56 protein-coding genes and 1 pseudogene (1 of these 57 only partly in view) are annotated in these 56,266 nt (G+C 72.7%); 38 read left to right on the top strand and 19 right to left on the bottom strand.

Annotation, left to right across the window (positions count from 1 at the left end; genetic code table 11):
* Nucleotides 1-2,772: the 5' portion of a type ISP restriction/modification enzyme gene (locus AB0J40_RS02440; protein WP_364446377.1), read on the bottom strand. 525 nt of this gene lie to the left of the window's left edge; 2,772 of the gene's 3,297 nt are visible here — the first part of the coding sequence; its start codon is at nt 2,770-2,772; its stop codon lies off the left edge, out of view.
* A gap of 289 nt (nt 2,773-3,061) precedes the next feature.
* The gene (locus tag AB0J40_RS02435) at nt 3,062-3,934 is read right to left on the bottom strand and encodes an FAD-dependent oxidoreductase (RefSeq protein ID WP_364446374.1); all 873 of its coding nucleotides are present in this window, start codon (nt 3,932-3,934) and stop codon (nt 3,062-3,064) included.
* Nucleotides 3,935-3,996: 62 nt separating this feature from the next.
* Here AB0J40_RS02435 and AB0J40_RS02430 point away from each other — a divergent pair, with 62 nt between their 5' ends.
* A complete protein-coding gene (locus AB0J40_RS02430; RefSeq protein ID WP_364447282.1) occupies nt 3,997-4,554 on the top strand; it encodes a phosphatase PAP2 family protein in 558 nt (185 codons plus the stop codon).
* Here AB0J40_RS02430 and zapE read toward each other — a convergent pair.
* Nucleotides 4,508-5,527 carry a cell division protein ZapE gene (zapE, locus tag AB0J40_RS02425; RefSeq protein WP_364446371.1) on the bottom strand — a complete coding sequence of 340 codons (1,020 nt, stop codon included), beginning with the start codon at nt 5,525-5,527 and terminating at the stop codon, nt 4,508-4,510. The two genes, AB0J40_RS02430 and zapE, sit on opposite strands and share 47 nt — an antisense overlap.
* 90 nt (nt 5,528-5,617) lie before the next feature.
* On the opposite strand from zapE, the gene AB0J40_RS02420 reads away from it, so the two are divergent.
* The 11 genes from AB0J40_RS02420 to AB0J40_RS02370 all read left to right on the top strand — a co-directional run bounded on the left by AB0J40_RS02420 (nt 5,618) and on the right by AB0J40_RS02370 (nt 12,479).
* The gene (locus AB0J40_RS02420; protein ID WP_364446369.1) at nt 5,618-6,355 is read left to right on the top strand and encodes a pyrimidine reductase family protein; all 738 of its coding nucleotides are present in this window, start codon (nt 5,618-5,620) and stop codon (nt 6,353-6,355) included.
* Entirely contained in the window at nt 6,352-6,906 is a 555-nt protein-coding gene (locus AB0J40_RS02415) for a sigma-70 family RNA polymerase sigma factor (RefSeq protein WP_364446366.1), read from the top strand. The genes AB0J40_RS02420 and AB0J40_RS02415 overlap by 4 nt, the downstream gene beginning before the upstream one ends.
* Nucleotides 6,906-7,319, top strand: a complete 414-nt coding sequence (locus AB0J40_RS02410; protein WP_364446364.1) for an Asp23/Gls24 family envelope stress response protein — start codon at nt 6,906-6,908, stop codon at nt 7,317-7,319. The genes AB0J40_RS02415 and AB0J40_RS02410 overlap by 1 nt, the downstream gene beginning before the upstream one ends.
* Nucleotides 7,320-7,408: 89 nt before the next feature.
* Entirely contained in the window at nt 7,409-7,846 is a 438-nt protein-coding gene (locus AB0J40_RS02405; protein ID WP_364446361.1) for an Asp23/Gls24 family envelope stress response protein, read from the top strand.
* On the top strand, nt 7,843-8,064 hold the full coding sequence (locus tag AB0J40_RS02400) for a hypothetical protein (protein ID WP_364446359.1): 222 nt from the start codon (nt 7,843-7,845) through the stop codon (nt 8,062-8,064). Before AB0J40_RS02405 ends, AB0J40_RS02400 begins: the two co-directional genes overlap by 4 nt.
* 36 nt (nt 8,065-8,100) lie before the next feature.
* A complete protein-coding gene (locus AB0J40_RS02395; protein ID WP_086674141.1) occupies nt 8,101-8,277 on the top strand; it encodes a hypothetical protein in 177 nt (58 codons plus the stop codon).
* Nucleotides 8,274-8,621 (top strand): hypothetical protein, encoded by a 348-nt coding sequence (locus AB0J40_RS02390; RefSeq protein WP_364446356.1) that lies wholly within the window; start codon nt 8,274-8,276, stop codon nt 8,619-8,621. Before AB0J40_RS02395 ends, AB0J40_RS02390 begins: the two co-directional genes overlap by 4 nt.
* Nucleotides 8,622-8,623: 2 nt before the next feature.
* Entirely contained in the window at nt 8,624-9,160 is a 537-nt protein-coding gene (locus tag AB0J40_RS02385) for a DUF6286 domain-containing protein (RefSeq protein WP_364446354.1), read from the top strand.
* A complete protein-coding gene (locus AB0J40_RS02380) occupies nt 9,157-9,756 on the top strand; it encodes an alkaline shock response membrane anchor protein AmaP (RefSeq protein WP_364446351.1) in 600 nt (199 codons plus the stop codon). Before AB0J40_RS02385 ends, AB0J40_RS02380 begins: the two co-directional genes overlap by 4 nt.
* 26 nt (nt 9,757-9,782) lie before the next feature.
* Nucleotides 9,783-10,862, top strand: coding sequence for an ATP-dependent DNA ligase (locus AB0J40_RS02375; RefSeq protein ID WP_364446350.1), 1,080 nt, complete (start codon nt 9,783-9,785; stop codon nt 10,860-10,862).
* A 69-nt stretch (nt 10,863-10,931) separates the two neighbouring features.
* Nucleotides 10,932-12,479 carry an alpha/beta hydrolase gene (locus AB0J40_RS02370; RefSeq protein WP_364446348.1) on the top strand — a complete coding sequence of 516 codons (1,548 nt, stop codon included), beginning with the start codon at nt 10,932-10,934 and terminating at the stop codon, nt 12,477-12,479.
* 63 nt (nt 12,480-12,542) lie between these two features.
* On the opposite strand, the gene AB0J40_RS02365 is transcribed toward AB0J40_RS02370, so the two are convergent.
* Nucleotides 12,543-12,785: a DUF2630 family protein gene (locus AB0J40_RS02365; RefSeq protein ID WP_364446345.1), complete on the bottom strand. Its 243-nt coding sequence runs from the start codon at nt 12,783-12,785 to the stop codon at nt 12,543-12,545.
* A gap of 84 nt (nt 12,786-12,869) precedes the next feature.
* Here AB0J40_RS02365 and trxA point away from each other — a divergent pair, with 84 nt between their 5' ends.
* Nucleotides 12,870-13,241, top strand: a complete 372-nt coding sequence (gene trxA / locus AB0J40_RS02360; protein ID WP_364446342.1) for a thioredoxin — start codon at nt 12,870-12,872, stop codon at nt 13,239-13,241.
* A 60-nt stretch (nt 13,242-13,301) separates the two neighbouring features.
* Here trxA and AB0J40_RS02355 read toward each other — a convergent pair whose 3' ends face one another.
* The gene (locus tag AB0J40_RS02355) at nt 13,302-14,231 is read right to left on the bottom strand and encodes a proline dehydrogenase family protein (protein ID WP_364446340.1); all 930 of its coding nucleotides are present in this window, start codon (nt 14,229-14,231) and stop codon (nt 13,302-13,304) included.
* Nucleotides 14,232-14,243: 12 nt separating this feature from the next.
* On the bottom strand, nt 14,244-15,884 hold the full coding sequence (gene pruA / locus AB0J40_RS02350; protein WP_364446338.1) for an L-glutamate gamma-semialdehyde dehydrogenase: 1,641 nt from the start codon (nt 15,882-15,884) through the stop codon (nt 14,244-14,246).
* A 124-nt stretch (nt 15,885-16,008) separates the two neighbouring features.
* On the opposite strand from pruA, the gene AB0J40_RS02345 reads away from it, so the two are divergent.
* Both AB0J40_RS02345 and AB0J40_RS02340 read left to right on the top strand, forming a co-directional pair.
* Nucleotides 16,009-17,562: a helix-turn-helix domain-containing protein gene (locus AB0J40_RS02345; RefSeq protein ID WP_364446336.1), complete on the top strand. Its 1,554-nt coding sequence runs from the start codon at nt 16,009-16,011 to the stop codon at nt 17,560-17,562.
* Nucleotides 17,563-17,592: 30 nt separating this feature from the next.
* Complete coding sequence (locus tag AB0J40_RS02340) at nt 17,593-18,249, top strand: maleylpyruvate isomerase N-terminal domain-containing protein (RefSeq protein ID WP_364446334.1); 657 nt, start codon at nt 17,593-17,595, stop codon at nt 18,247-18,249.
* A 30-nt stretch (nt 18,250-18,279) separates the two neighbouring features.
* On the opposite strand, the gene AB0J40_RS02335 is transcribed toward AB0J40_RS02340, so the two are convergent.
* The 3 genes from AB0J40_RS02335 to AB0J40_RS02325 all read right to left on the bottom strand — a co-directional run bounded on the left by AB0J40_RS02335 (nt 18,280) and on the right by AB0J40_RS02325 (nt 20,121).
* Nucleotides 18,280-18,498: a S1 RNA-binding domain-containing protein gene (locus tag AB0J40_RS02335; protein ID WP_364446332.1), complete on the bottom strand. Its 219-nt coding sequence runs from the start codon at nt 18,496-18,498 to the stop codon at nt 18,280-18,282.
* Between the two features lie 216 nt (nt 18,499-18,714).
* On the bottom strand, nt 18,715-19,680 hold the full coding sequence (locus AB0J40_RS02330; protein WP_364446329.1) for an LLM class flavin-dependent oxidoreductase: 966 nt from the start codon (nt 19,678-19,680) through the stop codon (nt 18,715-18,717).
* 48 nt (nt 19,681-19,728) lie between these two features.
* Entirely contained in the window at nt 19,729-20,121 is a 393-nt protein-coding gene (locus AB0J40_RS02325) for a DUF6221 family protein (RefSeq protein ID WP_003068867.1), read from the bottom strand.
* Nucleotides 20,122-20,449: 328 nt separating this feature from the next.
* On the opposite strand from AB0J40_RS02325, the gene AB0J40_RS02320 reads away from it, so the two are divergent.
* A complete protein-coding gene (locus AB0J40_RS02320) occupies nt 20,450-21,073 on the top strand; it encodes a hypothetical protein (protein ID WP_364446326.1) in 624 nt (207 codons plus the stop codon).
* Between the two features lie 4 nt (nt 21,074-21,077).
* Here AB0J40_RS02320 and AB0J40_RS02315 read toward each other — a convergent pair whose 3' ends face one another.
* Entirely contained in the window at nt 21,078-22,097 is a 1,020-nt protein-coding gene (locus AB0J40_RS02315) for a DNA polymerase domain-containing protein (protein WP_364446323.1), read from the bottom strand.
* A gap of 68 nt (nt 22,098-22,165) precedes the next feature.
* On the opposite strand from AB0J40_RS02315, the gene AB0J40_RS02310 reads away from it, so the two are divergent.
* From AB0J40_RS02310 to AB0J40_RS02275, 8 genes are all read left to right on the top strand, one after another.
* Nucleotides 22,166-22,879: a TVP38/TMEM64 family protein gene (locus tag AB0J40_RS02310; RefSeq protein WP_364446321.1), complete on the top strand. Its 714-nt coding sequence runs from the start codon at nt 22,166-22,168 to the stop codon at nt 22,877-22,879.
* Nucleotides 22,880-22,945: 66 nt separating this feature from the next.
* The gene (locus AB0J40_RS02305; protein ID WP_364447280.1) at nt 22,946-24,604 is read left to right on the top strand and encodes a protein kinase; all 1,659 of its coding nucleotides are present in this window, start codon (nt 22,946-22,948) and stop codon (nt 24,602-24,604) included.
* A gap of 53 nt (nt 24,605-24,657) precedes the next feature.
* On the top strand, nt 24,658-24,963 hold the full coding sequence (locus AB0J40_RS02300) for a hypothetical protein (protein WP_364446319.1): 306 nt from the start codon (nt 24,658-24,660) through the stop codon (nt 24,961-24,963).
* Nucleotides 24,964-24,982: 19 nt separating this feature from the next.
* Nucleotides 24,983-25,405 (top strand): peptide-methionine (R)-S-oxide reductase MsrB, encoded by a 423-nt coding sequence (gene msrB, locus AB0J40_RS02295; RefSeq protein WP_364446316.1) that lies wholly within the window; start codon nt 24,983-24,985, stop codon nt 25,403-25,405.
* A gap of 87 nt (nt 25,406-25,492) precedes the next feature.
* A complete protein-coding gene (locus tag AB0J40_RS02290) occupies nt 25,493-26,398 on the top strand; it encodes a TIGR04222 domain-containing membrane protein (protein WP_364446314.1) in 906 nt (301 codons plus the stop codon).
* A 66-nt stretch (nt 26,399-26,464) separates the two neighbouring features.
* Nucleotides 26,465-27,379 (top strand): TIGR04222 domain-containing membrane protein, encoded by a 915-nt coding sequence (locus AB0J40_RS02285; protein WP_364446312.1) that lies wholly within the window; start codon nt 26,465-26,467, stop codon nt 27,377-27,379.
* Nucleotides 27,372-28,172, top strand: a complete 801-nt coding sequence (locus AB0J40_RS02280) for a DUF692 domain-containing protein (protein ID WP_364446311.1) — start codon at nt 27,372-27,374, stop codon at nt 28,170-28,172. The genes AB0J40_RS02285 and AB0J40_RS02280 overlap by 8 nt, the downstream gene beginning before the upstream one ends.
* Nucleotides 28,169-28,507 (top strand): hypothetical protein, encoded by a 339-nt coding sequence (locus tag AB0J40_RS02275; protein ID WP_364446309.1) that lies wholly within the window; start codon nt 28,169-28,171, stop codon nt 28,505-28,507. The genes AB0J40_RS02280 and AB0J40_RS02275 overlap by 4 nt, the downstream gene beginning before the upstream one ends.
* A 121-nt stretch (nt 28,508-28,628) precedes the next feature.
* Here the strand turns inward: AB0J40_RS02275 and AB0J40_RS02270 are convergent, their stop codons facing one another.
* Genes AB0J40_RS02270 through hemE form a run of 4 tightly spaced genes read right to left on the bottom strand, consistent with a single transcriptional unit; the run spans nt 28,629 to nt 33,186 of the window.
* Nucleotides 28,629-29,969 (bottom strand): CoA transferase, encoded by a 1,341-nt coding sequence (locus AB0J40_RS02270; protein WP_364446308.1) that lies wholly within the window; start codon nt 29,967-29,969, stop codon nt 28,629-28,631.
* On the bottom strand, nt 29,969-30,661 hold the full coding sequence (gene hemQ, locus AB0J40_RS02265; protein ID WP_364446307.1) for a hydrogen peroxide-dependent heme synthase: 693 nt from the start codon (nt 30,659-30,661) through the stop codon (nt 29,969-29,971). The genes AB0J40_RS02270 and hemQ overlap by 1 nt, the downstream gene beginning before the upstream one ends.
* A gap of 57 nt (nt 30,662-30,718) precedes the next feature.
* Entirely contained in the window at nt 30,719-32,119 is a 1,401-nt protein-coding gene (hemG, locus tag AB0J40_RS02260; RefSeq protein WP_364446306.1) for a protoporphyrinogen oxidase, read from the bottom strand.
* On the bottom strand, nt 32,116-33,186 hold the full coding sequence (gene hemE, locus AB0J40_RS02255) for a uroporphyrinogen decarboxylase (protein ID WP_364446304.1): 1,071 nt from the start codon (nt 33,184-33,186) through the stop codon (nt 32,116-32,118). Before hemE ends, hemG begins: the two co-directional genes overlap by 4 nt.
* 88 nt (nt 33,187-33,274) lie before the next feature.
* Between hemE and AB0J40_RS02250 the strand changes: the two genes are divergently transcribed.
* The 3 genes from AB0J40_RS02250 to AB0J40_RS02240 all read left to right on the top strand — a co-directional run bounded on the left by AB0J40_RS02250 (nt 33,275) and on the right by AB0J40_RS02240 (nt 36,600).
* Entirely contained in the window at nt 33,275-33,838 is a 564-nt protein-coding gene (locus tag AB0J40_RS02250; RefSeq protein ID WP_364446303.1) for a DUF3000 domain-containing protein, read from the top strand.
* 723 nt (nt 33,839-34,561) lie between these two features.
* The gene (locus AB0J40_RS02245) at nt 34,562-35,278 is read left to right on the top strand and encodes a response regulator transcription factor (RefSeq protein ID WP_033291604.1); all 717 of its coding nucleotides are present in this window, start codon (nt 34,562-34,564) and stop codon (nt 35,276-35,278) included.
* Between the two features lie 98 nt (nt 35,279-35,376).
* A complete protein-coding gene (locus tag AB0J40_RS02240) occupies nt 35,377-36,600 on the top strand; it encodes a ribonuclease D (RefSeq protein WP_364447278.1) in 1,224 nt (407 codons plus the stop codon).
* 4 nt (nt 36,601-36,604) lie between these two features.
* On the opposite strand, the gene AB0J40_RS02235 is transcribed toward AB0J40_RS02240, so the two are convergent.
* Nucleotides 36,605-37,270, bottom strand: a complete 666-nt coding sequence (locus tag AB0J40_RS02235; protein ID WP_364446301.1) for a helix-turn-helix domain-containing protein — start codon at nt 37,268-37,270, stop codon at nt 36,605-36,607.
* 175 nt (nt 37,271-37,445) lie between these two features.
* Between AB0J40_RS02235 and AB0J40_RS02230 the strand changes: the two genes are divergently transcribed.
* From AB0J40_RS02230 to AB0J40_RS02190, 9 genes are all read left to right on the top strand, one after another.
* Nucleotides 37,446-38,909, top strand: coding sequence for an amino acid permease (locus AB0J40_RS02230; RefSeq protein WP_364446299.1), 1,464 nt, complete (start codon nt 37,446-37,448; stop codon nt 38,907-38,909).
* A gap of 10 nt (nt 38,910-38,919) precedes the next feature.
* Entirely contained in the window at nt 38,920-39,753 is an 834-nt protein-coding gene (locus tag AB0J40_RS02225; RefSeq protein WP_364446298.1) for an urea amidolyase associated protein UAAP1, read from the top strand.
* Nucleotides 39,750-40,385 (top strand): urea amidolyase associated protein UAAP2, encoded by a 636-nt coding sequence (locus tag AB0J40_RS02220; protein ID WP_364446296.1) that lies wholly within the window; start codon nt 39,750-39,752, stop codon nt 40,383-40,385. The genes AB0J40_RS02225 and AB0J40_RS02220 overlap by 4 nt, the downstream gene beginning before the upstream one ends.
* Entirely contained in the window at nt 40,382-43,909 is a 3,528-nt protein-coding gene (uca, locus tag AB0J40_RS02215) for an urea carboxylase (protein ID WP_364446292.1), read from the top strand. Before AB0J40_RS02220 ends, uca begins: the two co-directional genes overlap by 4 nt.
* Nucleotides 43,906-45,540, top strand: coding sequence for an allophanate hydrolase (locus AB0J40_RS02210; protein WP_364446291.1), 1,635 nt, complete (start codon nt 43,906-43,908; stop codon nt 45,538-45,540). The genes uca and AB0J40_RS02210 overlap by 4 nt, the downstream gene beginning before the upstream one ends.
* A gap of 33 nt (nt 45,541-45,573) precedes the next feature.
* Nucleotides 45,574-46,638 carry a hypothetical protein gene (locus AB0J40_RS02205; RefSeq protein ID WP_364446289.1) on the top strand — a complete coding sequence of 355 codons (1,065 nt, stop codon included), beginning with the start codon at nt 45,574-45,576 and terminating at the stop codon, nt 46,636-46,638.
* Nucleotides 46,639-46,734: 96 nt separating this feature from the next.
* Nucleotides 46,735-47,358, top strand: a complete 624-nt coding sequence (locus tag AB0J40_RS02200) for a DUF998 domain-containing protein (RefSeq protein ID WP_364446288.1) — start codon at nt 46,735-46,737, stop codon at nt 47,356-47,358.
* Nucleotides 47,359-47,485: 127 nt separating this feature from the next.
* Nucleotides 47,486-48,730: a thiolase family protein gene (locus AB0J40_RS02195; RefSeq protein ID WP_364447275.1), complete on the top strand. Its 1,245-nt coding sequence runs from the start codon at nt 47,486-47,488 to the stop codon at nt 48,728-48,730.
* Nucleotides 48,731-50,842 (top strand): 3-hydroxyacyl-CoA dehydrogenase NAD-binding domain-containing protein, encoded by a 2,112-nt coding sequence (locus AB0J40_RS02190; RefSeq protein WP_364446286.1) that lies wholly within the window; start codon nt 48,731-48,733, stop codon nt 50,840-50,842.
* Here AB0J40_RS02190 and AB0J40_RS02185 read toward each other — a convergent pair.
* Entirely contained in the window at nt 50,839-51,267 is a 429-nt protein-coding gene (locus tag AB0J40_RS02185) for a hypothetical protein (protein WP_364446285.1), read from the bottom strand. The two genes, AB0J40_RS02190 and AB0J40_RS02185, sit on opposite strands and share 4 nt — an antisense overlap.
* A gap of 71 nt (nt 51,268-51,338) precedes the next feature.
* Between AB0J40_RS02185 and AB0J40_RS02180 the strand changes: the two are divergent.
* Nucleotides 51,339-51,493, top strand: a pseudogene (locus AB0J40_RS02180) (twin-arginine translocation signal domain-containing protein); the annotation flags it as partial.
* Nucleotides 51,494-51,738: 245 nt separating this feature from the next.
* Complete coding sequence (locus tag AB0J40_RS02175; protein WP_364446283.1) at nt 51,739-52,815, top strand: alpha/beta hydrolase; 1,077 nt, start codon at nt 51,739-51,741, stop codon at nt 52,813-52,815.
* Nucleotides 52,816-52,833: 18 nt separating this feature from the next.
* On the opposite strand, the gene AB0J40_RS02170 is transcribed toward AB0J40_RS02175, so the two are convergent.
* Genes AB0J40_RS02170 through AB0J40_RS02160 form a run of 3 tightly spaced genes read right to left on the bottom strand, consistent with a single transcriptional unit; the run spans nt 52,834 to nt 56,128 of the window.
* Nucleotides 52,834-53,958 carry a HAMP domain-containing sensor histidine kinase gene (locus AB0J40_RS02170; protein ID WP_364446282.1) on the bottom strand — a complete coding sequence of 375 codons (1,125 nt, stop codon included), beginning with the start codon at nt 53,956-53,958 and terminating at the stop codon, nt 52,834-52,836.
* The gene (locus AB0J40_RS02165) at nt 53,955-54,632 is read right to left on the bottom strand and encodes a response regulator transcription factor (protein WP_364446280.1); all 678 of its coding nucleotides are present in this window, start codon (nt 54,630-54,632) and stop codon (nt 53,955-53,957) included. The genes AB0J40_RS02170 and AB0J40_RS02165 overlap by 4 nt, the downstream gene beginning before the upstream one ends.
* Nucleotides 54,633-54,667: 35 nt before the next feature.
* Nucleotides 54,668-56,128 carry a PucR family transcriptional regulator gene (locus AB0J40_RS02160; protein ID WP_364446278.1) on the bottom strand — a complete coding sequence of 487 codons (1,461 nt, stop codon included), beginning with the start codon at nt 56,126-56,128 and terminating at the stop codon, nt 54,668-54,670.
* Nucleotides 56,129-56,266 lie beyond the last annotated feature (138 nt).

Here is a 56,266-nt window from a genome sequence, read left to right as displayed (position 1 = left end):
CCGCTGCCCGTACGTATGCAGCCACACTATCTCGCGGCCGATCCGAACCGCTTCCATCCACAACTCCGGGCGGCGAGTGAGCGGCACTCTGATGCCGGGTGTCTTGAGATCCGCTGCGAACCGGGTGGTGAACGCTGGGTGGGCGACAACAGCAGCCAAATACGCGACTAGATCGTCCGGTGTCACGTCGACGTCGAGCCGACTGGATAGGAACTGCAGAAGGCTGGGCGCGAGGTTGGGGTCATGCCCCGCCGAATCGCGGTAGAGCGGCAATACCCGACCACCGTGATGTCCCATAAAATAGTCCATATCGGGAATCAAACCACTGAACACCAACCCCGGACCTGACCCGATATCGTGCGAGTGCTGCTCGACCACAAAGATCTGCCGATCGGACACAACTCCCCACAGCGCTGGTCGTGGCCGCGCCAGCAGACGAGAATCCGGAATCAGCCACTGCCGGTCAAAAGAGCGGAATCCGACACGAGTCGGCGCCGGCGGCACACCGCGCTCGTCCGCAAACGGTCGACGCGAGTTTTCGTAACCCGGAATACGTGGTCCAACTCGCCGAAGATTGCAATCTGGACTTTCCTTAAAAAGGAGGGACTTTTGATCCGCATCGGCCCCCACGAGTGCACGCCACCGTTCGCTGAGCGATTCTCGATCCGGTGCGTACACCCAGGTACGATTGGGTTTTACCCCCGGTGACTGCCACGGCATGAGTTCGGAGAGCGCAGGCATCGAGCCCCAGCGCTCGTCACCAAGGCTCCTAAAGGGCGCAGACCAGTCGTCAGCACAAGTGTCCCACTCGCTGTCTACTTGCAGCCGTTCCAGCACACCTTCCTTGTCCGGAACGTTCCCAGAGACACTCACTCGGTGAATCAGAGCCGGAACAGTCGGGTTGGGCGTTCCTCGGCGAATGAAGACAGCCACACATATCGGCTGCTGGTTTTCCCTGAAGAAGCGCGTCGATATCGGCGGCTGATGCCCTTCCGGGGAAAGATCGATGAACCAGCCTTCATCCGCCGTCCGGCGAAGGTACTCGCGCATACCCGCGAACCCCTGGCCAGTCGCGAATCCCGCAGGGCATACCAGCGCGACGACGCCGGCAGGTTCGTCCGGGTGCGCATCGAACGCTTTCCAGGTTGCCCACCGCCAGAAGTAGATGTACTTGTTCCAAAGCACATACTCCAGGCGGCCGTTACCAGGCTTCTTGAACGCGTGAATACTTGGTGCCGCAACCGTCGAACTCTGGTCCTCAATCCACGACGAGCTTCCTTTTACCTTGTCAACGAAGGGCGGATTACCGATCACCACCATGACTGGTTCTTCACGCTTGACCATGTTCGCACCCTTGCGGGACCGCTCGATGGCCTCATACATCCGTCCCATCGGAAGATGTTGCACATCGGGGTCGTCGAGAGTGTCCGCGAGAAATCGCCGTTCCGAAGCGGGGACCTCCGCGCGGTGGCGCTTCTTCAGCAAACTGTGGATACGAAGTTCAGCCACCGCGTAAGGGGCCGCTTGGTTCTCGAAGCCGATCAGTCTCTTCGACAACTCACGCAGGCTGGCGGGAACAGCACCTACCCCCTCCTCGCTCGCAACGGTGGCCGCGACCTTGTCGACGACCTCCGCCAAGAAGCTTCCCGTGCCCATCGCCGGGTCGACGACGATCACGTCCGGATTCGCGAACCCCAGATTTCGCCCCAACCGCGCCCGTAGGATGTCGTCCACGAACCTGGTCATGAAGGATACCAGCGACGCCGGCGTGTAATAGATGCCGCTCTTGCGACGCAAGGCCGGATCGTAGACGGTCAGAAAGCGCTCATATAGCATGGCATAGGTATCGTCAGGGAACTCTGCCCAATCGACCACGCTCAGTACTCTTACCATGGTCGTTAAAGCGACACTCTGTTCCTCTTCCGGCTGATCGGTGAGAACCGTCAGCGCACGCCCCATCAATGAGTGCTTCTTGCCCAGCAGACGCGCGATCTCTCCGATGGAACGCCCAGGAAAGCTGACGCCTTCCACCCGCGCCAACAGGAGCGCGAAGGTGATCGTCTGCGCGTACTGGTCCGCGAACTCGACATCGGTCAGATTGGGAAATAGAACTCTCCGCCAGTCCTCGGCGAGACTGCGGAAGGTTTGCGCTTTCGACTTGCCGGTCTCCTCTCGCGCGATCTCTGCCACGACATCATCTCGCAGCAAGCCACAGAGATTGGCGATCAGGCGGACGAGTTCGTCCAACGTGCGCGGACGTTCAGGCTCCCACAACAGGAAGTCGGTGAGGACACGAGCGAAGTCCGTACCGACCGCGCGCAGCTTGCTCCCGGCACGATCGAGACCCGGCTCAAGCTTGGCCACCACTCCCTGCAGCTTGCCGAAGTTGAATCGCGCGAACTGTTCCCCGTCGGAGTAGAGGACGTTCGGCAATCGCTTGAACTTCTCCCACTGCTCCAGATCGTGCTTACTCGGCCTCGTCCAGGTGTCCGGAACACCGTGACCGGGCTTCTTCAACTCCACATATCCCGCGCGTGCACCGGCGACATCTATCGCATAATCAGGTCGGATCGACAGATCAGGCAGGCGGGTCTCGCCGATCGTCGTGATCTTGAGACCCAAGCTGCCGGCGACCGCCGCGAGCATGCGCTCGAAGGGGCCTCGCAAGTGATCTTCCTTCGAACCGTGCCCGGTCCGCAGCTTGCCGGTGACCTCGCGACCGAACTCAGCGATGACCATGTCGACCGTGGTCGATCCGATCGTCAGACCCACCGTGCGATTTCGAGGCATCCACCCTCCTGCCAAGAAGGCAACCCGACAGATCAAATTCACCCTTTGTCGATCGGATTGTCTTCGGCCTAAAGGGTACGATCAGCAGCGGCGGCGATCACGAAGAGTTCGAGAAGATCGCGGCCGAGTCTTCGGCAGGATACGAACACATGACGGAACCGCCAATCAGGCGGTTCTCGCGGAATTACATTGCTGTGCTTTGGCCAATTTTCGTCCAGTTTACCGCTTGGCGCCCGCTGGAGCGAGACCGCAATTCGCCAACCGGATCACGCTAACCAACGAGTTCCACGACGTCGGCCGCGCACCCCCAAGCCAGCGTGATCCCCGCACCGCCGTGTCCGTAGCAGTGCACGACGTCGCCGGTTCGCTCCAGCCGGACCACCGGCCGGAACGGGCGCAGTCCCACCGCGGACCGCAGCACCTCCGCCCCCGCCAGCGCGGGCACCAGCTCGCGGCACCGCCGGACGATGTCCGCCGTCACGCCCGGGTTCGGGACCGTGTCGCCGCGGCCCGGCTCCTCCGTTCCGCCGCACACCACGTGCGTGCCGTGCGGGATGGCGTACGTCACGCCCGGGCCCGTCTCGTCCACCACGAACTCCCGCAGGCCCGGGTCGGCCAGGTGCACGACCTGCCCGCCGATCGGGACCATCGAGCCGTCGCCCGCCAGCGGGCCCGCGCCCAGGCCCGCCGCGTTCACCACCAGGCCCAGCCCGGAAAGCGACGTCAACGACCGGTACTCGACGCGCACGCCCAGCGAAACCACCTGTGCCAGCAGCCAGTCCAGGTACACCGGCGTGTCGACCAGCGCCGTCGTGAACACCAGCCGGTCGCCGTCGCGGACCGGGTCCACCATCGACCGCAGCCACTGCGGCTCCGGCTCCCCCGACGCCAGCAGGACGCGGCCGCGGCGGAACCGGACCCCGGGCGCCTCCTGCGAGCGCAGCACGGCCAGGGTCTCCGCCGTCCACCGCGCGATCCGCTTGTCCGGGCGGCGCACCGGCGGGTACAGCACCCCGCCCGCCACCGCCGACGTCGACTCCCCCGGGCCGGCCGCCGCGACGACCGTCACGTCGTGGCCCGCACCGGCCAGCCGGTACGCGCAGCTCAGGCCGACGATCCCGGCCCCCGCCACCGTGATGTGCATGCCCGCATGGTGGCAGACGGCCCTCCCACGCCGCCGCGGCTACCCTCGCGCGGGTGAAGACGATGTGGGTGCCGGCCGCGGTCTGCGGGCCGCTCGCGCTGCTGCTCGGACTGCCGTTCGCGGGCGGGACCACCCCGGGCGCGGTCGACGCCTTGGCCGCCGGGTGGACGGCGCACCTGAGCCCCGGCGTGCTGCGCGCGCTGGTCTTCCCGACCGAGCCGTACGTCGTGTTCGCGCTCGGTGTGCTCGCGGTCGTCCTGTGCCTGCGCGCGGGCCGGAAACTGGAGGCCGGGCTCGCGCTCGCGGCGCCGCTGCTGGCGATCCTGCTGACCGCCGTCCTGCTCAAGCCGTTGTACGACCGGTGGAAGAACGACACGCTCGTCTACCCGAGCGGCCACACCGTGAGCCTGGTCGCGGTGCTGACCGTGCTCGTGCTCGTCACGCGCAAGGTGGTCGTGGTCGTGCTGAGCGCGCTCGCGCTGCTCGCCGCCGCGGCCGGGCTGGTCGGCCTCGGCTACCACTACCTCACCGACGTCGCCGGCGGGACGCTGTTCGCCGTCGCCGTCGTGCTGCTCACGTGGCCGGTGCCGCGTCCCGCGCCAGCGCCGTCAGCCGGCTGACCGCGCGCAGGTACTTCTTGCGGTAGCCGCCGTTCACCATCTCCTCGGTGAACAGCGACGGCAGCGGCTCGCCGGAGACGACCACCGGGATCGCGCGGTCGTAGAGCCGGTCGGCGAACGCGACCAGCCGCAGCGCGACGTTCTGGTCCGGCGCCGGGTGGATGTCCCGCAGGTGCACCCGCGTGACGCCGTCGAGCAGCCGCCCGTAACGGGAGGGGTGCAGTGAGGCCAGGTGTTCGACCAACGCGTCGAAGTCGTCCACAGTGGACCCTTCGTGCGCCGCGACGGATTCTTCGAGGACGTCCGGCGCGACCGGCGGCGGGGCGTCCGGCAGGCCGCGGTGGCGGTAGTCGGGGCCGTCGACGCGCACGACGCCGAACCGGGCCGACAGCGTCTGGATCTCGCGCAGGAAGTCCTCGGCGGCGAACCGGCCTTCGCCGAGCTTTTCGGGGAGCGTGTTCGACGTCGCCGCGACGTACACGCCCGCGTCCATCAGCTCCTGCAGCAGCCGCGTGACCAGCGTGGTGTCGCCCGGGTCGTCCAGCTCGAACTCGTCGATGGCCAGGATCCGGTGCTCCGACAGCCGCCGCACGGCCTCGGCGAAGCCCAGCGCGCCGACCAGGTGGGTCAGCTCGACGAACGTGCCGTACGCCTTGGGCGAGGGAGCCGCGTGCCAGGTCGAGGCGAGCAGGTGGGTCTTGCCGACGCCGAAGCCGCCGTCGAGGTAGAGGCCCATCGGGCCGGCCGGCTCGGCGGACCCGCCGAAGAGCTTGAAGCGCTTCTTCTCCTTGCGCGCGCCCACCTTGGCGGCGAACGCCGAGCACGCCTCCACCGCGGCGGCCTGGCTGGGCTCGTCCGGGTTGGGGATGTACGTCTCGAACCGGACGGCGTCGAAGCGCGGCGGCGGCACCAGCGCGCCGATCAGCTCGTCGGAGGACAGCTCGGGACGGCGATCGGTGAGGTGCGCGGGCATGGTCGCAGAGCCTAACGGCGGGGCGAACCCGGCCGGGTGGCGATGTCCCCCGGTCGAGACGCACTTCACGCCCGTGTTGGGATTGTCGGCGTGCGGAGTGTGTGGCCCTCTTCGACGGGCGAGCTGACCGGGATCGACCTCGAAGCGATCTACGCCTACCCGGCGGACCTCGACCGCCCGTGGGTGCAGGTGAACTTCGTCGCCTCCGCGGACGGCGCCGTCGAGGTCGACACGACCTCGGCCGGCCTGTCGCACGCCGCCGACCGCAAGGTCTTCCTGCTCGGGCGCGACCTCGCCGACGTGATCCTGGTCGGCGCCGGCACCGCCCGCGCCGAGGACTACCGCGGGGTCGTCGCGGGCCCGAAGCGCCTCGAACGCCGTCGCCGGCTCGGCTTCGATACGGTCCCGCCGATCGCCGTCGTGACGCGCACCGCGGACCTCGACCCCGCGTCCCGGCTGTTCACCGAGACCGTCGTACCCCCGATCGTGGTGACCACGGAGACCGCGGAAACCGCGCCGCTGGAAGCGGCCGGCGCCGAGATCCTGCGCGCCGGGGACACCGAGGTCGACGTCCGGCGCGCCCTGGACCTGCTCGCCGCGCGGGGCCTGCGCCGTGTCGCGTGCGAGGGCGGGCCGCGGCTGTTCGGGCAGCTGGTCGAAGCCGACCTCGTCGACCAGCTGTGCCTCACGGTGGCGCCGCTGCTCGTCGCCGGGCCGGCGGCGCGGATCGCCGCGGGACCGGTCGCCGTGCCGCGCCGGCTCGCGCTGGCGTCGATCCTGGTCGAGGACGGCTTCACGCTCCTGCGCTACCGCCGGGACGCCGGGTGAGCGACGACGCCGACCTGGTCGCCAAGGCCGCGGCCGGTGACGACGCCGCGTTCGGCGTGCTCGTGCGGCGCCACACGCCCCGGATGTACCGCGTCGCATTGCGGATCACCGGCAGCGCTGGCGAAGCCGAGGACGTCGTGCAGGACTCGTGGCTCGCCGCGTGGCGCGCCCTGCCCGGCTTCCGGCGGGAATCCGCGGTCTCGACGTGGCTCTACCGCGTGGTCACCAACAGCGCGCTCGCGCTGCTGCGCCGCCGCCGTCCCACGGTGTCCCTCGACGAGCCCACCGACCGGTCCACTGTGGACACGGCGCTGCTCGCGGCCGCGGTCCCCGGCCCCGAAGGCCGGGTCGTGCGCGCCGAGGAGGTCGACGCCGTGCTGCGCGCGATCGGCAGGCTGGAGGTCTCCCAGCGGGTGCCGCTGGTGCTGCGCGAGCTGGAGGGGCTGAGCTACGAAGAGGTCGCCGAAGTGCTCGACGTGAGCGTCGGCGCCTTGCGTTCCCGGCTGCACCGGGCCAGGGTGGCGCTGCTCGCCGAGTTGAGGGAGCGGTGATGGCCGAGCAGTCCGACCCCGAGCGGGACCCCCGCTGGGACGCCGTGCGCCGGGCGGCCGCACGCCGGGTGCCAACCCCGCCGGGCCTGGTCGAACGGGTGCTGCGGGCCGTCGCGCGCGGCCGCCGGACCGCCGTCGAGGTGCCCGGCGACGACGGCGGCCTCCGCGTCACGGAGACCGTGGTCACCCGGCTGGCCACGGCGATCGCCGCCGAGCGGGCGCCGGCCGGGGTGCGGGTTTCGGCCGTCGCGGTCGAGGACGACGCCGTGCAGGTGCTCGTGTCGGTCCGGTTCGGCGTCGCCGCCGACGAGGCCGCCGAGGCGCTGCGGCGAGAGATCACAACGGAGCTGGCGCGCCAGCTCGGGACCGAGGCCACGGTGAACGTGCACGTCGTGGACGTCGACCGGGACTGACGTTCCCCCGATCGGGTGAGCCTGCGTGAGGTTTGCGCCTCCGCGGGCATCGTACGGGCGAGAGACCGCCGCGAGAGGAGCCCGCACGCATGCACCCGGAACGGACCGAAAGCCCCGGCACGGTGACCCCGCTCAACGAGGAGGGCACCGCCGGCCGCACCACGATCTCCTCGCTGGTCGTGCAGAAGATCGCCGGCCTGGCCACCCGGGAGGTCGCCGGGGTGCACGCCCTGGGCGGCGGCGGGGTGTCGCGCGCGATCGGCGCGCTGCGCGAACGCATCCCCGGCTCCGGCACGGTCAGCACCACCGGCGTGGCGGTGGAGGTCGGCGAGAAGCAGACGGCCATCGACCTCGACGTGATCGTCGAGTACGGCGCGCGCATCGTCGACGTCGCCCGCGCGGTGCGGCGCAACGTGATCACGGCGGTCGAGCAGATCACCGGCCTCGAGGTGATCGAGGTGAACATCGCGGTCAACGACATCCACCTGCCCGGCGAGGAAGAAGCCGAATCGACGCGGGTGGAATGAGCGGCGAAGACCGCGCGGCCTTCCGGCAGTTCGTGCGCACCCACCACCCCGACGTGGGCGGCGATCCGGCGGTGTTCGCCGAAGGACTGGCGCGGTTCCGCGCCGGGAAGTCCGAAGTGGACTCCCGCTACGACGCACCGGTGCGCTTCACCGCCCGCCGGCGCGGGATCGCCGCGCTGCTCGCCCGCTTCCGCCGCCGGCCACCCCGGGTGCGCTGACCCGCACCGCCACGCAGGACCGTCCAAGGAGGACATGTGAACGCAACGCAGACCGGGCTACTGGCCGGGTTGATCCTCGGCCTCGCCGCGTCCCAGGGGTTCACCGCGTTCCTGGTGACCCTGGCCGTCGGGATCATCGGCCTGGTCGCCGGCCGGGTCCTCGACGGCGAGCTCGACCTCGGCGAGCTCTTCGGCAAGGGCCGCGACAAGTGAGCCGCGTCCTGGACGTCCCGCGTGAGCTCGCCGAACCGGCCGAGCGCGGCACGCTCACCGTCGGCCACGCCGTGGTGCGCAAGGTCGCCCAGCACGCGGCCGGCCAGGTCCCCGGCACGTCGCACGAGGGCAAGGGCGCCAAGGCGAAGGTCGGCGGCCTCGACAACGACGTCGACCTCGCGCTGGACCTCGCCCTGCAGTACCCGGCACCGGTGCGGACCGTCGTCGGCGTCGTCCGCGAGAAGGTCACCGAAGAGGTCGAGCTGCTCACCGGCTACCACGTGCGGACCCTCGCCGTGACGGTGTCCGCGCTGCGGCCCGCGGTGGCGCCGAGGGTGCGGTAGCCGTGCGCGTGGTCGTCCGGCTCCTCTCGACGCTGCTCGGGCTGGCCGTCGTCGCCGCCGGGGCGCTGCTAGCCCTGGAAGTCGGCTGGCACTGGTGGCGCCCGGCCGCCGATCCGTTGCTGGTGCCGTGGCCGCGTTGGCAGGCGCAACTGGCTTCGCTGGGCTGGGACGCCTACGCGGTGCGCGTCGGCGCCGGCGTGCTCGCCGCCGCGGGCCTGGTCCTGCTGCTGTGCGCGCTCGCCGCCGGCGACCGCGCGGTCCGGCTCACCGACCCGGCCGACGAGGTGAGCGTCTCGACGTCGCCGCGGTCGCTGGCCCGGCTGGTCGGGCTCACCGTGCGCGCGCAGGACAACGTCGCCGGCGCGACGGTCACCGCGAGCGCCCGCCGGATCCGCGTCCGCGCGAAGAGCACCCTCGAAAGCGAGGGCGAGCTGCGGCCGCGGCTGCTGGAAACCGTGGCCGCGCTGCTCGACGACGTCCCCCTCGCGCGGCGGCCGAAGGTGTCGGTCGTCGTCGACTCCCCGAAGGACCGCCGATGAGCAAGTCGGTCGCCGCGAAGGCGCTTTCCCGGTCGTACGCGGGCGAACGCGCGTGGGTGTTCCTCGTCGGGCTGCTGGCCCTGCTCGGCGGGGCGCTGGCCCTGGTGGTCGGGTTCGGCGTGCTCGGCGAGTTCCGCGGGCGCCGTCCGCTGCTCGACCCGATGGCGCTCGGCTGGCTCGGCGGCCACGCCACACTCGCCCGGATCGCCGCGATCGTGCTCGGGGTCCTGCTGGTGGTGTTCGGCCTGCGCGGCACGCTGCGGTCGCTGCGGCCCGAACCGCGACCGGACCTGGACCTCGACCGCACCGAAGGCGCCGAACTGGTCGTCACCGCCGGTGCGATCTCCGGCGCGGTCCAGGCCGACGCCGAACAGCTCGACGGTGTGAGCCGCGCCCGGGTCCGCGCCGTCGGCTCCCGGACCTTCCCCGCGTTGCGCATCACGCTGTGGCTGCACGAGGGCACCGACCTCAAGGGCGTCTGGGCGGAACTGGACGCCCGCGTGCTGACCAGGGCCCGGGAGTCGCTCGGCCTCGACGTCCTGCCCACGGCCGTCCGCCTGGAACTCGACACGAGCGCGCCGAAACGCGTGCGCTGAACGGCGTCTTTCCGCAGAATGCCCGCATGCCCCTACCGCTGCAGCCGCCGCTGAAGCCGATGCTCGCCAAGCCCGCGAAGGCCATCCCGGACTCCGGAGGCCTGCTGTTCGAGCCGAAGTGGGACGGCTTCCGCTGCATCGTCTTCAAGGACGGCGACGAGCTGTACCTGCAGTCCCGCGCGGAAAAGCCGCTGAACCGGTACTTCCCGGAAGCCGTCGCGCGGCTGCTGGAGACGCTGCCGCCGCGGGTCGTGCTGGACGGCGAGCTGGTCGTCGCGCGCGGCGGGCGGCTGGACTTCGACGCCCTCACCGAGCGCATCCACCCCGCCGAAAGCCGGATCACGCTGCTGGCGGCCGAGCAGCCCGCCGAGTTCGTCGCCTTCGACGTGCTCGCGCTCGACGACGAGTCCCTGCTCGACGAGCCGACGTCGACGCGCCGCGAACGGCTCGTCGAGCTGGCCGGCGACCGGTTCCCGCTGACGCCGGCGACCACCGACCCGGACACCGCCCGGCACTGGTTCGAGCTGTTCGAGGGCGCGGGTCTCGACGGCGTCATCGGCAAGCCCCTGGACGAGCCGTACACACCCGGCAAGCGGGTGATGGTCAAGTACAAGCACCTGCGCACCGCCGACTGCGTCCTCGCCGGCCTGCGTTGGCACGTCGACGGCGGTCCCGGCGAACTCGTCGGGTCGTTCCTGCTGGGCCTGCACGACGACCAGGGCGTGCTGCACCACGTCGGCACGGTCGGGTCGTTCCCGAAGGACCGCCGCCGCGAGCTCGCCGAGGAGCTGGCGCCGCTCGTCACCGACGGCGAGGACCACCCGTGGGGCGGCCGCGCGACCGGCGAGGCCCAGCGGATCCCGGGCGGGATCACGCGCTGGCGCGCCACCGAGCACGAATGGGTGCCGCTGCGGCCCGAGCGCGTCGTCGAGGTCGCCTACGAGAACACCGAAGGCGGGATGCCGTCGCGCTTCCGGCACAACGCGCGGTTCGTGCGGTGGCGCCCCGACCGCGAACCCGCGTCGTGCGACTACGGCCAGCTGGACGAGCCCGCCCGCTACGACCTCGACGCCGTCTTCCGCGGCCAGGTCGTCCGGACCCGCTAACCCGCGTCCCACACCCGGCGTGCGAAGCTCGGCACCACCGTGCCCTTGATCGACGTGAGGACCCCGCCCGTGCGCCGCCGCCGTACCCGTCTCCTGGTCGCGCTGCTCGCCCTGGCCTCCGCCGCGGGCTGCGCCGCGGGGCCGTCGGTCCGCCCGGCGCTGGTCGAAAACGACGGGAAGACGACGGCCGCGTCGCCCACCCGCACCCCGCCGGTGCCGCTGCCGCCGCTGACCGAGCCGCAGTCGCCGTCGCTGCGGTGGGCCGACTGCGACGACGACACCCGGCAGCGGATCGGCACCCCGCCCGTGCCGGACAGCCTGCACTTCACCTGCGCCCGGGTCACGACGGCGCTCGACGCGCCCGGCGAGGCCCGGCGGTCGGTGGTGCGGCTGCTGGCGCTGAAGGTCGGCACCGGGCCGATCCCGCTGGTCGTGGTCAACGACGTCGACGGCGACCCGGGCACGGTGTACGCCGCGCGGCTGGCCGCGACGCTGCCGCCGGCGTTCCTGGCGAAGTTCTCGCTGATCGGCCTGGACCGGCGCGGCACCGGGCTCTCGGCGCCCGTCCAGTGCGTGCCGCCGGACATCCGGCACGACCTGGTCGACGCCGACCCGGGGCAGGGCGACCTGCAGGACGTCCTGGACGCGGCGCGCAAGGCGGGTCAGCAGTGCGCGATCGAGCTGGACGACTCCCAGACCGCGCTGGACAGCTGGCGCGGCGCCGGCGACCTGGAGGAGCTGCGGAAGGCGCTGGGCTCCGACCGGCTCAACGCGCTCGGCCGCGGCGACGGCTCGAAGCTGCTTTCCGAGTACGCGGTGCGCTTCCCCGGCCAGGTCGGCCGGATGGTGCTCGACGGCGTCCCCGACCCGGGCCCGGACACCGCGGCGGTGCTCGACGCCGTCGCCGCCGGCGCCCAGACGACGCTGGACGCGTTCGCCGCGGACTGCGCGGCGCGCAAGTGCGCCCTCGGCGACCCGAAGGCGGCTCTGGCGGCGCTCACCGGCCGGCTGCGGGCCGCGCCTCCGATGACCGACGACGCCGTCGCGTTCGGGCCGGGCGTGGCGATGTACGCGGTCTACTCGGGCCTTTCGCAGCGTTCGCGCTGGCCGGAGCTGGCCGACGCGATCGCGGCCGCGCGGGGCGGGAACATCGCGCCGCTGGCGGCCTTCGCGTCGCCGGTGCTGCGCGACACGCGCGCGCAGCCGTCCCGCCTCGACGCGACCATCGCGACCCGCTGCAACGACAGCCAGACGCGGCTCTCGGCCGACCAGCTCGACCAGGTCGTGGCCGGGATGCGGGCGAAGTACCCGCAGTTCGGCACGGTCGTCGCGCAGCAGCTGGCGTGGTGTGGGCCGTGGCCGGTCCGCACGGAGCCGCTGCCCCCGGCGGGCGCGACGGGCGCACCGCCGATCCTGGTGGCGGCCACGGCGGCCGACCCGGTGACGCCGCAGGTGGGCAGCACCCGGGCGGCGGACCAGATGCCGACGGCGGTGACGATCACGTGGCAGGGCGCGGGCCACGGCGCGGTGGGCACGTCGCCGTGCGTCACCGAGGCGGCGCGCGCGTTCCTGGTGGACGGCAAGGTGCCGGCGGACGGCACCCTCTGCCCCGCCTGACCCCCGGCGCAGGTTCTCGTGAGTGTTCAGGGCGGTTCCAACCGCCCTGAACACCCACGAGCGTCACTGGCGGTAGGACTCCACCTCGGAGACCGGGCGCGCCTGCGCGTCGTCCGGGTTCTCGTGGAACTCCGTCTTCGCGCGGCGCTGGCGGAGCAGGTCCCAGCACTGGTCGAGCTGCTGCTCGACCGCGGTGAGGCGGTCCTTGTCGCCGCCGCTCAGCCCCACGCCGACCGAGCGCGACCGCAGTTCGTGCTCCTCCGCGATCAGCTCGTCGATCCGGCCCAGGATTTCGCCGTCGGCCATGTGTCCTCCTCTTCACGGGTGCTCGGGTGCAGACGCTACCCCGGCTCCGGGAATTCCCGCCGCGCCCACGTCGTTGACCAGGGCATGAGCACCGTTGAGCTGACCGCCGAGAACTTCGACCAGACGGTTAACGACCACGAGTTCGTCCTGATCGACTTCTGGGCGAGCTGGTGCGGACCGTGCCGCCAGTTCGCGCCGGTCTACGAGAAGGCGTCCGAAAAGCACGACGACATCGTGTTCGCGAGCGTCGACACCGAAGCGCAGCAGCAGCTCGCCGCCGCCTTCGACGTCCGCTCCATCCCGACGCTGGCCATCATCCGCGACAAGACGCTGATCTACGCCCAGCCCGGCGCGCTGCCCGAGCCCGCCCTCGAAGAGCTGATCAAGCAGGCTCGCGAGGTCGACATGGCCGAGGTCAAGCGCAAGGCCGCCGAAGCCGAGGCCGAGCAGGCCTGACCACCACCACACGACGAAGGCCGCCCCGCGGGGCGGCCTTCGTCGTGTTCTCGGAATTGTTCAGGAGCGGGTCGCGAGCCCGCGCAGGAAGAACGCCAGGTTCGCCGGCCGCTCGGCCAGCCGCCGCATGAAGTAGCCGTACCACTCGTCGCCGTAGGGCACGTAGACGCGCATGCGCGCGCCCGACGCCGCGATCCGCGCCTGCTCCTCCGGCCGGATGCCGTAGAGCATCTGGAACTCGTGGTCGTCGTCCTTGCGGCCGTTCTCCTCGGCCAGCGCGGCGGCGATCTCGATCATCCGCGGGTCGTGCGACGCCACCATCGGGTAGCCCTGCCCCGCCATCAGGACGCGCAGGCAGCGGACATAGGACTTGTCCACTTCGGACTTCTCCTGGAACGCCACGGACTCCGGCTCGGCGTAGGCGCCCTTGCACAGCCGCACGCGCGACCCCGGCCCGGACAGCTCCCGGCAGTCCTGCTCGGTGCGCCGCAGGTAGGCCTGCAGCACCGCGCCCACCCACGGGTACTCGCCGCGCAGCTCGCGCAGGATGCCGAGCGTCGAGTCCGTGGTGGTGTGGTCCTCCATGTCGAGCGTCACCGTGGCGCCGACCGCCTCGGCCGCCGCGCAGATCTTCCGCGCGTTCTCCAAGGCGACGTCCTCGCCGTTCGCCGGCAGGAACTGGCCCACCGCCGACAGCTTCACCGACACGTCCGCACCCTCGGCCAAGCCCTCCGCGGCGAGCGCGGTGAGCACGGCCTCGTAGGCCCGGACGGTCGCCGCCGCCTGCGTGGCGTCGGTGGTGTCCTCGCCCAGGTGGTCGAGGGTGATCCGGCGGCCGTCCGCGGCCAGTTCCCTGGCGCAGCGGACGGCGTCGGCGGTCTCGGACCCGGCGACGAACCGGCGCACCACGGACCGCGTGGCGGGCACGGCCTCGACGAGCCGCCGGATGCCCTTCGACCGGGCGGCGGCGAGCAACGGGGCACGCAGCATGACGGTCTCCCCTCAGCCCTGGTGCGGGTAGCGGACGGTGGTCGGCGGGACGAACGTCTCCTTGATCGAGCGCGGGCTCGTCCAGCGCTGCAGGTTGAAGATCGACCCGGCCTTGTCGTTGGTGCCCGAGGCCCGCGCACCACCGAAGGGCTGCTGGCCGACGACGGCACCGGTCGGCTTGTCGTTGACGTAGAAGTTGCCCGCGGTGAACTTCAGCGCCTCGGCCGCCTTCGCGACGGCGGCGCGGTCGTTCGCGATCACCGCGCCGGTCAGCGCGTAGGCGGCGGTCTCGTCGACCAGCCGCAAAACGGAGTCGAAGGCGGTGTCACTACTGCTGTCCTCGTAGACGTGCACCGACAGGATCGGGCCGAAGTACTCGGTCGAGAAGATCTCGTGCTTCGGGTTGTCCGAGACGAGGATCGTCGGCTGGACGAAGTACCCGACGCTGTCGTCGGCGGTGCCACCGGTGAGGACCTCGACCGACGGGTCGTTCTTGACGCTGTCGAACAGCGCGGTGTGCTTGGCGAACGCGCGGGCGTCGATCACCGCGCCGCCGAAGTGCGACAGGTCGGTGACGTCGCCGTAGGACAGCGCCTCGGTCTCGGCGACCAGGCCGTCCTTCAGCTTCGTCCAGACGCTGCGCGGGATGTACGCGCGCGAAGCGGCGGAGCACTTCTGGCCCTGGTACTCGAAGGCGCCGCGGACCAGCGCGGTGCGCAGGACGTCGATGTCGGCGGACGGGTGCGCGAGCACGAAGTCCTTGCCGCCGGTCTCGCCGACCAGCCGCGGGTAGCCGCGGTAGCCCGCGATGTTCGCGCCGACGGTGGCCCACAGGTGCTGGAACGTCGCGGTCGAGCCGGTGAAGTGGATGCCGGCCAGGTCGCGGTGGGTCAGGGCGACCTCGGAGACGGCCTTGCCGTCGCCCGGCAGCAGGTTGATGACGCCCGGCGGCATGCCCGCCTCTTCGAGCAGGCGCATGGTCAGGTGCGCGGCGAACGACTGCGTCGGCGACGGCTTCCACAGGACCGTGTTGCCCATCAGCGCGGGCGCGGTCGGCAGGTTGCCGGCGATCGCGGTGAAGTTGAACGGCGTGATCGCGTAGACGAAGCCTTCCAGCGGGCGGTGCTCCATCCGGTTCCACACGCCCGGCGAGCTGACCGGCTGCTCGGTGAGCACGCGACGGCCGAATTCGACGTTGAAGCGCCAGAAGTCGGCGAGCTCGCAGGCGGAGTCGATCTCGGCCTGGGTCGCGGTCTTGGACTGGCCGAGCATGGTGGCGGCGTTCAGGGTGGCGCGCCACTTGCCGGTGAGCAGGTCGGCGGCGCGCAGCAGGATGGCGGCGCGGTCGTCGTAGGACAGCGCGCGCCACTCCGGCGCGGCCTTCGCGGCGGCCGCGATGGCGTCGGTGGCGTCCTGCTGGGTGGCGCTGTGGATGGTGCCGAGGACGTGGCGGTGGTTGTGCGGCTGGACGACGTCGATCTTCTCGCCGCCGCCGGGGCGCTGCTCACCCCCGACGGTGACCGTCAGGTCGATCGGTTCCGCCTGGCCCAGCCGCTTGAGCGCACCCTCGAGTTCGGCGCGCTCAGCGCTGCCCGGCGCGTACGTGAGCACCGGCTCGTTCTTCGGGGCGGGGGTCTGGGTCACGGCGTCCACGGCGGCTCCTCTGCCTTTCCTCTACGTCCTTGATGCCCCGAACGGTAACTCCGGACACGTCGTGGCGGCTTGTCCGACCGGCTAAAATCGCCCGTATGATCTTGGCCGATCGGATAACTCCGCCGTGACCTCACTGCGCCACGTCCTGGCGACGCTCGGCGAGCCGCTCGTCGAGGTCGTCGTGGCCCCGCACGGGCTCGGCGTGCCGGTCTCCGACGTCGTGATCCTCGACCCCGAAGACCCCTTGGAGGCCTCCCCCGGCGACCTGGTGCTGGTGATCGGCGCGCGCGGCCGGGCGGCGGCCCCGGCGATCCGCGCGGCGGGGCGCGGCGGCGCGGCCGCGGTCGCGGTCAAGGGCGCGACCGGCGCCGACATCGCCGCCGACGCCGGCGTCGCACTGCTGACGGTCGGCGCGGAGGCGCGCTGGGAGCAGGTCGAGTCGCTGGCCCGCGGCGTCGTCGAGGCGGCCCGCGCGGGCGGCGAAGCGGCCAGCGGCGAGGTCCTCGGCGACCTGTTCGCCCTGGCCCAGACCATCGCGACGCTGACCGGCGGCCTGGTCAGCATCGAGGACACCGCCAACCGCGTCCTCGCGTATTCGCGGGCGGGCGACGAGGTCGACGAGCTGCGGCGGCTGTCGATCCTCGGCCGCGAAGGCCCGGAACGCTACCTCGCGATGCTGCGCGAATGGGGCGTCTACCAGCGGCTGCGCGCCGGCGAGGGGATCGTCCGGATCGACGAGCGCCCCGAGCTGGGCATCCGCCGCCGGATCGCGGCCGGCATCCACGCGGGCAAGCAGCCGCTCGGCACGATCTGGGTCCAGGAGGGCGCGCAGCCGCTCACCGAACGCGCGGAGACGGCGTTGCTCGGCGCCAGCCGCGCCCTGGCGCCGCAGCTGATCCGCGCCCGGACATTGCCGAGCCCGGAGCTGCGGCTGCGGGAGGACCTCCTCGCGAGCCTGCTGGAAGGGCGGCTGGACGCGGAGTCCGTCGCGGACGACATCGGCGCGGACCCCGCGCGCCCGGCGCAGGTGCTGGCGTTCTCGCTGGAGCGGTCGGACAACCGGCAGCTCCGGCGCGCCGAGCTGGTGCACCTGATCGCCGTGCACACGGCGGCCTACCGGCGCAGCGCGCTGGTGAGCGTGATCGGCGGCCGCGTCTACGCGCTGCTGCCGGACCTGCCCGAGCACTCCGACGCGGCGGTGCTGGCGCTGGCGCGGGAAATCACCGGCACCGCGCGCCGCCACCTGGACGTCCCGGTGCGGGCGGCGCTCGGCGGCGTCGTGCCGCGGCTGTCCGACGCGGCGGCGTCCCGGGGCGACGCCGACCGCGTGCTGGCGGCGATGGCCCGCGGGCACTGGGCCGCCGACGTCGCTTCGCTGGCCGACGTCCGCGCGGAGGTCCTGCTGTCGGAGGTGCTGGCGTTCCTGGGCGGGCAGCCGCGCATCCGCGACCCGCGGCTGGTTTCGCTCGTGGCGCACGACACCGAGCACGGCGGGATCCTGGTGCCGGCGGTCCTGGCCTGGCTGGACGCGTTCGGCGACGTCCGCGCGGCCGCCCGCGTCCTCAACATCCACCCGAACACCGTCCGCTACCGCGTCCGGCGGGCGGCCGAAGTGTCCGGTGTGGACTTCGACGACCCCGCCCAGCGGATCCTCACCCAGCTGCAGCTGCGGCTCTAAATCGCTGGCGCACGCTGTTAGCTTGGCGTCGTGCACCTCTTCACACGTACGTGGGCGGCGCTGCACGCCGCGGTCGCCGACCTGTCCGACGACGATTTCGCGAAGCCCTCGGGCTGCCAGGGGTGGCTCGTCCGGGACCTGCTGTGCCACCTGATCGTCAACGCCCAGGACGTGCTGATCACCCTGGTCACCCCGGCGGACACCGAGCCGACCCGCGACGCGATCACGTACTGGACGGTGACCGGCGAGCTGCCGACCGGCGAAGCGCCGGAGGACGCGGTGACCGTCCGCCTGGCGGCGGCGTACCAGGACCCGGCGCTGCTGCGCGGCCACCTGGACGACGTCGGCTCGGCCGCCGGCCGCGCGGCGGAGCTGGCGGACCCGCACCTGCGGGTGAGCACGCAGGACATGGTCCTCACGGTGGACGACTTCCTCATGGTCTACGTACTGGAGTGGACGTTGCACCACCTGGACCTGATCGCCCACCTCCCGGGTGCGCAGCCCCCGCCCGCCGAGGGCCTCGCGCGGACGCGGGAGATGCTGGAGAAGATCACCGGAGCGACGTTCCCGGCGTCGTTCTCGGACACGGACGCGCTGCTGGTGGCGACGGGCCGCCGCGCGCCGACGGAAGCCGAGACGGCCGAGCTGGGCGACTTGGCGGCCCGGCTGCCGTTCGTGCTCGGGTGAGGCAGGGCGCCCTGCCTCACCCGGCTCAGATCAGGCCTGCACCAGGCTGAACCGGCGCCGTTCCACGTCGATGGCTTCGATGCGGACCGTCACCCGCCTGCCCGTCTCGGGGACCCGGTCGGTCACGAGCAGGCCGTGCACGCCCGGCGCCACTTCGACGAACGCGCCGAACGGCAGCGTCCGCGCCACGACGCCGTCGAGCACCCCGCCCTCGCTGTGGGCGGCGACGAACTCCTGCCAGGGGGACATGCGATTTCACCTCCTTCCCGCGCACGTTCCGGACAGCACGAACGTGCGGGAGGCGGCGGGCCACGGGCCCGCCCGGAGGTCACGGCGCAGCCGGGTACCCCGTCTGCTCACGGCTCGAGGCCGACCCGGCAGTCACACCGGAAACCGTATCGCCGGGGCGGGGAATTGCGCCAGCGGTAATTCTCCGACACGCTTTCCGGCTATCGGGAAATCAGTTCACACAAGGACCGCGAGATCGGCGAGCCGGGCGAGGGAATCGAGCCGCGCGGATTGGTCGTACGCGGCCGTGGTCACCAAAACCTCGTCGGCGCCGGCGGTGTCGACCACTGCGCCGAGCCGGTCCCCGACTTCGGCCGGGGTACCGGAGATCTGGCCGTCCAGGGTCTCGTCGAGCCGCCTGCGCTCGCGGTCGGTCATCGGCAGCGCCAGGACCTCCGACGGCGGCGACAGCGGCGGGAAGACGCCGTGGGAACGCGAATACACCGTCGCCCAGGCCTCCGACACGAGCAGGCGCCGCGCGGCGGCCGCCGAGTCCGCCACGGCGATCGCCGACGACACCACGACGTACGGCTCGCTCGCCCACGCGGACGGCCGGAAGCCGTCCCGGTAGCGCGTCACGGCTTCGGCGAGCGCGCGGTCACCGCGGACGGGCGCGATCACCAGCGGCAGGCCCAGTTCGGCCGCGAGATCGGCGCCGGACCCGGTGGCCAGCAGGAACGGCGGCACGCGCAGCCCCTCGGCCGGGTAGGCGTGCACGCCGGGGTGCTCGCCCGCGAAGAACCCGAGCAGTTCCCGCACCTGCGCCCCGAAGTGGTCCGCCGCTTCCTTGCCGTGGCCCAGCGCCTCGCGGACGCCGGCGGTGAAGCCGACCGACCGGCCCAGCCCCATGTCGATCCGCCCGGGGTACAGCGCTTCCAGCACCCCGAACTGCTCGGCGACGACCAGCGGCCGGTGGTTCGGCAGCATGACACCGCCGGTGCCGACGCGGATCCTGCTGGTGGCGCTCGCGACGGCGGCGGCGAGGACGGTCGGCGCGGACCCGGCGACGCCGGGCACGCCGTGGTGCTCGGAAACCCAGAACCGGTGGTAGCCCAGCCGTTCGACGTCGACGGCGAAGGCGACGGTGTCCCGCAGCGCCCGCGCGGTCCCGCCGTCGCGGCGCACGGGTGAGCGATCGAGCACGGAGAACCTCACGCCGGGTGCAACGCCCGGCGGTTCGCGGGATTCCCGTCAGGGCCGCCAGCGTTCGCTGTACTCCGGGTGGTCGGCGTAGGGCAGGGCCAGCAGGCGCAGCGTGAGGCACCAGTTGGAGCCGGCCTCGTCGGCGGGCACGTGGCAGGTCTCACACCAGTATTCGCTGCCGTAGAGCGGAAACCCGGGCACCTTCTCCGACACGGTGGTGCGGTGGGCGAGCAGGATCCGCCGCGTGGCCTCGATCTCGTTGATCATCTGGTTGACGACGTCGAGCTCGAGATCGGTCAGCCCGCGGATCTTCTGCTCCACGGCGACCTTGGTCTCCCCGCGGTTCATCGCCTCGCCGGCCTTCGCCTTGTTGACGGCCTGCATGATCAACGCCTGCCGCGCGCCGACGCGCGCGGCGAGGAATGCGATCAGGTCGTCCACGAAGGGCCTCCCTCGAACTCGCCCCAGGACATGTCGTCGAGGAGTCGTCGATCCGGGACCGCACGTTACGCCGATCGTGGCGGTGGTCGAGACCACGCGGACGGCCGTGCGAGATTTGTGACCCGAAAGGCGACAGCGGGCAGCGGCGTGATCACTCCGCGTTTTCCGCGGTGACTTTCCGATTGGTTTCCGGGCCCCCGGAAGTGGCGCGCGGCACGGTTGTGGTGCTGATTACAGGCGGTCCCGATCGAGCGAATCCTGATGCCGCTGAGTAACACCGAGCCCGGCCGCGGCGTCTGTCCCGGGCACCAGAGCAACGGAGGCAGCCATGTCCGTTCCCATCCCGCACGGCCCGCCGACGCCCTACGCCCCGCCGCCCGCTCCCGCGCCGCCGCGCCGGAAGTGGCCTTGGGTGCTCGGCACGGCGCTCGTCGTCGCCGCGGTCGCGGCGGGAGTCGTGCTGGCGGTCGCCATGGGCAAGGCGACCTCGAGCCCGTGCCTGGACAAGTCGCAGACCGCCCCGTGCGTCGGCCCCGCCGGCACCTGGGTCTCCGCCGACGGCGGCGTCCGGCCGCGTGACGCCGCCGCGCCCGCGACCACCAGCCCGTCGATCCCGGCCCTCGTCGCACCGACCACGACCGAGCCCGCCCTCCCCGAACCCACGGCGAAGGACTACTCCGTCGACCTCGCGGTCGTCTCCAAGCAGTGCTTCGGCTCGGCCGGGTGCAACGTCGTCGTCGAGCCGAAGCTGAACGCCCTAGGCGCGAGCACCCTGCTCTGGGAGTGCGACATCACCTACAGCATCTCGGGCGACAGCTCCGGGGAGCTCATCGAGACCGCCTACGCGCAAGGCGGCACGTCGTACCGCGTCGACCGCACGGCGATGAGCACCAAGAACACCAAGGTCACGCCGAAGGCGACCGTGACCTCCGTGAGCTGCCGCAAGCCGTGACGCCTCAGGCCTCCGGCCGCGCCTTGCTGGGCTGGACCCGCTTGGGCTCCCCCGGCATCTTCGGGTAGTCCGGCGGGTACGGCATGTCACCCAGCCCGTGGTCCCGCAGATCCCGCTCGTACCACTCCAGCGCCGTCTCCAGGCCGAACGCCTCGGCGTCCATCCCCGCGTGCAGGTCGCCGTGGGACTCCAGGAACGCCGGGATCGTCAGCACGTCGAAGTCGTCCGCGTCGACCTCCGGCAGCAGGTCCCACGTCAGCGGCGTCGACACCGTGGCCCGCGGGGTGCCGCGGACCGACCAGCTCGACGCCACCGTGCGGTCGCGCGCCGCCTGGTTGTAGTCGAGGAACACGCGGCCTCCGCGCTCCTCCTTCCACCACGCGATCGTCGCCTTCTCCGGGATCCGCCGGGCCACCTCGCGGCCCAGCGCGATCACCGCGTGGCGGACCGCCACGAAGTCCCACTCCGGCCGGATGCGGACCAGCACGTGGACCCCGCGCCCGCCGGACGTCTTCGGGTAGCCCGTCAGCCCCGCGTCCGCCAGCACCTCGCGGACCACCAGCGCCACCTCGACCGCGTCCGCGAAACCGGCCCGGTCCGGCGGGTCGACGTCGATGCGCAGCTCGTCCGGGTGGTCGACGTCGGGACGGCGGACCGGCCACGGGTGGAAGTCGAACGTCCCCAGGTTCGCCGCCCACGCGAACACCGCGGGCTCGGTCGGGCACACCTCGGCGGCCTTGCGGCCCGACGGGAACGTGATCTCCGCCGTCTCCAGCCACGACGGCGCGCCCTTGGGCACGCGCTTGGCGTAGAACCACTCGCCCTCGACGCCGTCGACGTACCGCTTGAGCGTCGTCGGCCGCTCGCCGATCGCGCGCAGCAGCGGCGCGCCGACGGTGATGTAGTGCTCGACGACCTGCCGCTTGGTGATGCCCTGCTGGGGGAAGTACACCTTGTCCGGGCTCGAGACGCGGACGGTGCGCCCGCCCACCTCGTACTCGACCGGGTCACCGTGCTTGGGCATGCGGCCACGCTAGCGGTGATCGCGCACCGGAGCGCCCGCGAACACGCCGCGTCTGTAGGCTGGAGCGGGTGTCCGGCCGCACCAAGCTGATCGTCGCGCTCGCCGTCGTCGCGCTCTTCGCGGCCGCCGCGGTGCTGCTGCCGATCCCCGGTCCGGCGCAGCTGCGCGCCTGGGCCGCCGCCACCGGGCCCGCCACCCCGCTCGTGCTGTTCGCCGCGTACTCGCTGCTCACGGTCGCGCCGATCCCGCGCACGGTCTTCAACCTGGCCGCCGGCCTGCTGGTCGGCACCGCGGCCGGGATCGCCATCGGCCTGGTCGCCACGACCGTCGCGGCCGGCCTCTCCTTCGGGCTGGCCCGGCTGCTCGGCCGGGACCTGGTCACCCGCCACCTGCACCGGTCGGCCGTGCGGACCGTCAACGACCGGCTCTCCGGCGGCGGCGTCCTCGCGATCACGTCGCTGCGGCTGATCCCGGTGGTGCCGTTCGCGCCCTTCAGCTACCTCTGCGGCGTGTCCTCGGTGCGGCTCGCCCCGTACCTGGCCGGTACGCTGCTCGGGAGCGTGCCCGGCACCGTCGCCGTGGTCGTCCTCGGCGACGCCCTGACCGGCGACACGCCGCCCGCGCTGCTCGCCTGCTACGGCGTGTTCGCGCTGGCCGGGGCGATCGGGCTGGTCAAGGTGTTCAAGAAGCGGGCACCGGCCGAACCGGGCCCGCCGGACCTGCTGGCTGACGCGAACAGCACAGGGCCGACCGCTACACTCGATCGGGTGCGCGAAGCGTAAACGCGCTGAGCAGGGCCACCATCACCGGGAATTTCGTCAGGAGCAGCCGCCATCGACACCGGTCAGCTGATCGCGGGGCACTACCGCCTCGTCGAGCACATTGGTAGCGGTGCCATGGGAGTCGTGTGGCGCGCGACGGACGTGCGCCTCGAGCGCACCGTCGCGATCAAGCAGATCCTCCCGCAGCCGGGCGTCTCCGAGACCGAGCGCGACAACATGCGCCAGCGCGCCATGCGCGAGGCGAAGAACGCGGCCCGGTTCCAGCACCCGAACGCGATCGTCGTGTTCGACATCGCCGAGCACAACGGCGACCCGTGCCTGGTGATGGAGTACCTCGACGGGCCCAGCCTCTCCACGATCCTCGCCGAGGAGGGCACCCTCCCGCTCGGCCGGGTCGCCCGGATCGGCGAGCAGGTCGCGTCCGCGCTGGTCGCCGCGCACCGCGCCGGGATCGTGCACCGCGACGTCAAGCCGGGCAACATCCTGATCGACGAGACCGGCACCGCGAAGATCACCGACTTCGGCATCTCGCGCGCGGCGGGCGACATGACGCTCACCGCCACCGGCCTGATCGGCGGCACCCCCGCCTACCTGGCGCCCGAGCTGGCCCGCGGCGCCGACCCGGTGCCCAGCTCCGACGTCTTCGCCCTCGGCGCGACGCTCTACCAGGCGATCGAGGGCACCACGCCGTACGGCAACACGACCAACCAGCTCGCGCTGCTCTACGCGGCCGCGAACGGCCAGATCAACCCGCCGGTGCAGGCGGGCGCGGCCACCGCGCTGCTGATGAGCCTGCTGCGCAGCGAGCCGGGCGAGCGGCCCAGCATGGCCGAGGCGCGCGAGCGGCTGGCCGCGCTGGCCCGCACCGAGCCGGGCGGCATGTCGGCGTCGCCGCCGCTGCTGTCGGGGGGCGGGGGCCGCAAGCCCGCCGCGTCCGCCGACGGCGGCGAGCGCCCGCCGTGGCAGCGCACCGACCAGAAGGCGCCCTCGTCGCCGCCGGTCGGCACGCCGGTGCCCGCGAACAAGGCGGCGTCGAACCCGCCGCGCCCGACCGCGGCGTTCATGCCGATGCGCTCGCCGGCCGCGCCCCCGAACACCCCGCCCAGACCGATGCCCGCGGCCGCGCCGACGGCCAGGGCGCCCCAGTACTCGTCGAACCCGTCGAAGCCGGACAACAAGCGCAAGTACGCGCTGCTCGCCGGCGGCGGCGCCGCGGTCGTCGTGGTCGCGGTCATCGTCTTCCTGGTGCTGAACTCCGGCAGCGGCGGCACGGGAGGCACCTCGAACGCCCAGTCGCCGGGCAACCAGCCCACGGCGGGCCAGACACCGCCCAGCACTGGCGGCAAGAGCAGCGCGACGAACGCGCCCGCGGGCCTCGGCAAGACCGCCCCGGAAGGCAAGATCACCGACTTCGGTGCCGCCGGCCGGGCGCTCACGGCCTTCTACGACAACCCCGCCGGCGGCTGGTCGAAGCTGACCCCGGCGGCGCAGCAGGTGTACGGCAGTGAGCAGCAGTTCGCCGACTACTGGGCGAACAACAAGGTCTCCAGCTACCAGAGCGCCCGTGCCGACAGCGGCGGTTCGAACGCCGATGGTTCGATCACCATGAACCTAACGGTCAACGGCACACGTAATGGCTACCGGATCGTGATGGTCGGCGGCCAGATGCTCATCGACGCCGACACCCGCCTGGGCGCGCAGGGTTCTCCCGGCTCCGGCTACTGAGACTTAACGCGCCGCTGGTGGGTTCGCGGGCGCGGATGGCCTACCGTGGAGGCATGGCCGACGACGGAGCTGCGCTGCCGGGCCAGAATCCTCGCTTCCACGAGGACCTGGTCGGCCTGGACCCGTACGACCCCGAGGCGCGCGCGTTCGCCGAGCACCTCGACCGGATCGAGCGCTGCGGACCCAACTACACCATCGAAGCCGCCCTCGACGGCGTGGCCGACTTCGCCGACTCCAGCAACCGCCTCGGCGGCCTGCGCTACTGGGTGTCGGCCCTCATCGTCGTGCTCATCGTGCTCGGCGTGATCGTGGCCGCATGGGACATCGTCGTGCACGCCCTCGCGTGGCTCGCGGCGTAACGTGGACCGGGTGAAAGGTATGAAACCCGTTGTCGGCGCGACCCCGCGCGTCGTGAAGTCCGAGCAGGAGTGGCGGGCGCAGCTCAGCCCCGACGAATACGCCGTGCTCCGCCAGGCGGGGACCGAACGGCCCTTCACCGGCGAGTACACCGACACGAAGACCACCGGCGTCTACGAGTGCCGCGCGTGCGGTGCCGAGCTGTTCCGCAGCGACACGAAGTTCGAAAGCCACTGCGGCTGGCCGTCGTTCTACGACCCGGCCGACTCCGACGCCGTGCTGCTGCGCGAAGACCGCACCATGGGGATGAAGCGGATCGAGGTGCTCTGCGGCTCCTGCCACAGCCACCTCGGGCACGTCTTCGAGGGCGAGGGCTACCCGACCCCGACCGACCAGCGGTACTGCATCAACTCGATTTCGCTGAAGCTGGTGCCCCAGTCGTAACGTCGGCAGCCTAAATCCTCCTTAAGCGAGCAACCGCCGCCCTCCCTCGAACGTAGTCTCCGCACACGGACGAGGGAGGGCGGACTCATGACCGACACCTGGGGCATTCCCGGACCGGCGTTCGCGGGCCTCTACCTGGGGTTGCTGCTCCTGCCCGCGCTGGCGGCCGCGATCCGGCTCGGCGCCCTGCGGCACGGCCGCGACGGCGGCGCGCCGGAGCGGGCCGAAGAGCTGGCGGTCCTGACCGGCGGACGGCGGCGCTTCGGGGAGTACGTCGTCGCGAGCCTGCTGGACCAGCAGATCGTCCGGCTGTCGGGCAACGGCCGGCTGAGCCGCGTCAAGGGCACCGCGGCCGATCCCGTGGGCCGCGAAGCCCTGAGCAGGATCGGCAAGCACGGCTCGTCGGTCGAGCGGGTGTGCGACGCCGCCGCCGAGCACCGGACCGCGCTCGAGCTCGAGACCGGGCTGGTCGGCCGCGGGCTGCTCGCCGACCCGCGGAAAGTGCGCGCGACCTGGGTCGGCACGGCCGTGGCGTACTGGCTCGTCCTCGTCCTCGGTGTGGTCCGGCTGATCGCCGGGGCGAGCACCGGGCACCCGGTGGGGATCCTGCTGGGCCTGCTCGCGGTGGGCACCGCCGTCGCGATCGCCGTCACCGTCAAGGCGCGCAACCGGCCCCAGGTCAAGGCCACCTCCGCCGGCAAGGCGGCCGCCGAAGCGGCCCGCGCAGCCGGGACGCTCACGAGCGGCGCGGCCGGGGCGGTCGCCGCCTACGGGCTGAGCGGCCACCCCGACAAGGACATCCGGCAGGCCGCCACCCAGGCCGCGCGGCACGCGGTCGCGCGGGTGTCCAGCCGTCGCACCCGCCTCGCCGGTGCGGGCGGCGGCGTCGCCGTCGGCTACTACGGCGGCAGCTCGTGCGGTGGTGGCGGCAGCTCCTGCGGCGGCGGGGGCGGCGGCTGCGGAGGGGGTGGCGGCGGAGGCTGCGGCGGTTGAAACGCCGACGCGAGCAGCCGCGTCTCACAGCTACGGTAACCGCAACTCACTGAGGGGAGACGGGCGATGGACGACCCGTGGGGCATCTCCGGACCGGATTTCGTGGTCCTCTACATCGCACTGCTCGTCGCGGCGCTGGTCGTCCGGGTCGTCGTGTCCGGAGTGGCCGCGAGCCGCGCGCTGCGGGCGAACACCGAGCAGCCCGGCCCGCCGCCGACCGTCTACCAGCTCGCGTTCCTCGCGGGCGGCCCCGACCGGGCCGCCGACGCGGCGATCGCGGCGCTGGTGGAGCGCGGCCAGCTGCGCGTCAACAGCTACAAGCAGATCAGCCAGGCCGGCGCGCGCCCGGCCGAGCCGCTGGAGCAGGCGGTCTTCGACGCGGCGCAGCTGAAGACGACGTCGACGATCCGGGCGTACGTCCGCGGCTCGGCGGCGATGCGGGCCCTGGAGGACGGCCTCGACCAGCGGGGGCTGCTGGCGTCGGCGGCCGCGAAGCGCCGGTCCCGGACGTTCGGGCTGGTGCTGCAGCTGGCCGTGCTGGCGCTCGGCGTGGCGCGGCTCGTCAACGGCATCTCGCTGGGCCGCCCGGTCGGCATCCTGGTGTTCCTGGTGCTGGTCGCGGCGGTGCTGGCGATCGTGGCGGCGGTCCGGCGGTCCAAGACCGGGGCGCGGCAGCCCTCGGCCGCGGGGCACCGGGTGCTCGGCCAGGCCCGGGCCGCGTCGAGCGGCCCGCTGCCGGCGGGGATGCTGGCGGGCGGCGTGCTGCTCGGCGGCGCCGCGGCGGCGGTCGCCCTCGGCGGCTGGGCGATGTACCCGGACGAGGAGCTGAGCGCGGCGCTGACCCCGCCGGTGACGTCCTTCGGCGGCGGCGGTTCGTCCGGCGGGTCTTCGTGCAGCAGCGGGTCGTCGTGCTCGAGCTCGTCGTGCAGCAGCGGCTCGTCGTGCGGTTCGTCGTGCGGCGGGGGTGGCTGCGGTGGGTGAGCTCGGGATCGGGATCGGCTGGCGGCACGAGCTGGACCTGTCGATCGCGCGGCTGCCCGGCGTCGACTGGGTGGAGGTGGTCGCGGAGAACCTGCACGCCGACCACCTCCCGGAAACCCTGCTCGCGCTGCGCGAGCGGGGCCTGCCGGTGCTGCCGCACGCGGTGTCCCTGTCGCTGGGTGGCGCCGAACCGCTCGACACCGGGCGCGTCCAGCACCTCGCGGAGATCGCGCGGGCCCTCGACGCGCCGCTGGTCAGCGACCACGTGTGCTTCGTCCGCGCGGGCGGGCTCGACTCGGGCCACCTGATGCCGCTCCCCCGCACGCGCGAGGCGCTGGACGTGCTGGTGGCGAACGTCCGGCTGGCGCAGTCCATTGTGGACGTCCCGCTCGCGCTCGAGAACATCGCGGCGGTGCTGGACTGGCCGGACCACGAGCTGACCGAGGAGCAGTTCCTCACCGAGCTGACCGAGCGGACGGACTGCCGGCTGATCATCGACGTCGCGAACCTGTACGCGAACGCGCGCAACGTCGGCACGGACCCGGTGAAGTTCCTGGACGGGATCCCGTGGGAACGCCTGGCGTACGTGCACATGGCGGGCGGCATCGAGCGCGACGGCGTCTACCACGACACGCACGCGCACCCGGTGCTGCCGGAGGTCCTGGCGCTGCTGGCGGAACTGCGGCGCCGCACGGACCCCCCGGGAGTGCTCCTGGAGCGCGACGACGACTACCCGACGGACGACGAGCTGGCCGCGGAGCTGGCGGCGTTGCGCGCGGCGGTGACGGCGTGAGCCGATCGGAGCTGGCGGCCCGGCAGGCGGAGCTGCTGCAGGCGTTGCTGGCGGGCGGGCCGCCACCGGCGGGCTTCGACGCTTCGCGGTTGAAGGTGGAGGCGTCCGTGCTGCGACGCAAGCACGGGCGGGTGCTGGCGTACCAGCGGCCTGAGCTGGCGGAGGCACTGGGAGAGCGGTTCGGGCCGTTGTTCGCGGAGTTCAACGCTGCCCGGCCGAAGAAGGACACGGAAAGGTCGGGGGCGTACGCGGACGAGTTCGTGACGTGGCTGATCGCGGGTGGCCACTTGCCGAAACCGCGGTGGGGCCTGGTGTCCCGACTCCGGCGGCGGTAGTCCACAGGTCGGCCGCCTTGTGGACAACCGTGCTCGGCGCGGCGATTCCGTCGGGCACCACCGGTAAAATGGTTGCGGGGGCACCCCCCGGGAAGGGCGGGCCCCGCGCTGCCGCCGTCGGCTAAGGGGTCCAGGTCGGTTTGTCGACTCCCGGCAGCCGCGTCCCGAAGTCCCAGTGCGGTTGCGCCCCCGGCAGCCCGCCCGCCATCCGGACGCGCGTCAACCGGCCGTACCCGCTGTCGGCCTCCTCCAGCAAGTCGCCGAAATCGACCGACGCCCCCGCAGGATCCTTGCGGCCCAACGAATCCAGCCACCGCGCCGTCCCGGCCAACGACAGCCGGACCCGCCAAGTGCCGCCGTCGGTGACCTGGCGGCGCAGCGCCGTCATGATCGCCGCCGCCGCGAGCCAGCCCGTCGCGTGGTCCAGCGCCTGGACCGGCAACGGCGAAGGCCCGTCCGCAGAGAACGCCATCCCGTTCGACATCTGGACCAGGCTGTCGAACCCGCGCCGGCGCGCCCAGGGCCCTTCCCAGCCGTACGCGCTCAGGTCCGCGATCACCAGACCCGGCCGCAACGCGGCCAGCTCCGACGCACCGAAGCCGATCCGCTCCAGCGCGCCCGGGCGGAACGACTGGAGCAGCACGTCCGCCCGGCTGATCAGCTTCTTCAGCCGCGCACGCCCGCCCTCGGTGTCGAGCGCGACGAACGTCGAACGCTTGCCCTGGCCCGTGTCGCGCACCAGCGCCTCGACCCGCGGGAGGTGCGCCGCGCCGACGTGCAGCACGTCGGCGCCGTGGGCCGCCAGCACCCGGCCGGCCACCGGGCCCGCGAGCACGTGCGTCAGCTCCAGCACCCGGACGCCGCCCAACGGCCGGTCCGAATAGAACAACGTCCGCTTGGGCGCCTCCCCCACCGGCGAAGCCGATACCAGCGGCAGCGAAGCCACGGCCTCACCCTGCGGGTGGGCCGCCCAGTCTTCCGGCGACCGCAGCTCGGCGGCCGCTCCCCCGGCGGAGACGACCGCGTGCTCGACCTCGCGCGCGCTCCGCCCGGCGACCGCCTTCGCGACCGCGTCGCGGCTGCCCGGCACGCCGAGGCCCCAGCACACCGCCGCTTCGTGGCGCGGGTAGTTGCAGTGCAGGCGGACCCACCCGTCGGCCGCGCGGTAGTTGCCCGACAGCGGCGCCCACATCGACTCCGCGCCGACGCCGTCCACCCGCAGCAGCTGCTCGCTGTGGAACGCCGCCGCCGCGTGGCGCGTGTCCGCCGTGACGACGCCGGGGTCGATCTCGCGCGTGCGAAGCAGTTCGCCGGCGGCCAGCGTCGCGGCGGCGATCGAAGCCGTCGCGGCCGCCGCGACCCGGTACGGACCGGGCAGGACGTCCTCGGTGCCGGTCAGCTCGAACGGCCCCGGCTTCGACTCGGTGAGGGCGCTCCAGACGCCCTCGACTGCCTCGCGCACTACGGCAGGGCCGCGACGAGCTCGGCGGGCGGCACGCGCGTGCCCGTGTAGAACGGGACCTCTTCGCGGACGTGCAGCCGCGCCTCGGTGCCGCGCAGGTGGCGCATCAGGTCGACGATCCGGTGCAGCTCGTCGGCCTCGAAGGCGAGGATCCACTCGTAGTCGCCCAGCGCGAACGACGCGACGGTGTTGGCGCGCACGTCCGGGTAGTCGCGGGCTTCCTTGCCGTGGTCGGCCAGCATCTTGCGGCGGTCGGCGTCCGGCAGCAGGTACCACTCGTAGGACCGCACGAACGGGTACACGCAGATGTACTTGCGCGCCTCTTCGCCCGCGAGGAACGCGGGGATGTGGCTCTTGTTGAACTCGGCGGGCCGGTGCAGCGCGGTCTGGCTCCAGACCGGCGTCGACGCGCGCCCGAGCGGGGTCCGCCGGAAGCCGGAGTAGGCGGCCTGCACCTGCTCGATCTCCTCGGCGTGCCACCAGATCATGTAGTCGGCGTCGGCGCGCAGCGCGGAGACGTCGTAGACACCCCGGACGACGACGCCCTTGGCCTCGAGACCGTCGAGGTATTCGGTCGTCTCGCGGCCGGCGGCCCCGCGGTCCTCACCCAGCCTGCCGGGCTCGATCCGGAAGACCGACCAGGTGGTGTAGCGGATGGTGTCGTTGAGCTCGTTGTAGTTGACCCGCGCCATGCTTCCATCCTGTCACCGCGGCCCGCCGGACGCTGCCACGGGGCCGGGTGAGCGCACTCACGCGGAAAGGTGCGCGGCGATCCGGTGGGCCGCCGCCTCGGCCGTCGCCACGCACGCCGGCAGGCCCACGCCGTGCAGGGTCGCCCCCGCCACCGCCAGCCCCGGGACCCCGGCGACCGCCTTCTCGATCCGCTCGACGCGCTCGAGGTGGCCCGTGCCGTACTGCGGCAGCCCACCGCCCCAGCGCGTCACCAGGGTCTCGATCGGCGCCGCCGTGACGCCGGTCAGCCGCGCGAGGTCGTCGCGGACCACGCGGACCAGCTCGACGTCGTCGGCCTGCAACGCGCCCAGCTCGCCGAACCGGCCCACCGAACCGCGGACCAGCACCGGCCCCGAGCCGAAGTGCGTCCACTTGCGCGAAGAGAACGTGAACGCCTTCGCCGCGTACGGCCTGCCCGAAGCGTCCCGTTCGCCCTGGCCGATCAGGATCCCCGACGCGTCGGGCAGCGGCGTTCCCGGCGGCAGCGCCAGCGCCACCACCGCCATCGACGCCAGCTCGACCTCGCCGAACGCCGCCGAAGCCGCCGGTACCAGGTCGGCCAGCAGCCGCCGGGCCGAGGGCGCCGGCACCGCGAGCAGCACCGCGTCGGCCTCGACCGTGTTGTCCGCGGGCGCGTGCGCGGTCGGGTTCGCGCCGATCCGCAGCCGCCAGCCCGGGCCGTGCCGGGCGATCTCGCACACCGGAAGCCCGGTCCTCAGCTCGGCGCCGGACAGCTCGGTCAGCCGGTCGATCACCGTGCCCAGGCCGCCCCGGACCGTGCCGAACACCGGCGCCGTGGACGGGTTCGCGGGCAGCTGGGCCTTCGCGGCCGCCGTCAGCGAGCCGGCGCCCGCGGCCACCGCCGCGGCCAGGCCCGGCATGGTCGCGCGCAGGCCGAGGCCGTCCGCGCCACCGGCGTAGACGCCACCGAGCAGCGGGTCGACGAGCCGGTCGACCAGCTCGTCGCCGAAGCGTTCGCGCAGCAGCGGCCCGAGCGGCAGGTCGCCGCTCGGCAACCGCAGCTCGGGCAGCGACGGCTCGGCCTCGACGGCCCGCCGCCCCGCCTCCGACAGCACCCCCGCCACCGATTCGGCCGAGGCCGGGACGCCCATGACGGTGCCCGGCGGCAGGCCGGTGACGCTGCCGCCGGCGTGGATCTTCGCGCGCGCCTTCGTCGGGTTCACGACGTCGAGCCCGAGTTCGCGGACCAGCGCGAGCATCTCGGGACGGCGGACGAGGAACGCCTCCGCGCCGACGTCGTAGGGCACGCCGGCCAGCTCGGCCGTGCGCAGCTTGCCGCCCGGGGTCTTCGTCTTCTCGAACACGACGATCTCGGCGCTCTCGCCGAGCAGGCGCCGCAGGCGGTACGCCGCGGCCAGCCCGGAGACGCCGCCGCCGACGACCGCGACGCGCTTCACAGCTCGTGCACCAGCCCGACCACGCGGGTCAGCACGTCCGGGTCGACGCCCGGCAGCACGCCGTGGCCCAGGTTGAAGATGTGGCCGTCGGCCGCCTTGCCCTCTTCGACGATCCGGCGGACCTCGGCTTCGAGCACCGGCCAGGACGCGTGCAGCAGCGCCGGGTCGAGGTTGCCCTGCACGACCGCGTGGCCACCGAGGCGCCGCACCGCATCGTCGAGGGGGATGCGCCAGTCGACGCCGACGACGTCCGCCCCGGCGTCGCGCATCGCGGGCAGCAGCTCGCCGGTGCCGACGCCGAAGTGGATGCGCGGCACGCCGTACGCGGCGACGCCCTCGAGGACCCGCGCCGAGTGCGGCAGGACGAACCGGCGGTAGTCCCGCTCGGAGAGCGCGCCGGCCCAGGAGTCGAACAGCTGGACCGCGTCGACGCCGGCGTCGAGCTGCGCGCGCAGGAAAGTCAGCGCGATGTCGGCCAGGCGCCCGGCCAGCTCGTGCCAGACCTCCGGCGCCGAGTGCATCAGCGCCTTCGTGTGCTCGTGGTTGCGGCTCGGGCCGCCCTCGATGAGGTAGCTGGCCAGCGTGAACGGCGCGCCGGCGAAGCCGATCAGCGGCGTCTCGCCCAGCCGCTCGACCAGCAGCTGCACGCCCTCGGCGACCGGCGAGACCTGGTCGGTGCCCAGCTCGGGCAGCGCCTTGACGGCGGCGAGGTCGCGCACCGGCGTGGCGACCACCGGGCCGGTGCCGGGAACGATGTCGATGTCGACGCCCGCGGCCTTGAGCGGGACGACGATGTCGCTGAAGAGGATGGCCGCGTCGACGCCGTGCCGTCGCACCGGCTGCAGCGTGATTTCGGCGAGCATCTCGGGGTCGAAACAGGCGTCCAGCATCGGCACGCCCTCGCGCAGCGCGCGGTACTCGGGCAGCGAGCGGCCCGCCTGGCGCATGAACCAGACGGGCGTGCGGGCCGGGCGTTCGCCGCGCGCGGCGGCCAGGAACGGGGCTTCGGGCAGCTCGCGGCGGCCGGACGGGGCGGCCTGCTGCGGCAGGGGCGTGGTCGGAGACATCGCCGTCAATCGTGCCACGGGCCGGCGGCGGCGCTTCCATCGGCGCGCCTGCGCCCGCAACGGGCCGTGCCCGCCCTAAAGTCGAAGCGTGACCGCGATGACGCCAGTGCCCGAACTCTTCCGCGAAGCAGTTTCGGCGCTGCAGTCCGTCCGGCCCCGCCGGGAGGTGCTGCTGGAGCCGATGCGCCCGCCGCAGCGGCTCGCGCCGTGGTCGTACGCGGTCAGCTGCGAGGTCTCCGGCCCCGCGGACGTGCTGGCCTCGGGCCGGCTGGTCCTGCTGCACGACCCGGACGGCCAGGACGGCTGGGACGGCGTCCTGAGGCTCGTCATGTACGTGCGCGCGGAGCTGGACCGCGAGCTGGCGACCGATCCCTTCCTGCCCGCGGTGGGCTGGTCGTGGCTGACCGACGCGCTGGAGGTGTCGGGCGCGAGCTGGAAGGCGCTGGGCGGCACGGTGACGGAGACGTCCTCGGCCCGCTTCGGCGACATCTCCGGCCCCGCGCGGACCGACGACCTGGAGCTGCGGGCGTCGTGGACGCCGATGGACGCCGGGCTGCTGCCGCACGGGCAGGCCTTCTGCCAGGTGATGGCCAGCGTCGTGGGCCTGCCGCCGGTCGGCGTGACGCTCTTCGGGCAGCGCCAGAGCTCCTGATCCCCGGCGTCCGGGCGATCGTCGGCAACGAATCGGCAACGGCGGAGCGCCGCCGTCCCGTCCGTCAGGGACCGCTTGTACGGATGTGAGCAAATCTCACGTCCGTAGAACGCCGTTCACCCCCGAACGGCCGTCCACGGCACCCCCGGACGTACGAAACCACCCGGACCGACCCTTGAGCCCCGGCGCTCGCCCGAACGCCTCTGAGGCCGTTTCACGTCTCCCCGTTCGTGACTCCGCGCGGTCACGCACCGCAACAAGATCAACTTGGGGTTCCGGCGCCGCGGGACGCCCGGGAGCGCCACGGACAGTCACCGGAACCTCGTCCCCGAAGGGCCGCGGGAGCGGGGCCACGGAGTTGATCATGCCCCGGCCGGAGCCACATTCCGACCCGCCGAGACCGCCATCCGGCCCCTGGTCACTAGGCGCACCGGCAGCTGCACACCTCATCTGCACGGCCATTTGGACGCCGGTAACTTCTTTGCATCGTGTTCGCTGGGCTATCCGTTAACAACCGGCCGTGTACTAGCCCGATCGTGTTACTACGAACCCACTGAGTGACTGTTCGTTTGAGATAGATACCCATTCGATCCCCCCGCAACGGCCTCCGGGCGGCTACAGTGCCTTCGACGACACCACTTTCGGTCTAAAGCTGGCGCGGCTGAACGGCCGAAGGTCCCGGTGCCGGTCGGGGGGCACGACCGACTCCAGGGAGGTAGTGACGTGGCTACCGTCGGCTTATCTCAGGCCGTCCGATCCACGCCAGCCGGCGCGTTGCCGGCGAGCATGGTTCCGCACCCGCGGGAAGAGCTCTTTTCCGTGTTGGTGGTCGATGACCACCCGCTGTTGAGGGAGGCAATCGCAGCAAGACTCGCACAGATGGGTGCGGGGACCGTCCACGAGGCCGCCACGGTGGCCGAGGCGAGGGCGCGAGCACAGGCCACCGGGCCTTGTGACCTGGCGATCCTCGATCTCGGACTGCCGGACGGCAGCGGCATCGAGCTGGTTACGGAACTTCGTAGCCACGGCTGGCCGCGCGTGGTCGTACTCGCATCCTCGGACGACCCGTACGCGGTCCGCTCGGCCTTCCAGGCCGGGGCCCAGGCGTACCTGCTGAAGTCCGCGTCGCCGGTCGTCGTGACCGACGGCGTGCGGCGCGTGCTCGAAGGCGGCGTCTACGCCGACCCGAGCGTGGCTCCGGTGCTGGCCACCGGGACCCGCGTCGCGGGCACCGACAACACCCCGCGCGAGCTGTCCGCTCGTGAGGTGGAGGTGCTCCAGCTGGTCGCCGACGGGCAGTCCAACAAGGAGATCGGCGAGGAGCTTTCGCTCTCCGCTCTCACCGTCAAGTCCCACCTGTCCCGGATCGGGCGCAAGCTCGGCACGGGCGACCGGGCCCAGATGGTGGCGCTGGCCATGCGGGCCGGCGTGATCCGCTGACGCAAGCGAACAGCCCTGCGGGGCGGGCAGACCAGGCGCGGTATGCCCGTCCCGTAGGGTCGTCATCCATGGGAAGTGCAGAGGCCGAGGACACCGGGATGGAGATCGAGTCCACGGGCGGCCCTGTGCTGCTACGCGAACCCGCCGAGGGCACGCCCCCGGTGGTCGCCGATCCGATCGCGCTGGCCGAGGCCTGCGCGAAGCTCGCCGCGGGCACCGGCGCGGTCGCCGTCGACACCGAACGTGCGTCCGGCTACCGGTACTGGCCCAAGGCCTACCTCGTGCAGCTGCGCCGCGAGGGTTCCGGCACGGTGCTGATCGACCCGATCGCACTGGCCGACGACCTCCAGCCGCTGCGCGACGTCCTCAACGACCTGGAGTGGGTGCTGCACGCCGCCTCCCAGGACCTCCCCTGCCTCGCCGAGCTGGACCTGCGCCCGGCGGCGCTGTTCGACACCGAGCTGGCCGGCCGGCTGGCGGGCTACGAACGCGTGGCGCTCGGGACGCTCGTCGAGCTGCTGCTCGGCTACACCCTCGAGAAGGGGCACAGCGCGGCGGACTGGTCGAAGCGGCCGCTGCCGGTCGACTGGCTCAACTACGCGGCCCTCGACGTCGAGCTGCTCGTCCAGCTGCGCGAAAAGCTGGAGGCGGAGCTGGGCGCCCAGGGCAAGCTGGAGTGGGCGCAGCAGGAGTTCGAGTTCGTCCGCACCGCCCCGCCGCCCGCGCCGCGGGCCGAGCCGTGGCGCCGGACGTCGGGCGTGCACAAGATCCGCAACCCGCGCGGGCTGGCGGCGGTCCGCGAGCTGTGGCAGGCCCGCGACGAGCTGGCCCGCAAGCGCGACCGCGCTCCGAGCCGCATCCTCCCCGACAGCGCGATCATCAACGCGGTGACGGCGGACCCGAAGACGGTCGAGGAGCTCCAGGCGCTCCCGGTGTTCAGCGGCCGGGTCCAGCGCAAGTACACGGCGAGCTGGCTGCGGCACCTGCAGGCGGCCCGGGCGCTGCCGGCGTCGGAGCTGCCGTCGCCGTCGCAGCCGACGGACGGCCCGCCCCCGGTGAACCGCTGGGCGGACAAGGACCCGGACGCGGCGGCCCGGCTGTCGGCGGCCCGGGCCGGGCTGGCGGCGATCGCGGAGGACCGCAGGCTGCCGGTGGAGAACCTGCTGCTGCCCGACCTGGTGCGGCGCACGTGCTGGCGCCCGCCGGCGGAAACCGATGAGGAGTCGGTGGCGGCGGTGCTGCGCGCGGGCGGGGCCCGGCCGTGGCAGGTGGAGCTGACGGTGACGGCGCTGAGCAAGGCCCTCCAGACGACGGCGTCCTGACGCACTAGCCCGCGAGCGTCGCCAGCAGGGCGTGGGCCTCGGCGCGCAGCTCCTCCGTCGGCTCCGGCAGCCCTACCAGCCTGACCACCCCGTCGGCCCCTTCTCGCACATGGGCCTCGACGTCCAGCGCGGGGTCGTCGCGGCGGATCACCGCGATGCTCTCCACCAGGCCGAACACCAGGTCCGTGCGGATCGCCACCGAAGAAGGTGCCACGCCGGCCGCCGCCACCAGGCTTCCGTACGCCGACTTCAGCTCCGCCCGCTCCGCGCGGAAGCGGGCCAGGTTGGGCGACGACACCTCCGGCAGCAGGTACAGCGCCCCCAGGTTGTGGCGGGCTCCGCCGAGCAGGCCGATGTCGGCGTACGCCAGCGCCCACAACCGGACCGCCGCCGGGGCCGGGCCCGCGACCAGGCGGGCGGCCACGTCCAGCGACGGCCGGACCGTCTCGGCCAGCAGCGCCGCGAGGATGTCCTCCTTCGCCGGGAAGTGGTAGTAGAGCGACGCCTGGCGCAGGCCCGCGCGTTCGGCGATCGCGCGCGTCGTCGTCGCCGCGTAGCCGGCGTCCGTGAACAGCTCGCCCGCCGCGTCGAGCACCGCCTGCCGCGCGTCCGGCCGGTTCGCCGCCGCGCCGCTCGCCCTGGGCCTGCCGACCCCCGCCCCTTTGACCACGGCGGTGATCTTGCCAGGTCGGGCGCCCGGACACCCGCACCGAGGTGCGGTTACACCCGCATGTCGCCGTTGACGTCCCGTCGAGCGGGGCGTTAACGAGCCGCTAACGCGCCGGAGATCGAAAAGTCCTGACCCGGCCCTAATTTCTGTCGTGCGATCGAAAAAAGGAGCGCACATGCCCGACGAACTCGCCGCCTTCGGTTACCGCCAGGAGCTCCGCCGGTCACTGGGCGGGTTTTCCGCCTTCGCCGCCGGCTTCTCCTTCGTCTCGATCCTCACGACCGTCTTCCAGCTCTTCGGCTTCGGGTACTCCTTCGGCGGCCCGCTCTTCTTCTGGACGTGGCCGGTCGTCCTCGCCGGCCAGCTGCTCGTGGCCCTGAACTTCGCCGAGCTCGCCGCGCGCTACCCGCTGGCCGGATCCGTGTACCAGTGGGCGAAACAGCTCACCCGCGGCTTCCTCGGCTGGCTCGCCGGCTGGATGATGCTGCTCGGCTGCGTCGTCGCCCTCGCGGCCGCCGCGATCGCGCTGCAGGTCGTGCTGCCGTCGGTGTGGGACGGCTTCCAGCTCGTCGGCGGCGACCCGTCGGTGACGTCGCCGTCCGGCGCGGCCAACGCCGTGCTGCTCGGCACGCTCCTGCTCGTCTTCACCACCGCGGTCAACGCCGGCGGCGTCTGGCTGATGGCCCGGATCAACGACGTCGGCGTCGCGGCCGAACTGCTCGGCGTGGTCGTGCTCGTCACCGGGCTCGGGCTGTTCGCCGTCCGCGGCCCGCAGGTCGTGCTGCACGACGCCCCGGGCACGAGCGCCGGGCTCGGCGGCGTACTCGCTTCGGCGCTCATGGCGGCGTACGTGCTCTACGGCTTCGACACCGCCGCGTCGGTCGCGGAGGAGACGAAGAACGCGCGCAGGACGGCGCCGCGCGCGGTGCTGCGGGCCGTGCTCGTGTCCGGGATCGGCGGGCTGGCCGTGGTGGTCACCGCGCTGATGGCCGCGCCGAGCCTGACCGACGGGCAGCTCGCCGGCCACGGCCTGCCGTACGTGATCACCGCCGTCTTCGGCGACACCCTCGGCCGCGTCTTCCTCGCCGACGTCGCGATCGCCGTCGTCGTCTGCACCCTCACGATCCAAACGGGCACCGTCCGGCTGATCTACGCGATGGCCCGCGACGGCGCGCTCCCCGCGTCCGCCCGGCTTTCGTCGGTCAATCCGCGCACCGGGACGCCGGTCGCGCCGGCCCTGCTCTCCGGCGGGCTCGCGATCGGGCTGCTGCTGCTCAACTTCGGCAACCCCACGCTGTTCAGCACGATCACCGGGACGTCCGTGGTGGTCGTCTACCTGGCGTACCTGCTGGTCACCGGCCCCTTGCTGGTCAAGCGGCTGCGCGGGAGGTTCCCCGCGGAACCCGGCCGGTTCTCCCTCGGACGGTGGGGTGTTCCGCTGAACGGCGCAGCCGTCCTCTACGGGATCGCCATGATCGTCGACATCGCGTGGCCGCGCGCGGAGATCTACGACGTGACCGGTTCGGGCGCCCCCTGGATGCTGCTGTTCCCGATAGAGTTCGTCGGCGGCGCACTGGTGATCGGCTGGCTCTGCTGGCTGCGGCTGCGCCCCGCTCCCGCCCTCGAACCCGCGATCTGAGAGGACGTCCATGAGCACCACCGCCACCACCTACGGCGCCCGCGACCACGCCAGGGCCCAGGCAGGCACCGTGGTCGAAACCATGCCGTCGATCCCGGCGAGCACCTTCCCGGCGCCCCCTCCCGGGGTGGCGCCCGAGGCGCTGACCTGGGCGGAGACCGTGGCCGGGGGCGGCTACACGCACAAGGTGCTGGCCCGGGGCACGCGGCTGCGGCTCACCGACGTCGAGGGCGACGCCTGCGCGCACCTGCTGCTGTTCAACGCCGACCAGCCGTGGGAGCGGCTGAACGTCGCGGACACGGTGAAGGTGCAGTGGAACGCCTACCTCGGCGAGAAGGTGGCGCTGCTGTCGGACCAGGGGCGGGTGCTCGCCACGATCGTCGCGGACTCGAGCGGGCACCACGACGCCCTGTGCGGGACGTCCACTGTGGACGGCAACACCGAGCGCTACGGCGACGGCGCCCCGCAGGGCTCCTCCCCCGCCGGCCTGCCGCTGTTCACCTTGGCGGCGGCCAAGAACGGTCTCGGGCCGCGGGACCTGCCGCCGAGCCTGTCGTTCTTCCAGGGCGTGCGGGTGCAGCCGGAGGGCGCCCTGGAGTTCACCGGCTCCGCGGGCGCCGGGAAGTCCGTCGAACTGCGGATCGAAATCCCGGCGATCGTGCTCGTCGCCAACGTGGCGCACCCGGTCGACCCGCGGCCCGACTACACCGTGACGAACCTCGAAGTCCTCGCCTGGCGCGACCGGCCGGCCACCCCGGACAGTCCGGAGTGGACGCACTCGCCCGAGGCGCGGCGCGCGTTCGAGAACACCGCCGACTACCTGACCGCACGGGGGATCGCATGAGCACGGCGTACCAGTCCCAGCTGGAGCTGACCTTCGACGTCCCGGCGCGAGCCCCGTTCTCGACCGTGCTGAAGCGCGGCAGCGAGCTGGCGATCATCGACCTGGGCGGCAACCAGGCCGTCGACTTCCTCTGCTACGACGCGAACGACACGGCCAAGCGCTACAGCGCGGCGGCGACGATCGCCGCACAGCGCAGCATCTTCCTGACCACCGGCAGCGTCCTGCGCACCCAGGAGGGCGCGCCGCTGCTCACCGTGGTCGCCGACACGTGCGGCCGCCACGACACGCTCGGGGGCGCGTGCAGCAAGGAGTCCAACAGCCTCCGCTACGGCCAGCACACCCGGTTCCAGCACGCCTGCGTCGAGAACTTCCTCATCGAGGGCGCGAAGTGGGGGCTGGGCAAGCGCGACCTGGTCAGCAACGTCAACTGGTACATGAACGTGCCGGTCGAAGCGGACGGCACGCTCGGCATCGTCGACGGGATCTCCGCGCCGGGACTGGAAGTCCGGCTGCGCGCGGAAACCGACGTCCTCGTGCTCGTGTCGAACTGCCCGCAGATCAACAACCCCTGCAACGGGTTCGACCCGACGCCGGTCCGCATGGTCGTGACGGCTCCCGGGGGCAGCGAGTGAGGCTGCTCGTCGCCAACCGCGGCGAGATCGCGGTCCGGATCCTGCGCACCGCCCGGGAACTGGGTCTGGAGACCGTCGCGGTGTACTCCGACGCCGACCGCCTCGCCCCGCACGTGCGGCTCGCCGACCGGGCCGTACGGCTCGGCCCGGCGCCGGCCGCCGAGAGCTACCTGCGGGCCGGCGCGATCGTCCAGGCCGCCCTCGACACCGGCTGCGACGCCGTCCACCCCGGTTATGGCTTCCTGTCCGAGGACGCGGCGTTCGCCCGGGCCTGCGAGGCCGCCGGGCTCGCGTTCGCCGGCCCGGCACCGGAGCACCTGGAGGTGTTCGGCAGCAAGCACACCGCGCGCGAGGCGGCGATCGCGGCCGGTGTCCCGCTGCTGGCCGGGACCGGCCTGCTGTCCGATGTGGACGAAGCGCTGACGCGCGCGGAGACCGTCGGCTACCCGGTGATGCTCAAAGCGACCGGGGGCGGCGGCGGGATCGGCATGCGCGCCTGCGCGACCCCCGGCGAGCTGCGCGAGGCGTGGGACAGCGTCCGCAGCGTCGCGGCCAAGAGCTTCGCGAACGCCGGGGTGTTCCTCGAACGGCTGGTGCGCCGCGCCCGGCACGTCGAGGTCCAGGTGTTCGGCGACGGCTTCGGCGACGTGCTGGCCCTCGGCACGCGAGACTGCTCGCTGCAGCGGCGCAACCAGAAGGTCGTCGAGGAGTGCCCGGCGCCGGACCTGCCCGCCGCGGTCGGCAAGCAGCTCGTGGACTCCGCCGTCGCGCTGTGCTCGTCGGTGCGGTACCGCTCGGCGGGCACGGTCGAGTACGTGTACGACCCCGAACGCGAAGAGGCGGCCTTCCTGGAGGTCAACACCCGGCTGCAGGTCGAGCACCCGGTCACCGAGGCGGTGTACGGGGTCGACCTCGTGGCCTGGATGCTGCGCCTCGCCCAAGGCGATCGCGCGATGTTCCGCGCGGTGCCGGTCGCGCGCGGGCACGCCGTCGAGGCCCGGGTGTACGCCGAGGACCCGAGTGCGGGGCACCGGCCGAGCGCGGGCCTCGTCACGCGGGTCGCGCTGCCCGCGGACGCCCGCGTCGACACCTGGGTCGAACCGGGCACGACCGTCACCACGCACTACGACCCGTTGCTGGCCAAGGTGATCTGCACCGGCACCGACCGCGACGACGCCCTCGCACGCCTGCGGGAAGCGCTCGCGACGACCCGCGTCGACGGCGTCCGCACCAACCTCGGGCAGCTGCGGGCGGCGGCCGCCGACCCGGCGTTCGGCGCGGCGCGGCACGACACGTCCACTTTGGACGGGGTCGAGGACGCGGAACCGCGGATCGACGTCGTGCGCGGCGGGACGATGACCACCGTGCAGGACTGGCCGGGCCGCACCGGGTTCTGGCACGTCGGGGTGCCGCCGAGCGGCCCGATGGACGACCGCTCGCTACGGCTGGGCAACCTCGCGCTGGGCAACCCCGAAGGCGCGCCCGGCCTGGAGTGCACTGTGGACGGCGTGACGCTGCGGTTCTCCCACGCCACCCAGGTGTGCGTCACCGGCGCGCCCACCACCGTGCTGGTCGACGGCGCGGAAGTTCCGTTGTGGACACCGGTCGAAGTGCCCGCCGGGGGCACGCTCGACGTCCGGGCGTGCACGGCCGGGTTGCGCAGTTACGTGCTCGTCCGCGGCGGCGTCGACGTTCCCGGGTTCCTCGGCAGCGCGGCGACGTTCACCCTGGGCAAGTTCGGCGGGCACGGCGGCCGCGCGCTGGCCGTGGGCGACGTCCTGCGGCCCGGGCCCGAGCCCGCGGACCCGGTCGTCGGGCCGGTGGCGGACCGCCCGGACTTCGCGACGCACTGGACGATCGGCGCGCTCGAAGGACCCCACGCGGCACCGGAGTTCTTCACGCCCGAAGACGTCGACACGTTCTACGCCACCGACTGGCAGGTGCACTTCAACTCCGCCCGCACCGGTGTCCGGCTCGTCGGGCCGCGGCCCAAGTGGTCCCGCGCGGACGGCGGCGAGGCGGGCCTGCACCCGTCGAACATCCACGACACGCCGTACGCGATCGGCGCCGTCGACTACACCGGCGACCTGCCGATCCTGCTCGGCCCGGACGGGCCCAGCCTGGGCGGGTTCGTCTGCCCGGCGACGGTCGCCACCGGCGAGCGGTGGAAGCTCGGGCAGCTGCGCCCGGGCGACACCGTGCGGTTCGTGCCGATCGACACCGACCACGCGGCGGCGCTGCGGCGACGGCCGGCAACGGCGGTGACGTCCACTAGGGACACCCGTCACGACGGCGGCGTCATGGGCCGGCAGACCTCCGAAGGCGACGAGCCGTCGGTCACCTACCGCCGCAGCGGGGACGACAACCTGCTCGTCGAGTACGGCGAGATGAAGCTCGACCTGGCGCTGCGGATGCGGGTGCACGCGCTCGGCGAGCGACTGGCGGCCGAAGGCGTGCCGGGGATCGTCGACCTGACCCCCGGCATCCGGTCGCTGCAGGTGCACGTCGACCCGGACGCGCTGCCGGTCGGCAAGGCGCTGGGACTGGTGCGGGAGCTGGAGCGGGACCTGCCGCCGACGCACGCTCTCGAGGTGCCGAGCCGCAGTGTCCGGCTGCCGCTGTCGTGGGACGACCCGGCGACGCGCGAAGCGATCGAGCGGTACATGACCGGCGTCCGCGACGACGCGCCGTGGTGCCCGTGGAACATCGAGTTCATCCGGCGCGTCAACGGCCTGTCCACTGTGGACGACGTGTACCGCACGGTGTTCGACGCGGAGTACCTGGTGCTCGGCCTCGGCGACGTCTACCTCGGCGCGCCGGTCGCGACACCGCTGGACCCGCGGCACCGGCTCGTCACGACGAAGTACAACCCCGCCCGGACGTGGACGGCGGAGAACTCCGTCGGCATCGGCGGCGCGTACCTCTGCATCTACGGCATGGAAGGCCCGGGCGGCTACCAGTTCGTCGGCCGGACCGTGCAGGTGTGGAACAGCTGGCACGGCGGCGACCGGCCGTGGAACCTGCGGTTCTTCGACCGGATCTCCTGGTACCCCGTGTCGGCGGCGGAACTGCTCGACCTGCGCGCGAAGAGTTCGGCCGGGCAGCTGCCGCTGGACACCACCGACGGCACGTTCAAGCTGGCCGAGTACCAGAAGTTCCTGGCCGACAACGCTTCGAGCATCGCGGAGTTCCGGGCGACGCAGTCGGCGGCGTTCGAGGCGGAGCGGCGGGCCTGGGCCGCGGCGGGCGAGTTCGACCCGAAGCCGGAACCGGTGACGCGGCCGCCTCAGCGCGTCGAGGCGCCGCCGGGCGGCCACGTCGTCGAGGCGCCGTTCGCGGCGACGGTGTGGCGGGTGGACGTCACGGCGGGCGAGCGCGTCGACGACGCGCAGTCGCTGGTGACGCTGGAAGCGATGAAGACGGAGGCGCGGATCCCCGCGCCGGCCGGCGGTGAGGTGGTCGAAGTGCTCGTGTCCCCCGGCGACCAGGTCGCGCCCGGCACGCCGTTGGTGGTGCTGGGATGACCGCCGACGCACGCTTCCCCGCGGAGGCGGCGTCGAACACCGCGGTGGAGCGGGTGCGGGCCGCGTACCGGCGGATCGAGCAGGTGGACCGGCCGGAGATCTGGATCGACCTCCGGCCCGAAGCCGAAGTGGTGGCGGAAGCCGCCTCGCTGGCAGAGCGGGGGCTGCCGCTGTACGGCAAGCTCGTCGCGGTCAAGGGCAACATCGACGTCGCCGGGCTGCCGACGACCGCGGGCTGCCCGGCGTACGCGTACAAACCGGAAGCCGACGCGCCGGTCGTCGCGCGGCTGCGGGCGGCCGGGGCGCTGGTGCTCGGCACGACCAACCTCGACCAGTTCGCGACCGGCCTGGTCGGGACGCGCAGCCCGTACGGCGCGGTCCGGAACGCCGTCGACCCGGCGTACGTGTCGGGCGGGTCCAGCTCGGGGTCCGCGGTGGCGGTCGCCCTCGGCATCGTGGATCTCGCGCTGGGCACGGACACCGCGGGTTCCGGCCGGGTGCCGGCGGCGTTCAACGGGATCGTCGGGCTCAAGCCGACGCCCGGGCTGCTGCCGACGGAAGGGGTCGTCCCGGCGTGCGCGAGCATCGACTGCGTGTCGCTGTTCGCGCGGACGGTCGAGGAGGCGTCGTTCGCGCTGACCTGCCTGGCCGAACCGGCGCAGGTCCACACGGGACGGTTCCGCCTCGGCGTGCCGGCCGAGCCGGGGCCGTTGGCGGCGGGGTGGGCGGAGGCGTTCGACGCCACCGTCGCGGACTACGCCGCCGCCGGTGTCGAAGTGACCACTGTGGACGTATCGGCTTTCCTGGAGGCGGCGCAGCTGCTGTACGGCGGCGCGTTCGTCGCCGAGCGGTACACCGCGGTCGGCGAGTTCGTCGACGCCCACCCGGAGGACGTCGACCCGGTAGTGCGGTCGATCATCGGGCCGGCCCGCGACATCCGCGCGCACCGGCTGTTCGCGGACCAGCGCAGGCTGGCCGGGCTGCGGACCGAAGCGCTGGCGACACTGGCGGGCGTCGACGCACTGCTGTTGCCGACGACGACCGAGCACCCGACGATCGCGGAGGTCGCCGCGGACCCGGTCGCGGTCAACGCGCGGCTGGGCCGGTTCACCAACTCGACCAACCTGTTCGGGCTGTCGGCACTGTCGGTCCCGGCGGGCACGGTGGCCGGTCGCCCGTTCGGCGTGATGCTGGTCGGCGCCCCGCACGACGACCTGAAACTGGCGGCGCTGGCGGGGCTGCGGACTTCCCGCATCCCGATCGTGGTGGTCGGCGCGCACCTGCGTGGCCAGCCGCTGAACCACGAGCTGACCTCGCGCGGCGGCCGGTTCGTGTCGTCGGTCTCCACGGCCGAGTCGTACCGGCTGTACGCGCTGGACACGGTGCCGCCGAAGCCGGGGCTGGTCCGGGTCGCCTCCGGGGGCGTTTCGGTGGCGGCCGAGGTCTGGGAGCTGTCGGCCCGGGGGTTCGGCGAGTTCGTGGCCGGGATCCCGGCTCCGCTGGCGATCGGCAAGCTGGAACTGGCGGACGGCAGGTGGGTGTCCGGCTTCCTGTGCGAGCCGGCGGCAACGGAGGGCGCGGAGGACATTTCGGCGAAGGGCGGCTGGCTGGCCCACCTCGGCTCCCGATGACACCACCCTGCCCACCGTGCTGAACTGAAGCGGATGAGCTATATCGAGGGCGATCTCTACACCCCGGTCGAAGCCGACGAGCGGCACCTGCTCCGCGTCATCTTCGAACCGCTGCGCGAGCACGGGAAGTGGCCGACGTGGCGGTACGTCGACCGGACGTTCCGGGCGACCGGCAGGACCACCGAGGCCCACCTGAGCCTGTTGCCGGTCATCCGGCTCGGCGGCCCTTCACTCCGGGAGTACGGCCTCGTCCGCTTCAGCGAACCGCAGCGGACCGACCGGACCACGGTGAGCCTGACCGTGGCGGCCGGACTGCACCTGCCCGAGTTCCGCCCCTACAGCGAGTTCTTCCTCCGCATCCTCCGCCTCGTGATCGCCCGGCTGCCGGAGGCACCCTTCGAGGTGCCCCCGGTCACCCTCAGCGCCGCCGAGCTGAAGAAGCTGGACGGATCCCTGGACGACGCGATCCTGCGGCTCGTCCCCGAACTGTTCCACGCCGAACTCGCCCCGCTCCTGAACGACCCGGCCGGACCCCGCGACGGCGACGAGTGGTCCATGACCCTGAATCCCGCGCACCTGGACGAATTCACCGGCGTCACCACCATCGAGGACTACCTCGTCCGCTTGGTGAACTGGCTGGACGAGGCGGTGCCCGAGCTTCCCGAAGAAGCCGTGGCACCCCGCGCTCATTCGCCCGGCTACGCCGACGACGGCATCATCGCCCGCCTCGACGCGGCACAGACCGGCACCCGGTGGGATCTCACCAAGCTGCTCACGCTCCTGCGCGAGCTGAACGCGAACCACCGCATGGAGAACACCTACGCCACGCACACCTTGCTGCGGGCCATCCTCGACCACGTGCCGCCGATCTTCGGCAAAGGCAGTTTCAAGTCGGTCGCCGAGCAGTACGCCTGGGGCGTGACGGACAAGAAGTACATCAAGCGGCTGGAAGAGTTCCGCGCCCAAGGGGATGACGCTCTGCACCGGATGATCCGCGAACGGCAGGACATCCTCGCGTTCGACGATCTTCCGCCTCGCATGCTGCTCAACCGGCTGCTCGACGAGGTCGTGGCCATTCTGACCGCGGGACGGCCGTGACCCGGCGGTAACGATCGGCTGCCCGGCGCGGTAACGAGCCTTCAGCGACCGCACCGGGGCTGCCGATGAACCCGGTAGCGACCCCTGGAGGCGGCCATGACCACGGCGACCCGATCCCCGCAGACCACGCTCGTCCACTCCTACCTGTTCCTGCGCCGGGCCATCGGCCTGATCGGCCTGGCCCTGCCGTTCGTCCTCGTCTTCGGCAAGCAGATCTTCGACGGCGGCGAGCTCGAGGGCTCGCTCAGCGCCTACTACTACACCGACCTGCGCAACGTCTTCGTCGGCGCGATGTGCGCCGCCGGGGTGTTCCTGCTCGCCTACTACGGCCACGACTTCGTCGACAACGTCGCCAGCAGCGTCGCCGGGCTCGGGGCGATCGGGCTCGCGCTGTTCCCCGCGACGCCGGACCACGACGTGACGGCGTGGGACCGCACCTCCGGCGTGCTGCACCTGACCTTCGCGGCCGTGTTCTTCCTCGCCCTCGCCTACTTCTGCCTGCGCCTGTTCCCCCACGACGGCGAGCAGCCGCCCGGTGTCGGCGTCGTCTACCGCGTCTGCGGCGTGGTGATCCTGGCCGCACTGGTGCTGATCGCGGTGACGAGCCGGCTGCGGCTGGTGCCGGAGCTGCACCCGGCGCTGTGGCTGGAGAGCGCGGCGGTGTGGGCGTTCGGGGTGGCCTGGCTCGTGAAGGGCCAGACGCTCAACAGTGTGCCGTAGCCCACTCGACCGGGCCACAGCACTGGTTACCGACGGGTAACAAGGGCTATCGTGCGGGCAAAGACCTCTACTTCATGGAGCTTCAGTGGCCGCACCAGCAACGCCGCTCGCGCCGAACGCGCGGGGCGTGCGAAACGTCGCCTTCGTCGAGGGGGTACGGACCCCCTTCGGCAAGGCCGGCGACAAGGGCATCTACGCCGGGACCCGGGCCGACGACCTCGTCGTCAACACCATCCGCGAGCTGCTGCGGCGGCACCCCGAGCTGCCGCCCGAGCGGGTCGACGAGGTGGCCATCGCCGCCACCACCCAGATCGGCGACCAGGGCCTGACCATCGGCCGCACCGCCGCGCTGCTGGCCGGCCTGCCGAAGTCCGTCCCGGGCTTCGCGATCGACCGCATGTGCGCCGGCGCGATGACAGCCGTCACGACCACCGCGTCCGGCATCGGCTTCGGCGCCTACGACATCGCCATCGCCGGCGGCGTCGAGCACATGGGCCGCCACCCGATGGGCGAAGGCGTCGACCCGAACCCGCGGATCATCGCCGACAAGCTCGTCGACCCGACCGCGCTCGTCATGGGCCAGACCGCCGAGAACCTGCACGACCGCTTCCCCGCGATCACCAAGCAGCGCACCGACGCCTACGCCGCGCGCAGCCAGGAGAAGTACGCCGAGGCCGTCAAGACCGGCAAGATCGGCCCCGAGCTGGTTCCGGTCGCCACCCGCTCCAAAATTCAATCAGCGGAGCGAAGCTCCTCCGTTGAGGGTGGCGGCGGGGGCATGGATGGACTGGGCTGGGGGCTGGCCACCGAGGACGAGCCGCCCCGCCCGGGCACCACGCTGGAAACCCTCGCGAACCTCAAGACGCCGTTCCGCCCGCACGGCCGGATCACCGCCGGCAACGCCGCGGGCCTCAACGACGGCGCCACCGCGTCGCTCCTCGCCGACGAGGACACCGCCCGCGAGCTGGGCCTGCCGGTCGCCATGCGGCTGGTCGGCTACTCCTTCGCCGGCGTCGAGCCGGAGGTCATGGGCATCGGCCCGGTGCCGGCCACCGAGAAGCTGTTCAAGCGCACCGGCCTGTCCATCGACGACATCGGCCTGTTCGAGATCAACGAGGCCTTCGCCGTGCAGGTGCTGGCCTTCCTCGACCACTTCGGCATCGACGACGAAGACCCGCGCGTCAACCAGTGGGGCGGCGCGATCGCGTGCGGCCACCCGCTGGCCTCGTCCGGCGTCCGGCTCATGACGCAGCTGGCCCGCCAGTTCGCCGAGCGGCCCGACGTCCGGTACGGCATGACGACGATGTGCATCGGCATCGGCATGGGCGGCACCGTGATCTGGGAAAACCCGGCCTTCGAGGGGGCGAAGTAAATGACTTTCACCGCTGAAGAAGCGAAGGCGGCCTTCCCGGACGAGGTCGTCACGCACGCCGTGACGCGCCTGGTGAAGGTGCCCGGGCTCACCAAGCCCGTCGCGCTCATCACGCTCGACAACGGCCACGACCACACGCGGCCGAACACCTTCGGCCCGCAGGGGCTCGTCTCGCTGAACACCGCGCTGGACAAGGCGTTCGAGGCCGAGCCGGCTGCGATCGCCGTCACCGGCAAGCCGTTCATCTTCGCCGTCGGCGCGGATCTGTCCGGTGTGGAATCGGTGAGCGACCCGAAGCTGGCGCGCGAGATCGCCCAGACCGGGCACGACGTGTTCCGCCGTCTCACCGAGTCGAAGATCCCGACGTTCGGGTTCGTCAACGGCGCGGTCATGGGCGGCGGCCTGGAGCTGGCGCTGTCCTGCCACTACCGGACGCTGTCGGAGAACACCGCCGCCATCGCGTTCCCCGAGGTCTTCCTCGGCCTGTTCCCGGGCTGGGGCGGCACGCAGCTGCTGCCGAACCTCATCGGCGCGGACGCCGCCGTGACGGTGATCATCGAGAACGCCCTGGCGCAGAACAAGATGCTCAACGTCAAGCAGGCGGCCGAGCTCGGCATCGTCGACGAGGTCTTCGGCTCGGCCGACTACCTCGAGCAGTCGCTGCTGTGGCTGGCTCGCGTCGTCAACGGCGAGCTCACCCCGGCCCGCCGCGAGATCGACCGCGGCTCCGGCTGGGACGCCGCCATCGCCCGCGCGAAGTCCCTTGTGGACGGTCGCACGCACGGCGCGTCGCCGGGCGCGACCAAGGCCGTCGAGCTGCTGGAGCTGGCCCGCGAGAACGACCTCGACCGCGGCTACGCGGCCGAGACCGACGCCCTCGCCGAGCTGCTCATGTCCGACGTCCTGCGGGCCGGGCTGTACTCGTTCAACCTGGTCAACAAGCGCGCCAAGCGCCCGGCGGGCGCGCCGGACAAGTCCCTGGCCCGCAAGGTGAACAAGGTCGGCATCGTCGGCGCCGGCCTGATGGCCAGCCAGCTCGCGCTGCTGTTCGTGCGCCGCCTGAAGGTGCCGGTCGTGCTGACCGACGTCGACCAGGAGCGCGTCGACAAGGGCGTCGGCTACGTCCACGCGGAGATCGACAAGCTGCTGGGCAAGAAGCGCCTCTCGCCGGACGGCGCGAACCGGCTCAAGGCGCTCGTCACCGGCTCGCTCGACAAGGCCGCCTTCGCCGACGCCGACTTCGTCATCGAAGCCGTCTTCGAGGAGCTGGGCGTCAAGCAGCAGGTGTTCGCCGAGCTGGAGCAGCACGTCTCCCCCGAGGCGATCCTCGCGACGAACACCTCGTCGCTGTCGATCACCGCGATGGCGTCGAAGCTGCGGCACCCCGAGCGGGTCGTCGGCTTCCACTTCTTCAACCCGGTCGCCGTGCTGCCGCTGCTGGAGATCGTCCGCGGCGAGCGGACCGACGACGCGTCCCTGGCGACGGCGTTCTCGGTCGGCAAGCAGCTGAAGAAGTCCAGTGTGCTGGTGAAGGACGCGTCGGCGTTCGTCGTCAACCGGCTCCTGCTGCGCTTCCTCGGCGAGGTGCTGGTCACCGTCGACGAGGGCACGCCGTTCGACGTCGCCGACCGGGCGCTGGAGCCGCTGGGCCTGCCGATGACGCCGCTGACGCTGATGCAGCTCGTCGGCCCGGCCATCGCGCTGCACGTCGGCGAGACGCTGCACGAGGCGTTCCCGGACCGGTTCACCGTGTCCGAGAACCTCGCCAAGTTCGTCAAGGCGGGCAAGAAGGGCGTCTGGGTCTGGGACGACCAGGGCAACGCGTCGGTGGACCCGGAGGTCGCTTCGCTCTGGACTCAGGGTGACAAGCCGTCCACTTCGGAGCAGGTGCGCGAGCGGGCGCTGTCGGCCATCGCCGAGGAGATCCGGATCATGCTCGACGAGGGCGTGGTCGCCGAGGCCCAGGACATCGACCTGTGCCTGATCCTCGGCGCGGGCTGGCCGTTCTGGAACGGCGGCATCACGCCGTACCTGGACCGCTCCGGGGTGTCCGAGCGCGTGAACGGCAAGCCGTTCCTCGCCCCGGGCGTCGCCTCGGTTCCGGCGCGCTAGTACTCGCACTCCCGAGGGCACTTCGGCGGCGGCGCGGTGAGTTTCAGCTGCGCCGCCGCCGCGTCGGAGTCGATGACCGTCACGCGCTCGGCCGTGCGGAAGCGGGCGTGCAGCTCCTGCGCCCAGGCCTTGAGGTCGGTGCCCGGGACGGCGAGCAGCGAGACCGACGGCGGGTCCACGAACACCCGCCGCGCTTTGGGCTCGGCACGGACGGCCGGCAGCGCCGCCCGCAGCTCGTCGTCGGCGGGGAAGACCACGACAACCGCCGCGCAGAGCGTGTGGCCGGCCAGGGGCGCCGGGTTCGTGTCCACCGGCAGGTCCGGCGGGCGCTTCAGGGCCGCGACGCCGAACGCCAGGCCCACACCGGCGGCCAAGGCCAGCGCGACGGCCGGGGCGACCGCGCGGACCAGGGGCGTCTCTTCCACAGCCAAGATCACAGCACACGTCGGCCGCCGGGACACCGGCCGTTCACCCCGGCGGCTCAACGTCCGCGCGTGACCACCGCCGGTTCCTCAAGGGCGCCGGGCTCGCGGCCGCCGCCACGGGACTCCCCCTCCCGATCCCGACGTCGAGGTGAGCCGGTTGGGCGGCCGCTACCAGTGGCTGGTGGGCGACCACCACACGCACAGCCAGTACTCCTACGACGCGATGGTGCTCGGCGTGCCCGTGGTCGGTGAAGACGATCCAGTCGGCGCCGTGCGCCCGCCCGCCGCGGGCGATCTGCCCGATCCGGTACGTCGGAAGAACAGGCGAAGCGCATCCGCGCGCCCGTGGTACTGATCAACCACCCGGGTGCGCGGCTCGAACGGCGCCGCCGAGCCCACTCCGGACGTCGTCGGGCAGGCGAACCCGTTCGAGGACTTGTGGTTGTACGCGAACCCGATTTTTGTGGACGTGTGCTGAAAGGACTGTCGCGCCGGCTGCTCGTGCGGTCGATCATGACCGGGCTGCGGCTCCTGCTGCGGCTGCCGGAGCCGGTGCTGCGCGTGCTCGCCGGGCGACCGGTCGTGGTCGACGGGCGGCAGCCGGTGCCGACCGCCCGGGTGCTCATCCGCGTCGCGCGCTTCGCGCCGTTCGACGCGCCGCACCGGAACGGCAGCCTCACGCGGGCCCGGGCCGAGCTGAACCTGGCGGGCGCGCTGGCCGGCGCCGGGATCTGCCCGGGCGTCCGGACGCGGGACCTCTCGTGGCCCGGGCCGGGCGGGCCGCTGCCGCTGCGGTGGTACGAGCCGGCCGGGCTGCCGGCGCCCGGACCGGCGATCGTGTACTTCCACGGCGGCGGGTTCGTCCTCGGCAGCCTGGACACGCACGAGGGCGCGTGCCGGCTGCTGGCCGAGGAGGCCGGCGTCCGGGTCGTGTCGATCGGCTACCGGCTGGCCCCGGAACACCCGTTCCCCGCCGCGGCTTCGGACGCGGTCGCGGCGTTCGCGTTCGTCCACGGCCACGCGGCCGAGTTCGGCATCGACCCGGCGCGGCTGGCGGTGGGCGGCGACAGCAGCGGCGGCAACCTGGCGGCGGTGGTGGCCCACGCGGCGGCCCGCGGCGAGCTGCCCCGGCCGGCGTTCACCCTGCTGCTGACCCCGGCGACGGACGCGCTCGGCGAGTCGGCGTCGCACCGCCAGTTCGGCTCGGGCTTCCGGCTGGACCGGGACGAATGGGCTTGGTACCGCGCGCAGTACGTGCGAGACCCGACGCTGTACACGGACCCGCGGGCTTCGGTCCTCTACGACGACGCCCTCGACGGCCTCCCGCCGACATACGTGGCAACGTGCGGCTTCGACCTGCTTCGTGACGAAGGCGAGGCCTACGCGGCGCGGCTCGCTTCCGCCGGAGTCCCGTTGGTCCACCGCCGCCACGAAGGACAGCTCCACGGCTTCGCGAACCGGGTGGGGATCGACCCGGACGCCCGCGCGGCCATGATCCACGCGGCGGGTGTTCTCCGCGCCGGCCTCGCCCTCCCGCGGCTCTCGTGACAAGCCGCGGCAGACTGCTTACCGGACGGGGAGGTGGACGGTCACCCCGAGGCCGCCGCCCACGATCGGTTCCGCCGTCACGTTTCCGCCGTGCGCCGCCACCGCCGCGCGGACGATCGACAGCCCGAGCCCCGCGCCCGAGCGGGCCGTCCGGGCCACGCCCGCCCGGCGGAACGGCTCGAACAGCTCCGCCACCGTCGCCGGGTCGACCAGGCCGCCGGACGAGCGGACCCGCAGCGTCGACCACTGCGGCCCCGGCTGGGTCATGACCTCCAGCCAGCCGCCCTCGACGTTGTGGCGGACGCCGTTCTCCAGCAGGTTGCCCGCGATCCGCTCCAGCAGCGCCGGGTCGCCGAACGCGGGCGCCGGCACCACCGCGAACGTCGCCCGGATCCCGCGTTTCTCGGCTTCGAGCCGGACCGCGCGCCACGCCCGGTCGACGACCACCGCCAGGTCGACCGGCTCGCGGACGCCGAGCCCGGCGCCGTCGGTGCGGGCCAGCAGCAGCAGCGAGTTCACCAGCTGCCCGGCGCGTTCGGTGGCGTCGCGGACCACCCCGCCCATCCGGCGCAGCTCGGCTTCGTCGGCGTCGTCGTCGGCGAGGGTGACGTCGAGTTCCGTGCGGATCACCGACAACGGCGTCCGCAGCTCGTGGCTCGCGTTGGCGACGAAGTGGCGCTGCGCGTCGAAGGCGGCCTGGAGCCGGTCGAGCATGTCGTCGAACGTCTCCGCCAGCACGGCCAGCTCGTCGCGCGGGCGCACCTCGCCGATCCGCTCCCCCAGCGACTCGACCGACAGCCGCCGCGCGGTGCCGGTGATCTCCCGCAGCGGCAGCAGGACGCGGGAGGTGAACGTCCAGGCGAGGATCGCCGCGGCCGCCACCACCAGCAGGAACGCGATCGACCCGAACAGCAGCATCCGGTCGCGGGCGTGCACGCGCAGGTGCTCGGCGAGCGTCGACGCGTCGACCGTGACGCCGTCGACGACGACCGTGCTGCCCGGCGGCATCTGCGGGACGGTGTCGAGCGAGTCGCGCACCAGCGTCCAGGCGAGCCAGAGCAGCAGCAGGCTGACGGCGGCGACCAGCACGGTCGCCAGCAGGGTGATCCGGGCGCGGAGGCTGCGGGTGCCCGGCAGGTTCACGCGCGCTGCGCGCCGGGTTCCGGCACCCGGTACCCGGACCCGACGACCGTCTCGATGATCCCCGGCTCGCCGAGCTTCTTGCGCAGCGTCATGACGGTGACCCGGACGGTCGTGGTGAACGGGTCGGCGTTCTCGTCCCAGACGCGTTCGAGGAGTTCCTCGCTGCTGACCACCGATCCGGCGGCCTGCAGGAGGACCTCGAGGACGCCGAACTCCTTGCGCGTCAGCTCGACCGGCCCGCTCGCCCGCCGGACGGTCCGCTTGGCCGGGTCCAGCTCGACGTCGCCGGCGGTGAGCAGCGGCGGCGCGGCCGGCGTCGCCCGGCGGCCGAGCGCCCGGACGCGGGCGACCAGCTCGGGGAAGGCGAACGGCTTGGCGAGGTAGTCGTCGGCGCCGAGGGACAGCCCGTCGACGCGGTCGGACACCGAGCTGCTCGCGGTGAGCATCAGCACCCGGGTCAGCTCCCCGGACGCGACGATCTCCCGGCACAGCTCGTCCCCGGACATCCCGGGCAGGTCCCGGTCCAGCAGCACGACGTCGTACCGCGTGACGGCGGCCTTCTCGTGCCCGTCGTCCCCGGTGAGCGCGACGTCCACGGCCATGCCCTCGCGGCGCAGCCCGCGGGCGATCGCGTCGGCCAGGGGTTCTTCGTCCTCGACTACCAAAACTCGCACGAGCCCACAATCCCATATTTTCCTGAGAGTGCCCTTTAAGGACTGTGTGTGACCGGTGAGAGCCAGCGCAGCGCGAACCACAGCCGCATCCGGACCTCCGGGTCCGCCAGATCAACCCCCAGCGCCTTCTCCACCTGCGCGATCCGGTGCCGGACGCTGTTGCGGTGGACGCCCAGCTCCGCCGCCGTCGGCTCCCAGGCGCCGTGGTGGGCCAGCCACGTCCGCAAGGTGCGGACGAGGGCGCGGTCCCCCGCCTCGTCCAGCGCGATCAGCGGCGCCAGCGCCTGCTCCGCGAACCCGGCCGCCGCGGCCGGGTCGAGCAGCGAACCGAGGTCCGCGGGTCCCTCGCCCGCCACCACCGGACGGCCGAGCGCTCGTGCGCGGGCGAGCAGCAGGTCCAGTTCCGCGACCGCGCCGGCCGCGCGGGCTGCCGGGACCGGTGAGCCGGTGGCCGCGAGCCAGCCGTGCGCGCGCAGGTCCTCGAGCACCTCCGGCGCGGGCGCGGCACCGGCGACCGCCGTGAAGCGCGGCCCGGGACCGACCTCGACCAGGGGGGTGTCCAGCCGCGCCCGCAGCCAGTCCGGGCGCCGAGCCACCTCGTCCGGACCGCGCCGATGGGCCGCCCCGGCGACCAGCCGGACGACGTCGGCCCCCAGCAGCGACCGGGCCGCGTCGCCCGGGGACACCCGGTCGAGGAGCAGGCCGGTAGCCGCCGCGCCCAGCTCGGCCGCGTCCGAGCCCGCGCGGCCGACCAGGCCCAGCAGGGCCGCGCCGACGGCGAGGATCGCCCGCTCGGCGCCGTCGAGCCGCCCGGGCCTACCGACGACCACCAGGTGCGACGCCGTGGCCTGCGGGTACACCGGCTGGACTACGACGAACCCGCCGTCGAGCTCGGTGGTCGCGCTCCGGATCCCGCTGCCCGCCCGCACGGTCGCCATCAGCTCCCGCACCTGCGGCGGCAGCGGCGCGGGCGCGTCGTGGGCCGCGGCGAGCACGTCCCCGGCGCCGACCAGGGCGACCCAGGACCGCAGCACCGCCGCCAGCGCCGAGGTCAGCTCGCCGAGCCCGCCACCCGCGGCACGGGTGAGCGTCTCGCGTGCCGCCGTGACGCGCCGCTGCTCCCGCTGGCCGGCCTCGGTCAGCGCTACCGAGACCGCCCGGTTGACCGCCAGGAACGGCGTGTGCGACGGCACCACCAGCAGCGGCAGCCCTCGCCGCGCGCACGCCCGGCGCAGGGGCTCCGGCAGGGTCTCGTGGACCGTCGGGGTGAGCCCGAACCCCAGCGCCGTCACGCCGGCGTCGCGCAGCCCGCGCACGTACCGGTCGATCCGCTCCGGCAGGTTGACCCCGGCGGTGAGGATCAGCTCACCGCCCAGCAGGTAGGGCGCGGGGTCCTGCAGCTCGCTCACGTGCGCCCAGCGCACCGGGGCGTCCAGCGCGCCCGGCCGCAGGGTCTCGGGAACGACGTCGAGCGCGAGCTCCCGGTTGCCGACCACGTCCCGTAACGGGACATTCACCTCCGTGGACAGCGCATCCGTGAAATGGGTCATTTCATCCCCACCGATCTCGATATGGAGACGAATCATCCCATCCCGATGAGGTGGCGGGCGACCCTACGGTGACCCGAAACGACG

It is taken from the genome of Amycolatopsis sp. NPDC049691, from assembly GCF_040675005.1.
In the GTDB taxonomy this organism is placed as follows: domain Bacteria; phylum Actinomycetota; class Actinomycetes; order Mycobacteriales; family Pseudonocardiaceae; genus Amycolatopsis.
This window is presented reverse-complemented; position numbering and strand designations above follow the sequence as displayed.

Coding starts and splice junctions, on each gene's coding strand:
- AB0J40_RS02435 (WP_364446374.1), bottom strand. CDS start 3,934: ATGCACATCACGGTGGCGGGGGCCGGGATCGTCGGCCTGAGCTGCGCG.
- AB0J40_RS02430 (WP_364447282.1), top strand. CDS start 3,997: ATGTGGGTGCCGGCCGCGGTCTGCGGGCCGCTCGCGCTGCTGCTCGGA.
- zapE (WP_364446371.1), bottom strand. CDS start 5,527: ATGCCCGCGCACCTCACCGATCGCCGTCCCGAGCTGTCCTCCGACGAG.
- AB0J40_RS02410 (WP_364446364.1), top strand. CDS start 6,906: ATGGCCGAGCAGTCCGACCCCGAGCGGGACCCCCGCTGGGACGCCGTG.
- AB0J40_RS02405 (WP_364446361.1), top strand. CDS start 7,409: ATGCACCCGGAACGGACCGAAAGCCCCGGCACGGTGACCCCGCTCAAC.
- AB0J40_RS02400 (WP_364446359.1), top strand. CDS start 7,843: ATGAGCGGCGAAGACCGCGCGGCCTTCCGGCAGTTCGTGCGCACCCAC.
- AB0J40_RS02380 (WP_364446351.1), top strand. CDS start 9,157: ATGAGCAAGTCGGTCGCCGCGAAGGCGCTTTCCCGGTCGTACGCGGGC.
- AB0J40_RS02375 (WP_364446350.1), top strand. CDS start 9,783: ATGCCCCTACCGCTGCAGCCGCCGCTGAAGCCGATGCTCGCCAAGCCC.
- AB0J40_RS02365 (WP_364446345.1), bottom strand. CDS start 12,785: ATGGCCGACGGCGAAATCCTGGGCCGGATCGACGAGCTGATCGCGGAG.
- trxA (WP_364446342.1), top strand. CDS start 12,870: ATGAGCACCGTTGAGCTGACCGCCGAGAACTTCGACCAGACGGTTAAC.
- AB0J40_RS02355 (WP_364446340.1), bottom strand. CDS start 14,231: ATGCTGCGTGCCCCGTTGCTCGCCGCCGCCCGGTCGAAGGGCATCCGG.
- AB0J40_RS02335 (WP_364446332.1), bottom strand. CDS start 18,498: ATGTCCCCCTGGCAGGAGTTCGTCGCCGCCCACAGCGAGGGCGGGGTG.
- AB0J40_RS02320 (WP_364446326.1), top strand. CDS start 20,450: ATGTCCGTTCCCATCCCGCACGGCCCGCCGACGCCCTACGCCCCGCCG.
- AB0J40_RS02315 (WP_364446323.1), bottom strand. CDS start 22,097: ATGCCCAAGCACGGTGACCCGGTCGAGTACGAGGTGGGCGGGCGCACC.
- AB0J40_RS02300 (WP_364446319.1), top strand. CDS start 24,658: ATGGCCGACGACGGAGCTGCGCTGCCGGGCCAGAATCCTCGCTTCCAC.
- msrB (WP_364446316.1), top strand. CDS start 24,983: ATGAAACCCGTTGTCGGCGCGACCCCGCGCGTCGTGAAGTCCGAGCAG.
- AB0J40_RS02290 (WP_364446314.1), top strand. CDS start 25,493: ATGACCGACACCTGGGGCATTCCCGGACCGGCGTTCGCGGGCCTCTAC.
- AB0J40_RS02285 (WP_364446312.1), top strand. CDS start 26,465: ATGGACGACCCGTGGGGCATCTCCGGACCGGATTTCGTGGTCCTCTAC.
- hemQ (WP_364446307.1), bottom strand. CDS start 30,661: ATGGCGCGGGTCAACTACAACGAGCTCAACGACACCATCCGCTACACC.
- hemE (WP_364446304.1), bottom strand. CDS start 33,186: ATGTCTCCGACCACGCCCCTGCCGCAGCAGGCCGCCCCGTCCGGCCGC.
- AB0J40_RS02240 (WP_364447278.1), top strand. CDS start 35,377: ATGGAGATCGAGTCCACGGGCGGCCCTGTGCTGCTACGCGAACCCGCC.
- AB0J40_RS02230 (WP_364446299.1), top strand. CDS start 37,446: ATGCCCGACGAACTCGCCGCCTTCGGTTACCGCCAGGAGCTCCGCCGG.
- AB0J40_RS02225 (WP_364446298.1), top strand. CDS start 38,920: ATGAGCACCACCGCCACCACCTACGGCGCCCGCGACCACGCCAGGGCC.
- AB0J40_RS02220 (WP_364446296.1), top strand. CDS start 39,750: ATGAGCACGGCGTACCAGTCCCAGCTGGAGCTGACCTTCGACGTCCCG.
- AB0J40_RS02210 (WP_364446291.1), top strand. CDS start 43,906: ATGACCGCCGACGCACGCTTCCCCGCGGAGGCGGCGTCGAACACCGCG.
- AB0J40_RS02205 (WP_364446289.1), top strand. CDS start 45,574: ATGAGCTATATCGAGGGCGATCTCTACACCCCGGTCGAAGCCGACGAG.
- AB0J40_RS02200 (WP_364446288.1), top strand. CDS start 46,735: ATGACCACGGCGACCCGATCCCCGCAGACCACGCTCGTCCACTCCTAC.
- AB0J40_RS02190 (WP_364446286.1), top strand. CDS start 48,731: ATGACTTTCACCGCTGAAGAAGCGAAGGCGGCCTTCCCGGACGAGGTC.